Genomic DNA, 56,375 nt, shown 5'->3' on the forward strand with positions numbered 1-56,375 from the left:
AGGACGACAGCCGAAAGGGATGTAGCCCACAAAACGGCCATTGTCCCGTCAGAATTGCTTTTGAAGCGGTTTATAAACCGTTTTAACGATCTGTGATGTCCCATATTCCATACCCAGACAAAATCAAAGACCGCGCAATATGCGGAGCCTATTTGGATAAGAGTGTAAGGATAAAGGATAAATATCGCCTCAAGAGAGGTGGTGAATATAGTCTTAACGCTTATCAGAGGTAGAGGGATCGCGTGGTGTAAAATCCAGTAAAGCGAATTTTAAAGCCCGAATATAAAGGTTATGCTCTTGCGCCCGGACTTTTTGAGATAAGCTTTCCGGCGTATCATCATCATCGACTTTGACCCGTATCTGCGTAATCACGCTGCCGCTATCGAGATCAGCAGTGACATAATGCACGGACGCGCCGTGCCACGGCTCGCGGGCGGCGATAGCCCGCGCATGGGTGTTAAGCCCTTTATATTTCGGCAAAAGTGAGGGGTGAATATTAATCATCCGACCGGCCCAATTTGAGACAAATTGCCCGGTCAGAACACGCATAAACCCCGCGCAACAAATAAAGTCTACATTGTGGGATATGAGCTGGCGCTGCATTTCCGCCTCGAAATCCTCGCGGCTGTCATAATCCTTATGATCTATGGCAACGGCCGGAATGCCCAAACTGGCTGCTTTGGTCAGTCCTGCAGCTTTTGGGCGATTACTGATCACCAGAACAATTTCTGCCGGATAATCGGGATCGGATTGCGACGCTTTGATCAGCGCCTCCATATTGGAGCCCCCGCCGGAGATCAGGATGGCTGTGCGCGTGCGGGTCATCTTATGTCTGCTTTAACGCTCCAATGATTTTGGCATCCGGCTCTCCGCTCTTACGGAGCAGCGTTAATGCGGCTTCGGCTTTATCCGCGCTGACCGCCAGAACCATGCCAACGTCGCAGTTAAAAGCGCGCTGCATTTCCGCTTCATCAATATTACCCGTCTCTTGCAACCATACAAAAACGGCAGAACGGTCAATCGCCGCAAAATCATACTCAGCGGTCAAATGATCCGGCAGCATGCGCGGCGTATTTTCAGTCAGGCCGCCGCCGGTTATATGCGCCAGTCCTTTAATATGCCCTGCACGAATAGATGGCAAAACGGATTTAACATAAATACGCGTCGGGCTCAGAAGCGCTGCGCCAAGGCTTTGTCCGGGTGCGAAGGGGGCATCATCTTCCCATGACAATCCGGCGATCTCGACAACTTTTCGTATCAGCGAATAACCATTGGAATGCGGTCCTGATGAGGGCAGGCCGATCAGAACATCGCCGGCGACCATGTCATCCATGAGCGGCAGCAGCGCGTTGCGCTCCGCCGCCCCGACAACAAATCCGGCCAGATCAAAATCATCGCCCTCATACATGCCCGGCATTTCAGCTGTCTCGCCGCCGATAAGCGCGCAGCCTGCCTGTTTGCATCCTTCGGCAATGCCCGAAACAACCTTAGCGGCTTTCTCAGGGGCCAATTTACCTGTCGCGAAATAGTCGAGGAAAAACAGCGGTTCCGCGCCATTAGCCAAGACGTCATTGACGCACATGGCCACCAGATCAATGCCGACCGTGTCGAGTATGCCGCTATCAATCGCGATGCGCAGTTTTGTGCCGACGCCATCCGTTCCGCTAATCAAGACCGGATCCGTATATCCCGCGGCTTTAAGGTCAAATGCACCGCCAAATCCGCCAAGTCCGCCCATCACGCCTGCGCGCATCGTCGCCTTGGCCATGGGCTTGATCATATCGATAAGGCTGTCGCCCGCATCGATATCCACGCCCGCATCGGCATAGGTCAAACCTGATTTAGGGCTAGTCTCTCGCGTCATGATTATGCCTATTATATCGCCATGATTATTGTGTGGCCTTATGCTGCGCTGCGCTGCGCCGCGCAAGGGCAGGGATGTGACAATCTGTTGGCAGATACAGAGAAATCAGGTTAGGTGATAGCTAAGACAGGAGACTCTATGTTGCGCGCTTTCATTTTCTTTATCGTATTTACGCTATTGGGCGCGGTCCGCGCCTTTGCGGGAGACCCTTTTACAGTGACTGCCGTGCCGTTTGATGCCGACGGCAAAAATGCAATACAAGCCCAGACCAAAGCGCTCGCTGAAGGGCAGGTCATGGCCGCGCGCATTATGATTGACCGCCTTAATGCCCGCCCGGGCGCGTCTATTCCTGCTATTACGCCGCAAACCGCAGCCAAGATGATGCGCGCGATGAGTCTGGCCAATGAACGCCGCTCAAATTCGCGCTATATGGGCGATATTACGGTCGCCTTTAATCCACAGGCGGTTCAGACATTTGCCCGTGAAAACGGCCTCACTTTGGTCACGCAGCAAGATGCGCCGCGGCTTGTTATTCCTCTTTCGCCAAACGGGTTTGCGGATGGCGCGCAGTGGTTCACAGATTTTCGCGAAGGCGGTTATGATAATGGGCTAGCGCCGCTTGTCGCGCTGCCGGACGATCAGCGCTATAGCGGCTATATCCGCGCTGATGCAGCGCGCTCAGGCGATCTGGATGCCTTGCGCCAGACCGGACGCGCCGTCGGCGTCACAAATGTCCTGATCGCGTCGGCCAATAGCGCCGGCACGCGCATCACCCTCACAGATATTGCGCTGGATACGGGCCGCACTAGCGATCTAGGCACAGTGAGTTCTAACGCCGAAATGGCGGCCCGCATGGATAATGCGTGGAAAAAACGCGCGACGGCCAAGCCGGCCAAAACGCACGAGATGACTGTGACCGTGCTGTATAGCAGTCATCAGGACTGGCAGCGTATACAGCGTCTTATAAACGGCTCCAGTCTGATTAGCGGCGCGCGGCTTGATGCTCTGTCCAAAGACGGCGCATTGATGCGCTTAACCGTGAGCGGGCCGATGGACGATCTTGTCAAAGAGCTGGAATATCGCGGCGTCGAAATTAAAGAGCTGCCGCCCATTGGCACGGTCATGCGCTTCGCCGGACGGTAACGGAAAGATAGGATGGCGGCTGCGCCGACACAAATTCCCTTCGAGCTTCGCATCGCGCCTGACTTTTCCCGCGCCGCCTTTGAGGCTGCGCCAAGTAATCAGGAAGCCTTATCTGCGATTGAAAGCGTTGCGCCGTGGCCCAACCGAGCTCTTGCGCTGGCCGGACCGCGCGGCACAGGCAAGACGCATTTAGGCCATATCTGGATATCCGCGCAGACCGGCAAGTCTACAGCTGCGCGCAATAGGCTCGCGCTCTCCGATCTTGATGATCTGAATGGTCACGCCGTCTGGATGGATAATGCCGACAAGGTTGACGAGCAGGTTTTATTTGGTCTCATCAACATGGCGCTTCTGGAAAGGCTTACATCGCTATTGCTGACCAGCCGCGCTTTGCCGTCGGATTGGAATGTCAAAATACCCGACCTGCGATCCCGGCTTAATGCGCTCACCGTGGCGCGCATTGATCCGCCCGAAGACGCTTTGCTGCGCCGTATTTATGTCAATCTTCTGGCCGAGCGCGGACGGCAGCCTGACGGCGCCGTGATTGACTATCTCGTCAATTACGGGGAACGCTCCGCGGCTGCGGCGCAGAAAACGGCTGCAGCGCTGGACGTTATGGCGGCCTCGAAAAAGAGCAAAATCACAAAAGCGCTGGCCCGCATTTACTTTGAGAGCCAAGGGGAGCTGTTTTAAAATGCGATCCGCTGCCCGTCCCACGCGAAAAGATCACCTGTATCTTCAACGGTCAATCCATCAATCACGTCAAGTAGGTGTGCCGCGCTATACTCTGCTGTGAACAATTTACCGTCGGGCACATTTCCCTGAAACGGCTTAGACAAGTCTGTATCCACAGTGCCAGGGTGAAGACCCACAATAATGCTCTCTTTAAATCTGCGGCCATGTTCAATGGATAGATTTTTTAGCACCATATTGAGCGCCGCTTTCGCCGCGCGATATGCATACCATCCGCCCATGCGGTTATCTGAAATACTTCCGACGCGGGCAGACAGCGCCGTAAAAACTGTTTTGCCGTCGCGTTTTAGGAGCGGGAGAAAATATTTCGCCGTTAGAGCGGGGCCAGCGACATTCGCGGCAAAGCTTTTGGCGAAAGCATCATGAGAGAGATCGCGCGTCGATTTTTCCGGTGAGATGCCGTTGCCATGAAGCAGGCCGGTCGCCACAATAATCAAATCGAATTTGCCTGTCTCGCGCAAGACTTCGGCTCCTGCTTTAATGGTCTCTACATCAGAAAAATCAAAGGTTAGCGGCTTGATCTTATCGCCGCGCGGGACAGCGCCTGTCCGCGAGAGGGCGTAGACATCTGTGACGCGGTCATGAGCGGCGAGGGACTCTATAAAGGCGCGGCCTATTCCGCCTGTCGCGCCGATAACAATCACGCGCATATTATCGGAGAAGCTGGCGAGCGGGGTCATGCGGGCATCTTTCGTTTAGATTCGCGGCGGCACCGTGCGGAGCAAAATTTGACATTACCCCAGTCGCGCTCCCATTTTTTGCGCCATGCAAACGGGCGACCGCAAACAAGGCAGTCTTTTTCGGGGAGGTGAGCTTTTTGATGTCTAGGCATATTTTTATTACGCAGCAGCCCGTCAAAAGTTTGGAAGATACAACAAGTGGGGCAGGGATTTTAAAACAAAAATTATCAAAGCCGCAAAACTATCGCGCTTGACTCTCACGCCAACCCAAATCATAGGGAGAGCGGGCCACGCCTCCCCACTGAGGCGCACTTTATCGGATGTACAAAAACGCATCCTATGGAGACATGACTATGGCGATCGCCACCAAACCGACGGCTAAGCCCGTTGATCCCCGCTTTAGTGCGGGTCCCACCAAAAAACGTCCCGGATGGACATTAGACGTGCTGAGCGATGCCGCCTTAGGCCGCTCGCACCGCAGTGCATTAGGCAAAGCTAAACTCAAAGAAGTCATAGATCTGACGCGCGAAGTTCTACGCGTGCCGGAGGATTATCGAATCGCAATTGTTCCGGCCTCTGATACCGGCGCGGTCGAGATGGCAATGTGGTCGCTTCTGGGCCCGCGCGGCGTTGACGTCGCGGCATGGGAGAATTTCGGCAATGCTTGGATTACTGATGCCGAGCTTTTACCGCTTGACGACCTGCGCATACTTAAAGCCGATTACGGTCAATTACCCCCGATCCATAACTATACCGGCGACCGCGACCTTGTCTTTACATGGAACGGGACGACAGCAGGCGTGCGCGTGCCTAATGCTGACTTTATCCCCGCTGACCGCGAAGGGCTGACCATTTGCGATGCAACTTCAGCGGTTTACGCGCAGCCGCTGGACTGGCCGAAACTCGACGTTGTCACTTATAGCTGGCAGAAAAATATGGGCGGCGAAGCGGCCCATGGTATGTTGATCCTGTCCCCGCGCGCTGTCGAACGTCTGGTGAGCTACACCCCGCCTTGGCCGCTCCCGAAGATTTTCCGCTTGACCAGCAAAGGCAAAATTAATGAAGCTCTGTTCGAAGGGGCGACTATAAACACACCGTCTTTGCTGTGCGCCGAAGATCATCTGGACGCCCTGAAATGGGTAAAAGCCAATGGCGGATTGCAGGGCATGCATGACCGCGCCGATGCCAATGCCAAAGTGCTTTGGGACTGGATCGCGCGCACGGACTGGATCGCTAATCTGGCTGAGAAGGACGAGGAGCGCTCCAATACCGGGGTTTGCATGAAGATTGTGGATCCGCGGATCACGGCTTTAAATAAAGATGAGCAGGCCGCCTTTGCTAAATCTATTGTCAAATTACTCGGGGATGAGAATGTTGCGCTGGATTTCGGGTCTTATAAAACTGCGCCTGCAGGCTTTCGGATATGGGCCTCAGGCCTGATTGAAAAGTCTGATCTTGAAGCGCTGACCCCATGGCTCGATTGGGCTTTTGAAACCAAAATAGAGGAGCTGTAATTATGCCAAAAGTTCTTATTAGCGATAAAATGTCAAATGCCGCCATGGAAATTTTCAAAGCGCGCGGCATTGATGTCGACGTGATAACCGGCCTGTCCAAAGACGAAATTATCAAAATCATTCCTGATTATGATGGTCTTGCTGTGCGTTCCTCAACGCGTCCCGACGCCGAAATTATTTCAGCGGCGACAAAGCTTAAAGTCATTGGCCGCGCCGGGATCGGCGTCGATAATATTGATATTAAATCGGCCACTGATCGCGGTATCGTGGTCATGAATACGCCGTTCGGCAACGCGATCACAACGGCAGAACACGCTATTGCTATGCTGTTTTCTGCTGCGCGCCAAATTCCGTCCGCCTCAAGCCGGACACAAAACGGCGAATGGCCGAAAAGCGATTTCAAAGGCGTTGAGCTGTTTAACAAAACGCTCGGTATTATTGGCTGCGGCAATATTGGCGCACTGGTCGCCGAGCGCGCGATTGGCTTGAAGATGAAAGTCATCGCCTATGATCCCTATTTGACGCAGGAGCGCGCGGTAAAGCTGGGCGTGACCAAGGTCGAGCTGGACGAACTGTTTACCCGCGCCGACGCGATTACATTGCATACACCATTAGTGGACGCGACGCGGGGTATTGTGAGTCGTGAGCGTCTGGGCATGACGAAGAAGGGCGTGATTATTGTCAACTGTGCACGCGGGGGTCTGGTCGATGAAGAGGCGCTCAAAGACGCGCTCGAACATGGCCATGTCCGCGCGGCGGCGCTTGACGTCTTTGCGATCGAGCCCGCCAATGAGCATCCCTTATTTGGCACGCCGAATTTTATCGCCACACCGCATTTGGGCGCATCGACGCTGGAAGCGCAGGAAAATGTCGCCGTTCAGGTAGCCGAGCAAATGGCGGATTTCCTTCTGACCGGCGCGGTGAGTAATGCGCTCAATACGCCGTCTATTACGGCTGAAGAAGCGCCGCGGTTGAAGCCCTGGGTCGATCTTGCCGGCAAACTTGGCACGATGATGGGACAGCTTTTGCGCGTCCCCGCCAAGGCCATAGAGCTGACCTATAAAGGCGAGATTACGCAGCTTAATACTAATCCGATGAGCGCGGCAGCGCTGGCCGGAATGCTTAAATCCGTTATGCCCGAAGCCAATATGGTCTCCGCGCCTGCATTGGCTAAGGCGCGCGGGATTGAGATTAAGGAGAGCTATGTCGACGAAGCCGAACGCGCCGAGTCGCTCATCCGCATGACGGTTGAGACCGAGGAGCGTAAATTTGCCATTGTCGGCACAATTTATCGCGGAGAGCCGCGCATCGTGCGTCTGTTTGGCGTACCGATGGACGCCGCATTTGAGCCGCATATGCTGTATATCCGCAATTCCGACAAGCCCGGCTTTATCGGCGCGCTCGGAGATGTTCTGGGCCGTAATGGTGTAAACATTGCCAATCTCTCACTGGGCCGGATGAAGAAAGTCCCTGAGGCGGTTACGCTTGTTTCGGTCGACGGCGAAGTTACGGACAAAGTTATCGAAGAGCTCAAAGCCGTCGATCAGGTTTTGATCGTGAACAAAGTAATCCTTTAGCGCTTAACCTGCGCCATTTCCGCTCTGGGCAAGCGGGGTGGCGCAGGCTACGTTAAGCCAAATCAACCGGCATAACGGAGCGTCGTAAGTCTTGAGCAATGATGTAAAACCTTTCAAGCCGCTAGGCGAATATGACTGGCCGAGCAGCCCGGTTAACCGGGGTATTGAACAGATATTTGCGACTTTAAAAAAGCGCTTTTCATCTTCCAATGGTGATGACGGGATAGATGTGTCCCGTCTCTCTGCGGTGGACACATCATGGCTGGACAAGATTGCGGCGCCGCCGGCAAATGCGCCGCTCTCTGCGGAGCTGAGCTACACTCTTAAGGAATGGCTGGCCGACGACGCCCCCGTCGAAGCGGTTAAGATGGTTGTCCTTCCGCCCTGTGACAGAGAGAATTTTCTGGAAAGTTGGGCCAGTGAGCAGGGATTTAAAATTATTACGCCGCCGGAAGATGTTTTCGGCCAGTATACAGCGCTTGGTAAGGCGACGAAATCACAGCGTGTTAGGGTTATACCGCGTCTTGAAGACTGGTTCCTCCGCCATATTGACGGCATGTACCATGTCAGAGCGCTTCTGGATGAGTTGTCGCAAACCGGAGAAAAAACGATTGTCGGCTGTAATAGCTGGGCGTGGCAATATCTACGCAAATCGTGTGAGATTGACTCGGCTTTGCCGCAGCCGATCATGTTTCAGGCTTTTGACGAAGGTCGGCTAAGAGCCTGGCTGTCTGCCTTGTCACCTCGGGGCGAAGAGGGGATTAACTTTAAAAGCGCGGAGTCCGGTATTGATGCCTTCGCCGATCTGGATGAAGGCATGTCGAGCGGTGATTATATGAATCGCCTGGCCAAAAGCAGTCTGGGCATTCCGTGGGTGGCCTGGCGGATTTGGCGGTCCAGTCTTCACGTTGCAAAGCCGGAAGAAAACGCGGAACAAGACGCGCAGACATATGATAAAGTCGATACAATCTGGGTGTCAGAGCTCAAAGATTTTGCCTTGCCGGATCGCAAAAATCAAAATGCACTCATGGTTCTTCATGCTTTGCTGCTCCATAACGGTCTAAGCGCCGCCCAAATAGCCAAAACCGTTCCGCTGCCCGGTTACACCCATGTTCTGGCCTCTATCGTCAAAACCGGCCTGGCCGAGCTTACAGACGGCGTTTATCACTGCGCGCCTCAAGCCTATCCCGCCATTCGGACGGGTCTGCGTAATGCCGGTTATCCGATGGATGAATTATAATGGAAAACGCTGCCGACGAAAAAGCTGCTCAGCTTCTCAATGATTTTCAGGACATTAGTTTTGTCAAAATTACGCTGATTATCCTGATCGGGTTTGCGGCGATCTGGCTGATCCGGCGCATATTGCCCTATCTGGCCAGCCGCGGCCCAAGCCAGCTTCGCCTTTATATTCTCGGCACGGTTCCTGTTCTGAGGCTGATTATAATTGTCGGAGCATTTTTGTGGATTGTCCCGCTCATATTTAACATCACGTTGCAGAACTTCTTCGTGATTGCCGGCGCGGCCAGCGTGGCCATTGGTTTTGCGTTCAAAGATTATGTCAGCGGGCTGATTGCAGGAATTGTCGCTATTTTTGAACGGCCTTACGGACCGGGGGACTGGATTGAAATTGATGGAGATTATGGTGAGGTGGTTTCGGTGGGAATGCGTTCACTGCGTCTGAATACCGCTGATGATAATATCATTACTGTTCCGCATGACAAGATTTGGGATGAGAATGTCTCCAACGCCAATATGGGCGCGCATACGCTCATGTGTGTGGTTAGCTTTTATCTCCAGCCCGATCATGACGCTGTGAATATGCGGCGCGTTCTGGCGGATGTCGGGCTGACAAGCGCCTATCTGGATTATAAAAAGCCGTGTTTTGTTGTCGTCGCGCAAACCGAAGTCGGCACGCATTATAAGCTCAAAGCTTATCCATTTGATCTGCGTGACCAGTTCCAATTCATCAGTGATCTGACTGAGCGCGGTAAACTCGCTATCCGCGCCGCGGGGGGCATCGAGACGTCTTTCGCGCTGAGTGAGCAGGCTAAGACAGTTTAAGCGCGGTAAGCCCTTCGGCATGATGGCGGATGTGATCTTCGATAAATGTCGCGATGAAGTAGTAGCTGTGGTCATAGCCCGGCTGCATTCGGATGGTGGCATTTTGTCCGGCTTTCGCACAGGCACGTTCGAAAATATCGGTGCGTAAGTGCTCGGCTAGGAATTCATCATCCAGACCCTGATCAATGAGAATATTGGCTGAAGATGGCGACTGGGTCACGAGCGCTGTGGCGTCATAATTTGCCCATTTGGCTTTATCATCGCCGAGATAGTCTTCAAATGCTTTTTGTCCCCAAGGCACTTGGGACGGGGCGACGATGGGAGAAAAAGCCGAACAGGTTTTGTAAAGGTCCTGGTTTTTAAGATGTAGCATTAGCGCGCCGTGCCCTCCCATAGAGTGTCCAAAAATGCCCAATTTCACGATATCAACCGGAAGGTTTTCGGCGATCCATGTGGTCAATTCTGCGGTGATATAGCGCTGCATATTGTAGTTTTCGGCCCATGGGTCTTGCGTGGCGTCCAGATAAAACCCTGCGCCTTTGCCAAAATCATAGCGCCCTTCGATATCGGGGACATGGTCGCCGCGCGGGGATGTGTCCGGCGTGACAAGGATAATGCCGCGATCTTCTGCGGCGCGCTGCGCGCCGGCTTTGGTGATAAAATTCTGCTCTGTACAGGTGAGGCCCGATAGCCAGACTAACACGGGCGCGTCCTTGATTTCCCCGCTATCCACCCCGGACGGTGTGAAGACACCGACCCGCATATCACATCCGCACGCTTTGGATGGATGTTCGTAGACGGCCTGCGTGCCACCAAAGATTTTGTTTTTGGAAATGGTCTTCATAATTATCCGTATATAGTCATGTGGAGGGGCAAAGTGGTTGCGACGCGTTCTAGTTTTTTGTCTCTTGTCCATAAACGACATCCGGGCGTCAGGATGGCGGATAATAAAACGGCTGTGTCCACATATCCTATCCCTTTGCCGTAAATAGAATGAGCGTCAATAAAGGCAATGATTTCAGCTTGCGATGCAATAATAGCTTTAGGCAAGCCGTTTAGTAAACTGACAATCTCATCGCGGTTATTCATATTTCCCAAGGCCAGTTCACCAATAATATAAGGATGAATGTATACTTCGGACTGGTTCAATGCGGTTGCTAAAGCGTGATCCCCACCTCGCAGAAAATCTATCCAAATCGACGTATCAACAAGCCGCATTATTCAGGTTGTCTGCGTGGAACATTTTTGAGGTTAGGCTCTGACCCTCCAAGGCGCGCTAATCGCCGTGCGCTCTCGCGTTGTATTAAGGCTTCGAAAGCTTCGCGGACCAAAGCCGAACGTTCTTTGAGCTGTGTTAACTGTCCGGCTTTTTCCAAAAGCACGTCATCAATTGTAATCGTCGTTCGCATGTCTGACTCCAGTAATCACCAAAATATGCACCAATAGATGATTATTATGATGCTTTTAGAGAAATAGCAAGCTTCGTAGGAGATAAGCTACAGAGCCCACAACGAGGAGTCCACAAATAGCCAGTCCAGCAAACCAGAGCAGGCGCGAAGCTAGGGGCGGTGGCGGATCATCTTCATTGGGCGGAACAGGTTTGATAGAGAATTTGGGCATATCTATCCGTGATAACCGTCGCCGGGTTTTACCTTTCCCCAAAACAGACTGTATACATATGCCGTATAGATTAAAATGACGGGAATCATGACGACGGCACCAACCAGCATGAAGGTGAGGGCATTATCGCGGGCTGCCGCCTCCCACACCGTAACTTCAAAGGGGACAATATTGGGAAACAGGCTGACGGCAAGGCCGATATAGCCGGATAAAAAGACGCCGACGGCAAGCAAGAAAGGCCGCCAATCCGGCGCGCCGCTGACTTTACGAAGGTCGCGCATCAGGCCCCACATACAAGCCCCGCCAAAGACAGGAATTGGCAGCAGCCAAATCAGCTTGGAAAAATCTACCGATGTCATAGTCAGGCCCCAACGCGCGGTAATCCGCGGATCAATTGAGAGCGTTGCAAGGCTGACCGCAGCCATGGCGAGAAAAACCCCGATAAGTGAGCGGCGTGCCCATTTGCGCGATCCGTCATGCAGTGGCCCTAATGTTTTGAGATATAGCCAGCAGGAGCCGAGCAGAACATAGCCGATGACAACTGCGCCGGCGACCATAACAGAGAAGGGGGTTAGCCAGTCAAATGTCCCGCCTGCAAAATCACGCCCGCTGACCGTAATGCCTTGAATAAATCCGCCGAGAATAAATCCCTGCGCAATCGCGGCTGTTAGAGACCCAATTCCAAAGGCTCCGTTCCAAAAATGCTTGGTCGGCCGGCGCACTGCTTTGTGACGAAATTCAAAGGCTACGCCGCGAAAAATCAGCGCCGCGAGCATAATCAGAATGGGTAGATAAAAGGCCGGCATGATAATAGCGTAGGCCAGCGGAAAGGCTGCAAATAAACCACCGCCGCCCAGGACAAGCCATGTCTCGTTTCCGTCCCAGACCGGCTCTATTGTGGCGGTCATCAGGTTTCGCTCTGCGTCGTCATCGGCAAATATCGTCAATATGCCAATGCCCAGATCGAAGCCGTCAAGAATGACATAGAGCATAACAGAGACAGCAATCAGAACCGACCATATGAGAGGTAAATCCATGTGTTACTCCTGATCTTCGCTGGTGCCGGAGCCGCCACGATGGTCGACCTCGGCCTTGTCGTCGACAGATCCGAGCGGGCTGCCCGGTGCGCGGCGTTCTACTTCGGGCGGTGCGGTCGGTTTGTCGTCAAATCCGTTGGTCGCGATGCGGATCATATAGACTACACCCGCCGTAAAAATGATGGCGTAGACCGTCATAAAGACGATCAGCGACGTTGCGACTTGTCCGGTCGTGACAGGGGACAGGCTGTCTTCGGTGCGCAGGACGCCGTAGACGGTATAGGGCTGTCGCCCGACTTCAGTCACAATCCATCCGGAAATGACGGCGATAAAGCCTAATGTCCCGCCGCCCACCGCCGCCCAGTGAAACAGGCCGGGTATGTCGATGGTGCCGCGCCACCATTTAAACGCTCCCCATATACCGAGGCCGAGTAGAGCAAGACCGCAGCCGACCATGATGCGAAAGCTCCAAAACACAATAAAGACGGGCGGATGCTCACCCTGAAAATCGTTCAGGCCCTGAATAACCTCATCCTTGGGCAAGCCCATAATAGCATTTCCTACCCCGGGAATGGCAATTTCAAATTTATTCGTGCGTGTGTCTTCATCGGGGAGGGCAAACAGCACGGTGGCTTGATCCGGGCCTGTCTCCCACCAGCCTTCAATCGCTGCGATCTTGGCGGGCTGATAATGATGCGCGACACCGCCGGACCAATGGCCTGCTGCGATTTGCAGCGGCATCAAGACGAGCAGAGTCATGGCGGCGAGGCGCATTTGCATCCGGGTCGGGGCTTGTTGATGTTTACGTAATGTCTGCCACGCTCCTGCCGCTAGAATAACGGCTGCCGTCGTAATAAAGGCGGCCAGCATCATGTGGACATAACGCGACGGGAAACTGGGATTGAAAATCACTTCGAGGAAATTGGTCGCGTAAAATTTGCCTTCATCGTCAATGGCGTAGCCTTGCGGCGTCTGCATCCAGCTATTGGCGGCCAGGATCCAGAAGGCTGAAATAGACGTTCCGACGGCAACGCAGCATGTCGCAGTGAAATGCAGACCCTTGCCCACACGCTGCCACCCGAACAGCATAACGCCGAGGAAGGTTGCCTCAAGGAAGAAAGCCGTCAGGACTTCATACCCCAGAAGCGGTCCAATCACGCTGCCGGTCAAATCGGCAAATTTAGCCCAATTCGTGCCAAATTGATAACTCATCACCACGCCGGTGACCACGCCCATAGCAAAGGCGAGTGCGAAAATTTTAACCCAGTGCAGATAAAGACGTTTGAAGACTTCTTTGCCGGTCTTTAGCCACATGCCCTCGCAAAAGGCCAAAAACATAGCGAGGCCAATGGTAAATGCGGGAAACAGAATATGAAACGCAATGACGAATGCAAATTGCAAGCGCGATAATAACAATGCGTCAAATTCCATGTCCGTGTCTCTCTGATAGGAATAGGTATTTGAGTATTATTAACACGGCGTCGTAAGCATTGCACTCGAGGCAATGTCGCAGGGCAATTTAGTAGATTGGACATATTGTCTATTTTGTCTGAATTGTGTATAAGGCTTTAAATTTACAATGGAGTATTTCATGAGCACAATGACAGCAACAGAAGCAAAACAAAATTTTGGGGAACTCTTGATGCGCTCGCAACAGGAACCTGTTGAGATTACGCGTAACGGCAAACGGATAGGTGTTTTCTATGCGGATAATTGGCGTAATTTCGATAATTGGAGGCATGAGGATCAAGCGACCCATGATGCGAAGTTAGACGAGTCCTTGGCTCAAATCTCTCGCGGTGAAACTTACTCCTCCGAAGATGTTGTGGCGCGGGGGCGTGAGCTCATCAAAGAGCTGGCAAGGCAAAGAGCCAATAAATAAATGCGCGAATTTATTTTTTCGGTGCAGGCTGATTTGGATTTCCAAAATATGTTGCGCTATGGCTACGTGCATTGGGGCGAGACACAAACTAACCGCTTTTTAGAGACATTTTTGGATGTTGCACATATATTGCTGGACAATCCGAAAGTCGGTCGAAGCCTTGGCAAATATAGAATTTGGCCGATCCATAATTATCTGCTGGAATATAGTTTCGACAAAAAGGCTATCTATATATTGCGGATAATTCCCAAGGGTCGGCCGCGTTAATTTGGCGTTGCAATAAAATCATCGGGGACTTCGAATTTCATTTTACGGTTATCTACAGTGCTGAGCATTAGAACGTTTTTATCCCATAAAACCTGTTCATACCAAGCCCAATGACTCACAGTGCGTGGCAAGACATCTAAGTTACTATAGAGGTCAACTAGCTTTAAAGTTTTAGTCAATCCGCTTCTATTAATATAAGTGATAACCGTACTATTTTTATCTTTTTGGCTTAACGAAAGCAAGTTATAGCCTCCATATCCGATAACCACATAATCACAATTATCGGCGACATGAACCCATCGGTGCCATCCCTTGACGCGCCAATGTTTTGACGCCTCACCATTTTCTCCAATTAATAAATAATGCGGCGCTAATATCGTCTCCAAAGTCTCTAAATTTACATAAGCCATACATGTTCCATCAGGTGATGTTTGCACATAGCTTTGCTGCGCCGGAAGTGGGCTGTCGGCATAAGTGAATGACGACCCGCAAAAGGCTAAAAAGGTAGTAAAAATTCTGAAAATTACGGTCACTTTCCTCGCACCCCTAAAACTCCACCACGCTACGGATACTCTCGCCTTTATGCATCAAATCGAACGCGTCGTTGATTTTTTCCAGCGGCATTTTGTGGGTGATAAGCGGGTCGATTTGAATTCTTCCATCCATATACATATCGACGATAGACGGCGTGTCGGTGCGGCCTCTCGCGCCGCCAAAAGCCGTGCCGCGCCAGCTGCGTCCCGTGACGAGCTGGAAGGGGCGGGTGGAGATTTCCTTACCTGCGCCGGCGACGCCGATAATGATGCTCTCGCCCCAGCCTTTATGACAGCTCTCCAGCGCGACGCGCATGACATCGACATTTCCGATACACTCAAAAGTGTAATCCGCGCCGCCGCCTGTCATCTCGACTATGGCGCCCGTTAGGTCTTTATGGTCTTTGGGATTGATAAAGTCCGTCATGCCGAATTGGCGCGCCATTTTCTCGCGCGCGGGGTTGAGGTCTACGCCGACAATTTGTTTCGCGCCGGCCATACGCAACCCTTGAATGACGTTCAGCCCAATGCCGCCAAGCCCGAAGACGACGCAGCGCGTATTTTGCTCGACTTTGGCTGTGTAGATCACGGCGCCAACACCTGTTGTTACGCCGCAGCCAATGTAGCAGGCCATATCAAACGGCGCGTCTTTACGAATTTTAGCCAGACTGATCTCCGGCAATACGGTAAAGTTTGAAAACGTGCTGCAACCCATATAATGCAGTATTTTCTGACCCTTATAAGAAAAACGTGATGTGCCGTCAGGCATTAGCCCTTTGCCCTGCGTGCTGCGAACCGCTTGGCACAGATTGGTTTTGGGATGAAGGCAATAGTCGCATTGGCGGCATTCAGCCGTGTAAAGCGGAATGACATGGTCGCCGACCTCAAGAGAGGTCACGCCTGCGCCGATTTCGCGCACAATGCCCGCGCCTTCATGGCCTAAAATGGCCGGAAATGTACCCTCGGGGTCCTCGCCGGACAGGGTGAAAGCGTCGGTATGGCAGACACCTGTCGCTTTAAGCTCGACAAGGACTTCGCCGGCTTTCGGGCCTTGTACATCGACTTCGACAATCTCTAAATCTTTCCCGGCTTCAAAAGCGACGGCGGCGCGTGATTTCATTTTTGTCTCCTGTTCGGGCTAGGGTAAACCCTAACCAGAAGTAAGCGCGGGGTTAAGACAAATTTTGCCTTAATCGACTAGTAGACTCTCATGACCGCAGCCGGAACAGTTAAGCAAAATGAACCGCCGCGTGATTATTACGGCGCGCTGGACGGGTTTCGCGGCGTGCTCGCGTTAATGGTCGCTATTTATCATACTATATGGCTATCGAGTATAAATTCGCATGATTTGCTGAATAATGGCCCGGTATTGGTCGATTTGTTTTTCGTTTTTTCCGGGTTTCTAATGTTTCGTCTGTATAGGGGACGGCTTACAGATCGCGCATCAGGCGCAAAATTTATCAAACGCCGCTTTGCCCGGATTTATCCGCTTCATTTTTTCATGCTAATGGTGTTTGTGTTGTTCCAATTCATGCGAGTCATCTCGCATAAAGTCGGAATTAGTGTCGTTGAACCTGGAGAAATATTGCCGTTCCAAGCCGGCGCCGCAGAGACTCTGCCGAGTTTTTTGGCCAATCTGACCCTGACGCAATCCATGGGGATATTAGACAGCCTGTCTTATAATCCACCGGCTTGGACGGTTAGCGTCGAGTTTTGGGCTTATTTTGTATTTCTAGGCATGATGCTGCTCGCGCCGCCGTCAAAACCGCGTCATTTTGCGATCATCGCTCTGCTTGTCGGCGTAATTTACGCGACATTGTCACGGTTAAAACCCGATATGGATTTTCATTACGATTTGGGCTTTTGGCGCTGTCTCGGCGGTTTTTACTCCGGCATTCTCGCTGCGTGGATCTATAGCCGCCTGCCGGGTAAGTGGCGCGGGAAAACCGGGCGTGTTAAGCATTCCGGCACAGTGCTGGAAATCGCTATGCTGATTGGGCTTTATCTCTTCGTCGTTTATTGCGGCGGTAAATTGCAGTTCTTCCTCGCGCCTGTCGCGATCAGCTTTGTTGTCATTTTCGCCATGGGCCAAGGCGGTATTTCGCGCTTTATGTCGACGCGGCCTTTGCTCTATTTAGGCAAGATCAGCTATTCAATCTATATGGTTCATGTCGTGATTGCGATCGGCTTCGGTATTTTTGCGGAACGCATCTTGCCCGGCCTGGCAGGCGAGACCTGGAATATGACGGGATTAGGCGGGACTATATTATTGCTGCCTTATCTCGCGGTCGTGATTGGTATCTCGCATTTTACCTATCACTGGATTGAAAAGCGCGGGCAAACTGCCATCTTAAATTACCGTCTGCCCGCGTGGTGGCGAAGCCTTCTTTCAGGCGTTAGAGCCAATCCGGCGTCCTGAATTCCATATCCAGATCCCGCGCGACGGGCTCATAGGCAATATATCCATCGGCGACGTTCAGACCTGCGGCTAAATGCGGATCATCGCGCAATGTGTCTTTGATACCGCCTTTAGCTAACCGCCAAATAAAGGGCAGGGTCGCTTTTCCAAGCGCCATAGCGGAGGTGCGCGCGACAGCGCCCGGCATATTGGCGACGCAGTAGTGAACGATGCCGTCGACGATAAATGTCGGCTCGTCATGGGTCGTGGGACGTGAGGTTTCAAAACAGCCGCCTTGATCAATTGCAATATCGACCAGAACTGCGCCGGGTTGCATGGTTTTCACCATATCTGCAGTCACAAGTTTCGGCGCAACAGCCCCCGGAATCAGAACAGCGCCAATAATCAAATCAGCCTCCATTACAGCCTTGGCCACAGCGCTTCGCGTTGAATAGGCGGTTTTAAGACGTCCGCCATAAATCTGGTCAAGTTCGTCCAAACGTTTATCGGAAATATCGAAAAGCGTCACGTCTGCGCGCATGCCGATGGCCATTTGAGCGGCATGTGTTCCTGATACCCCGCCGCCGAGAATAACAACTTTGGCCGGAAGCACGCCCGGAACGCCGCCCAGCAAAAGTCCGCGCCCGCCATTATGACGTTCCAGCGCCGCTGCGCCAACCTGCACGGACATCCGTCCGGCAACTTCGCTCATTGGAGAGAGTAATGGCAGGCGCCCAAAACGGTCTGTCACAGTTTCATAGGCAATGGCGATGCATCCCGACTTGCAAAGCGCTTCAGCCTGCGGTTTATCTGCGGCCAGATGCAAATATGTAAATAAGGTTTGATCCGGACGCAGCATGGCGCATTCATGCAATTGTGGTTCTTTAACTTTGACGATCAACTCGCCTTTATCAAATGTTTCGCTCGCTGACCCTGCTATTTTAGCTCCGGCTTCAATATAATCCGCATCGTCAAATCCGACGCCTTCACCGGCCAGTGTTTCCACCCAAACCTCGTGGTCGAAGGCGACGCATTCCGCCACAGCGTCGGGTGTCATGGACACTCTGTATTCGTGTTTCTTAATCTCTTTTGGGACGGAAATGCGCATATAGCCTCACAGCATTCAGATTAAATTTATTGCCCTATAAAACGGACGGCATTGAGAATATAGCGCAAAATCGAGAGTTAAAGAGCAAAAATTATCTCAATTGGCAGACTAACAGGCACAAATCGCCTATAATTGTCCCAAGACACCGACCAGATGTTTACGGCTTTGCAGAAGCTCCGCACGTGTGGTGCTTTGGCTGTCCTCGGGCAATAAATCCAAGGCACGGTCAATAGCATCAATTGCGCCGCGGACATTATTGCGGCTTCGTGACCGGTTATCAGGAAGGGGGCGGTAATCCAGGGCACGCATTTTCATACGGGCCGGAATTGGCTTGGGCGGGCTGGCGGCAGCCAGTGTTTCGGTCTTGGGACATTTGCGCACGGTCATAGCGCTCCGGGGTAGGCGCGTATCATGATTGCCACAGGCCCTGTCCAATTGATCCTGGGTTAAACCGCGGACTTCGGACATATCTGCGCCTGACAAATCGGCGTCACTAAATTCAGCACCGGACACGAGAGCATGGCCAAATTGGGCGGAATGAAAGCGTGTCCCGACGAATTTGGCATTTTCGAAGTCGGCGTGATCAAGTTCTGACAGTGTGAAGACCGCGCCGCTGAAATCAGCGCCGGAAGCTTGAGTATTTATAAACCGAGCGCCGGAAAAGTCAGATTCGGTGAAATTGCCGTCGCTCATATCCGCACCCCGAAAATCGGCATTTGACATATCCGACGCGACGAGGCTGGCTTGATTGAGCATAGCACCGGAGAGGGTTGCGCGGGACATATTAACATCACGTCCGCTCGCCCGGATCAGATAAGCGCGCCGAAAATGCGCCCCGGACAGATTGGAGCCGTCAAATTCGCCTCCGGATAGATCGCTGTGGTTAAAGACGCTGTCGGTGAAATCTCCACCTTTGAGCGTCAACTGGCTCATATCACGGCGCGATAAATCACAACCGGAGCAGCTCCCGGACAGCACAAGCCGACTATGCACGGGAACCTGTGCACTGAGAGGCGCGCTGCCAAGGCTCAGGGCTGCCAGAAGGGTGAGGGTAGGGACAAAACGTATATTCATAAGATGGTGTTTTACCACGTAGACCGCTCGGATTTCACATTAAAACGTCGTAATAGGCTGCAAAGACTTGGCGGCTGTGGTATTTTTGCATCTGACAAAGCTTTGCGCATTGCCCGCCCGCGTTAACAGGCTTATGTTTTAACAAATGATAGATCAAATTCAGACAGAAACCGCCCCTTCTGTGGCAGACAAAGGCAAGCTAAAAGTGCCCGCCGCGCGGTATCTGCGTCAATGGGAACTTGTCGACAAAGTTCGCGAATATAATCCGGCTGTGGATGAGACATTGCTCAATAAAGCTTATGTCTTCTCTGTTAAAGCGCATGGGGAGCAGCTGCGTCATAGCGGCGACCCTTATTATGCCCACCCTATCGAAGTGGCAGGGATTCTAACGCAGTTAAAACTGGATACGGCCAGCATTTGTACAGCCTTACTTCATGATGTGTTGGAGGACACAGACACCACTTACGACGAGTTGGCGAAAATGTTTACGCCGGAAATTGCCGAACTTGTTCAAGGTGTCACAAAATTAGGGCAGGTTGAACTCTCAGGTCAGGTCTCTAAACAAGCCGAGAATTTTCAAAAATTTGTCCTCGCCATGAGCAAGGATTTGCGGGTTTTACTGGTTAAATTATGTGACCGCCTGCATAATATGCGGACATTACAATATCATCCCAAAGCGTCATCGCGTGAGCGCATCGCCCGGGAGACGATGGAAATTTACGCGCCGCTGGCCCGGCGTATCGGTGTGGACAGTATATGTGCTGAGCTTGAAGATTTATCATTCTTACACCTCAATCCATCGGCTTATGAGAGCATTACTAAGCGGCTCGATGCGTGGCGGGAGTCCCAATCCAATGTGATCTCGCAAACCTCAGTAGCCCTACGCGATGTCATTGATGAGCAAGGCTTAAAGGCGCGTATTTATGGACGCGAAAAGCGGCCCTATGCAATCTGGCGTAAACTTGAACGCCAAGGCATTAGCTTTGAAGACGTGGCCGATATCTACGCGTTTCGCATAATTTTGGATACACCCGGTCAGTGTTACGAAACGCTGGGCGCGATACATACGCATTTTCGCTCAGTCCCGGGTCGCTTCCGCGATTTTATTTCAACGCCGAAATCCAATGGCTACCAGAGCCTTCAGACTACAATACTCGGTCCCGATAACCGCCGCGTTGAAGTTCAAATCCGAACTCATAATATGGACGAGATTGCTGAGCGCGGCGTCGCGGCGCATTGGTCTTACAAAGACAAACAATATTCATTCGACGAAGAAAGTGCGCTGCGTAGCGGCTCTAATATGATGGGTCGCATCCGTAATTTGGTCGAGATGATTGGCCACGGCGATGCCGACGAATTTCTCGAGCATGCTAAACTTGATCTGTTTACGGATCAGGTTTTTACATTCACGCCTAAGGGCGATTTGATCAGCTTGCCGCGCGGGGCAACCCCGATCGATTTTGCCTATGCGGTGCATACAGATGTGGGCGACACCTGTATCGGCGCCATTATCAATCAAAAAGAAAAGCCATTGCGTACGCCGCTTGAAAATGGCGATGTTGTGAAAATTGTGCGCGGCGGCGCGGCCGAGCCACAGCCCGGATGGGAAAATATCGTCGTTACGGGGCGTGCGCGCTCCGCTCTACGCAGGCTGACCCGAGAGACTGAATCTGACGAGTTCCGCCGTATTGGCCGGCTTCTTGCCGATCATGCCTTCGCCCGCGAAGATCGCGATTTCTCTGATAGCGCTATTCTGGATGCGCTTCCCCGGTTAGAATACAACTCGCCGACAGAAGCCTTTGAGGCATTAGGGCGGGGGGAGTTGACCGTAAAAGACTTTATGCAGGCTGTTTTCCCGGGCCGGGACGAGCAGCGTCTGGTCGACCAATATGCCACGCGGGATCTCATTAGCGATAATACAGCGCGCCTTTATGTTAAAGGCGACGGATTACGTGAAGGCGTTTCTTTGCACTTAGCGCCGTGCTGTTCTCCCATTAACGGGGACCGGATTATGGGCGTGCAGTCCGACGGACGCGGCGTAATGATCCATACAATTGATTGTGAAACACTAGCCGATTTTGAGGATCAACCCGAACGCTGGATTGATTTGGGCTGGCGGCGCGCTGCAGACCATACTGCCTCCATTGGACGGATTAGCGCAACGGTGGAGCATGTCCCCGGCGCGCTGGCGGATGTGACGAAAATCGTCGGTGAAGTTGGTGGAAATCTGACGAATATTAAAACTCTCAAACGCAGCCCGACATTTTTTGACATGGTGCTTGATGTTGAAGTGCTGGACACAAAACACTTTGCCCATATAGTCGCGGCGCTTCGCACCAGCAGCTATGTTGTCAGCGCGCGCCGGCTGCGGGCCAATCAGCTTTAGGATTATAGATATGAATACAGATGACGTACTCGGTATATTTCGGGAGGCGGGCGCCTTGCTCGAAGGCCATTTTATCCTGTCTTCCGGCTTGCGCAGTCCAGTATTTTTGCAAAAGGCCTTCATTTTCAAAAACCCCGTCCATACGGAGATGCTCTGCAAAGCTTTGGCTAAAAAGGTCAAAGCAGAGCTCAATAGCGATGTGGATATCATTGTCGCGCCGGCTATGGGCGGCATAATACCGGGGTACGAGACCGCGCGCCATATGGGCGTTGAGAGTCTGTTTGTGGAACGTGAAAATGGCGAGTTTGCTCTGCGCCGCGGCTTTAAATTAGAGCGCGGCCAGAAGGTTTTAATGGTTGAAGACATTGTGACAACGGGGTTGTCGTCTCGCGAATGCATTGCCGCGATTAATGCCACAGGCGCTACCGTTGTCGGCGGGGCCTGCATTTTTGACCGCAGCGGCGGAGAGGCCGATATCGGCGTGCCGTTGATCAGTCTCGCCTCACATAAGTTCCCCGCCTATGACGCGAATGACATACCGGACGACCTTAGAGCTATCGAGGCTATAAAACCCGGTAGCCGGGGCCTTAAGTGAGCCTTACGCCGGAGATAAGACTGGGCATAAATATTGACCATATCGCCACCATTCGAAATGCGCGCGGCGGCGTTCATCCTGACCCTGTCGATGGCGCGCGTCTGGCTATCAAGTCGGGTGCAGACGGCATTACTGCTCATCTGCGTGAAGACCGCCGCCATATTCGCGACGCCGATATCGAGCGTCTAGAAATGCTGTGTCAGGAGACGGACGTTCCGCTCAATTTTGAAATGGCGGCAACGGATGAGATGCGCGACATTGCGCTCCGCCTAAAACCGCACGCTGTGTGTATCGTGCCTGAGCGGCGCGAAGAACGGACGACCGAAGGCGGGCTGAATGTCGCTGGCGGGCATAACCACATCGCGCCTATCGTGCGTGACTTAACCGATGCAGGATGCCGGGTTTCGCTGTTCATTGAAGCGGTGGAGGCGCAAATCCGGGCCAGCGCCGATATCGGCGCGGCTGTCGTGGAACTTCATACGGGCGCTTATGCTCACGCCATTGATAATGGGGATGTGCAGTTGGCTGACGAGATTGTCGACGCGATGATAAAGGGCGCCGCGCTGGCGGCAACGCTGGGGCTTGAAGTCCATGCCGGACACGGCCTGACCTATTCAAATGTCGGCCGTATTGCCGCTATCCCGCAAATCGTCGAGCTGAATATTGGGCATTTTCTGATCGGCGAAGCGGTATTTGTCGGCCTGCCCAAAGCTATGGCCCAGATGCGCGCGGCGATCGAAGCGGCGCGTCCATGATTTTAGGCATCGGCACAGATATATGCGATATGCGCCGTATCGACGCTTTGATGGCGGAGAAGGGCGAGGCGTTTGAAGCTAAAGTTTTTACGAAAAAAGAACGTGAGTTTTGCGCTAAACGTCACGCCAAGACTGACTGCTTGGCGAAACGGTTTGCAGCCAAGGAAGCGCTCGCCAAAGCGCTATCGACCGGTGATACGGGATGGTTGACATGGAAAGATGTCGAAGTTCTCAGTTCCAAGAGCGGAAAGCCGTCAATCAAATTGTATAATAATGCCTTAAACCGCCTTAACGGGATGACGCCGGAGGGCATGACCGCCAAAATCGACCTGTCACTATCCGACGAGACGCCCTATGCGCTGGCATTTATCGTTATCAGCCTGATACCGCGCGCAGGCGCGGCAGACTTATGAGCCAGAACCTTGCATTAAAGCGCTTGCAGGAGCGGTTGAATTATACCTTTTCCAATCCTGATCTTCTGCAGCGCGCTATGACGCATAGCTCTTACGGTGACGGGCGGCGAAATATTGTCGATAATGAACGGCTGGAGTTTTTGGGAGATCGCGTCTTAGGCCTCTTGACTGCGGAGCGTCTGTTCATGGCGTCAAGCGAGAAAGAAGGGCAACTCGCCCGCAAGCTCAATAGCCTTGTGCGCAAGGAAGCCTGCGCCCGCGCTGCGCGCCGCGCGATGCTCGGCGATGTCATATTGATGAGCCAGGCCGAAGATAAACAGGGCGGGCGTGAGAAGATCTCTATATTGGGTGATGTCTGCGAGGCTTTGCTTGGCGCGCTTTATCTGGATGGCGGCATGGAGGCGGCCTCTAAATTCTACGAGGCGTATTGGAGCGAAGAGCTGGCCGGACTGGAAGCTCTTGGCGGCAAAGACCCTAAAACAGAGCTTCAGGAGCTCGCCTCCGCCATGGGCAAGAGCGCCCCGGAATATACAGTGATTGAGCGCAGCGGGCCTGACCACCGCCCGCTTTATGTGATACAGGTCGCCGTAGCTAATCTGGGCATGGCGCAGGGCACTGGAAAATCAAAAAAAGATGCGGAGCGCTTTGCCGCCCGGCATTTGCTGGAAAGTTTGAATACATGAGCAAGACTGACACATCCCGCGCGGGATTTTGCGCCGTTATCGGCGCGCCTAATGCTGGTAAATCGACACTGACAAATGCTCTGGTCGGCGAAAAAGTGTCGATTGTGACCCATAAGGTGCAAACTACCCGATTCCAAATTCGCGGCATTGCCATGCTCGGGACGTCTCAGGTCGTGCTTGTTGATACGCCCGGCATATTCGCCGCCAAAAGCCGTCTGGACCGCTCAATGGTTCATGCCGCATGGACAGGCACAAAAGACAGCAGCGCAATCATTCACGTCGTTGACGCCCCGGCCTTTGCCCGTGTGCTCTCCGGCGCGCAGAGCAGCTCTCAGGACCGGCTTGCCGCCAAAGATACGGACCGCGTCATGGCGGGCTTAAAAAAACGCGCGGAAAATACGCCTGTCTTTCTGGCGCTCAATAAAATTGATCAGGTCGCGGGCGAAGACGCTCTGCCTTTAATTGCGCATTTCGGCGATACCGGTATTTACGACGCGATTGTGCCGGTCAGCGCGACGGGCGGCGTCGGTATGGATCAGCTAAAAGACTTGCTCGCCGCAGCCATGCCCGAACATCCTTATCTGTTTCCGCCTGACCAGGCCGCGGATGTGCAAAGCAAAATTATTGCCGCAGAGATCACGCGCGAAAAATTATACCTGCAGGTCCATGACGAAATTCCTTATGAGTCTATGGTCGAGACCGAAAGCTGGAAAAATCTGCGCAACGGCGATGTGCGTATCGAGCAGGTCATTTATGTGCGCAAGGACAGCCAGAAGCCGATCATTCTGGGCGCTGGCGGGCGCACGATCAAAGCCATAGGCGCGGCGGCCCGTAGAGATATGCAGGACTGGCTGGGCGTGAAAGTACATCTGTTCTTATTCGTTAAAGTACGGGCCAATTGGCGCGAAGACAAAGAGCGTTATACCGAATTTGGTCTGGAGTTCGACGTATAGATGGCCAGGGTCTCTTAAATGGAATGGACGTCTGACGGTATAGTTCTATCTGTTAGGAAACACGGCGAAACCTCTGCAATCATTGATGTTTTAACGCCGGATAAAGGCCGTCATCCGGGTCTTGTGCGCGGCGGTGTCGGGCGGCGTATGCGGCCCGTCTTACAGCCTGGAAATTCCCTACGCGTGACATGGCGCGCGCGCCTGTCCGAGCATTTAGGCTATATGACGGCAGAGCTGCTTGAGCCCCGCTTCGCCGAGATAATGGATGACCGCAAAGCTATTGCTGCGCTGAACGCGATTTGCGCGGTGGCGACCGCCGTTATGCCGGAGCGTGAAACGCATAAAGATGTCTATGACGCCACAGCCGTTTTGCTCTCGCATTTGCATAATCCCGATGTCTGGCCGGCGCTTTATGTGCGGTGGGAAGCGGGTCTACTCTCGGCCATGGGATATGGACTTGATTTATCGTGCTGCGCCGCCAGCGGGGTGACCGATAATTTAACCCACGTCTCTCCGAGGTCAGGCCGCGCCGTATGCGCCGAGCAGGCCGCGCCTTATTTAGACAAATTATTCGTCCTCCCGCAGTTCTTACGCCGTGAGGGGCAGGGGTGGAAGCCGTCTACGCCCGGCGATATTGTGGCCGGCTTGTACCTAACGGGCGAGTTTTTGCGAACGCGTATACTCTGGCCTGCTAATAAAGACCTGCCTGAGGCCCGCGAGCGTATGGTGGGGATGATAAGCGGGTAATGAGTGGCGTTATAAATGCGCCAAAGCTTCATAAAGTGGCTTACGTCTGTCAGCTTTTGCCGCGCGACAGATCTGTCTATTATGTAGGTCTGATAGAGCAACGCGAAATCCGACATCGCGACATAAATACAGTCTGGTCGAAGTGCGTTTTCCACGATTAGCCTGTGAATATATCCTTTCAGCTCCCCACTCTCGTCATCCGGTACGCCGGTTCGACTCGGGCCGGGATCCGAGGATCCATCTTACAATTTAGGGCCGTGGATGCGGGCTTATAAGCCTTTGTTTCATCAAGAATTTTTAAACACGGCATTGGGTTGACCATGGATCCTCGTGTCGAGCACGAGGATGACGATGCGGGACGAGAGTTGCTTCAAAAAAGCGGATATAAAATAAACAATCCCCGCCCCCTCATTCTCTCTTATCTTTAAACTGTCTCTTGTGGCGGGCCGGGTGTCGACGTTCGGAACTTATGAGAGATCGGTATTGGATCCGGGCGAGGTGGGGTTACGGCCTACATCAAACGGGTTTGGGAGCATTCTGCGCTGCGGAGTGTGGCCTTAGCGAGAGCCGCGTATCGGCCGTGAGATATCGCCGCGAAGTCAACTCTTTGCGAAACACTAACCACTAGGTCTCCTGCAAGGAGGCTGGCTTCGCGGATGAGTCCGCACATTTTGCGGCGCGCCGACGCCGACCAACCCGGCGCGCATGTGGTCACCCGATGGGCCATCGCATACCGGCGCTTGAAGTGATAAGAGCGGGCTTCTCGCTATGGGATTGAATCGCGCCGCGCTACACTCACAACGAATCACTTTAGGCATTAAGATGACTGACGAAATCAAAGACGACGAGAGCAATATTGTCATTGAAAGTATCGATGACGCGCTATCGTCGCGCTATCTGGCTTACGCGCTCTCGACGATAACGCAGCGCGCTTTGCCGGATGTCCGCGACGGGCTAAAACCTGTTCACCGACGCATACTTTATGCAATGCGTCAGCTTAAACTGAACCCTGAAAACGCGTTTAAAAAATGCGCGCGTATTGTTGGTGACGTGATGGGCCAATATCACCCCCATGGTGACGCCTCAATCTATGATGCATTGGTCAAGCTGTCCCAGACATTTGCCACGCGCTATCCACTTGTCGACGGGCAGGGCAATTTTGGCAATATTGACGGCGATAGTCCTGCGGCGATGCGCTATACTGAAGCGAAAATGACCTTTGCGGGTAATGCACTTCTGGACGGCATTGATGAGGACGCCGTTGATTTTCGCGCGACCTATAATGAAGAAGATGAAGAACCGGTGGTTCTTCCCGCGGGCTTTCCGAACCTGCTCGCCAATGGCAGCACCGGTATCGCTGTCGGCATGGCCACCTCCATCCCGCCGCATAATGCCGCTGAGATATGTGACGCCGCGCTGCATCTGATCAAGACGCCCAAGGCCCGTATTGAAACCCTGATGCAATATGTGAAAGGGCCGGATTTTCCGACAGGCGGCATCATTGTCGAGCCGCAGGACTCCATGCTGGAAACCTATGCAACGGGCAGGGGCAGTTTTAAAATGAGGGCGCGCTGGCACAGCGAAGATACGGGCCGCGGACAGTATCAGATCGTGGTCACAGAAATTCCCTATCACGTCCAGAAATCCCGTTTGATTGAAAAACTGGCAGAAATTATTGAGACGAAAAAAGTCCCTGTTCTGGCCGATGTGCGCGATGAGAGCGCCGAAGATATCCGCATAATTTTAGAGCCGAAGTCCAAAAATATTGAGCCTGAGCTGTTAATGGAAAGCCTGTTTAAGGTCAGCGATCTGGAATCGCGCTTCTCCATGAATATGAATGTTCTCGACGCCTTGCGGACGCCCCGCGTGATGAATTTGCGTGAAGCCTTGCAAGCCTTTCTGGATCACCGCCGCAATGTCTTGTTGCGCCGGACACAGACGCGTTTGGACAAAATCACCGACCGGATGGAAATTCTCGACGGCCTGATGATCGCCTATATTAATCTGGACGAAGTCATTCGTATTGTTCGATATGAAGACAAGCCCAAAGATGAGTTGATTGCGGCCTTCGCCCTGTCTGAGCGCCAAGCCGACGCTATCCTGAATATGCGTTTGCGCGCCCTGAACAAGCTTCAGGAACTCGAGATAAAGCGCGAACATGATGAGCTGGACGCTGAGCAGGCTGACTTGGCCGATCTGATGGGAAGCGAGCCGCGCCAATGGTCTGAAATCGCTGATCAAGTGCGCAAAACACGCGATCTCTACGGCCCGAAAACAGCGTTGGGCGCGCGCCGGAGTACATTTGCTGAGGCTCCCAATATTGATATTGATCTCACTACTGCCTTTGTGACCAAAGAACCGATCACTGTGGTTCTGTCCAAACAGGGCTGGATCCGCGCGCTAAAAGGCCGGGTCGATGATGAGTCGACGTTAAAATTCAAAGACGGCGACGAGCTACACTTTATGGTGGCGGGCGAGACGACGGATAAATTTCTGCTCTTTGCTTCGAATGGCAAGTTCTACACGCTGGCCGGAGACAAGCTGCCGGGCGGGCGCGGCAATGGCGAGCCCGTGCGATTGATGATTGATTTGGAAAATGACCATATGCCGGTCGGTCTGTTCGTGCATGATCCGCAGCGTACACTGATCGTGGCCTCCTCGGCCGGATATGGCTTTCAAGTGACAGAGACCGACGTAATTGCCTCCACACGCGGCGGCAAACAAGTGCTCAATGTCAAAGGTGATGCCGAGGCTGTGCGCGCGATTGCCGCCCGGGGTGACCGCATTGCAGTCATCGGTGAGAACCGAAAAATCCTTGTCTTTGATCTGGATGATTTGCCAACGATGTCGCGCGGCAAGGGTGTGAAGTTACAAAATTACCGCGACGGCGGTCTGGCTGATATTACGGTCTTTGACGCTGCAGACGGCCTATCCTATATTGATAGCGCGGGGCGTAATAATGCTGTGCCGGAATGGGAGATACTTAACGGTAAACGCGCCGGCGCCGGACGCATGGCCCCGCGCGGATTTAGCCGTAAAAACGAATTTGACCCGGGCCGGGGCTTATAGGCCGTTTGCGAAGACCGGATAATTGGATAATGCAGTGTTGGTTTGCTATGTTGTGACCGGGGATAATCGGGCCGTAATACGTAATTCTCTTGCTCCGTAGCGGCATATCGGCTTTAATTTACTTCTATTGATATTTGAGGAACTGACATGACCGGATTATTCATCGTTTTGGGCATTTTGGCCGTCGTGGCTTTCATTATTATCGGCATTTACAACCGGTTAGTCGCCTTACGCCAGACCTGTAACCAGGCTTGGGCCGATGTCGATGTGCAGCTCAAGCAGCGCTACGACCTCATTCCAAATCTGGTCAATACCGTCAAAGGCTATGCGAGTCATGAAAAAGAGACCTTTGAAGCTGTTGTCGCAGCGCGTAACGCGGCTGTTGCGGCAAATGGCGTCGGCGATCAGGCTAAGGCCGAAGGCATGCTCGGCGCAGCTCTCGGAAAATTATTCGCTTTGGCTGAAGCCTATCCGGATTTAAAAGCCAACACCAACTTCCTGCAACTGCAGGATCAACTGGCGGATGTTGAAAACAAAATCGCCGCCTCGCGCCGGTTTTATAATAATGCCGCTCAGGAATATAATACGGCCCGCGAGCAATTCCCCGCCGTTATTATTGCGACGCCGCTAGGTTTTGTTGCGCGCGAATTCTTCGAAGCGCCCGAAGGCGATGCACTGTTGACCGCGCCGGAAGTGAGCTTTTAGGCCGCATTAGAACGGGAAGGGCAGCGTCATGGCGCTTCAGGCCTACGGCCTCAAAACCCATATCTGGAACAATAATCTGCGCTGCATAATCTTGCTGTGCCTGTTTCCCGTATTGCTGTTGGCGATGGCCTTTGCGGGTCTGCTTTTGTTTCAATCCTTTGCCGGATCCGGAAATATCGCTGACGGTTTAGCCTATGCCGCCACCGCCATGCCGGCCACCGCGCCTGCGGTTTTGCTCGGCTCGGCGGCATGGTTCGGCGTCGCCTTTATGGGACATCAGGCGATGATCAATGCGGCCACGAAAGCCCGTCCGGTCACGCGTAAAGAAGAACAGCGGGCCTATAATCTGCTTGAGAATTTATGCATTTCGCGCGGTATCACTATGCCGGGATTGCAGGTGATCGAAACGGACGTCATGAACGCCTTTGCCAGCGGGATAAGTACGAAAAACTACCGGATAACGCTAACGCGCGGTATTATGAACGGCCTGAACGACCAAGAGCTTGAAGCCGTCATTGCCCATGAATTATCGCATGTAAAAAATAACGATGTGCGGCTTTTGATTATTGCGGTGATATTTGTCGGCATTTTCTCGTTCTTTGGTGAATTCATGGTGCGCTCTATGTTTCGCACTAATCTAACGCGGTCAGCGACGCACCGGCGTAGCGGCGGCGGGCAGGCCGGCGCGCTGATCTTTATCGCTTTCGCAATTGTCGCTGTGGCCTATGCACTGGCCATCCTAATCCGCTTTTCGCTGTCGCGCAAACGCGAATATATGGCCGATGCGGGCTCGGTCGAACTCACGAAAAATCCTGACGCTATGATCTCGGCCCTGCAGAAAATATCGGGCCGCGCCAATCTGGAAAACGTCCCTGCAGAGATCAAAGAAATGGCGCTGGAAAATCCCCGTGTCGGGTTTGGCGGCATGTTCGCCACCCATCCTCCGATTGAAAAACGTATTGAGGCTTTGATAAAATTCGCGGGCGGGCGTGATTATGTGCCGCCGCCGCCAAAACGTGACGTGCCTAAATCCCCGGCCGGGACAGGGCAATCAAAGCGTCCGGGCAGAAATCCTTGGTCACGCCGCCCTTAGGTTAGCCGCGCTGCACAAGCCCCGTTGCCAGTTCAGGCACAAATGCAACCAGAAGAATAACGGCGACCTGTATGCCGATAAAAGGCAGAACGCCGCGGTAAATATCACTGGTTTTGACCTGCGGAGGCGCGACCCCGCGTAGATAAAACAGCGCAAATCCGAAGGGCGGGGTAAGAAAGCTGGTTTGTAAATTGAGCGCAAATAATATGCCCAGCCAGACCGGATCAATGGCGACCCCGGGGGACAGCTCCATTGCCATTAGGGCGGGCGCAACCAGCGGCACGACGACGAATGTGATCTCGATAAAGTCGAGAAAGAAGCCGAGAACGAACATCACAACCATGACAATTAACAGCGCGCCGATTGCGCCGCCCGGCGCGGCGGCCAGCCCGCGCGCCACAAGGTCATCGCCGCCAAATCCTCGAAATACGAGGCTGAAGACTGTGGCGCCGATCAGGATGAGAAAGACCATTGAGGTAATATACATGGTGGAACGCGATGTTTCGGACATATGGCCGGAGCGCGTCAAAGTCAGAAGCGCCGTGAGCGCGCCGATGGCGAGTATGGCCGCGCCAAAAACGGCGATTGTGGCCGCTATAATTTCGCCCGTCGTCCAGTCATTTTGGCCCATGCGGGTATCGACAGGTAAGAGGTCGATGCCCACCATTAAAACCGTGCCGATTGCGGCCAGCGCAACAGCCAGACGCAAGGCGCGCTGATCGGGATTTAGCTTCCATGCGGCAAGCAGGACTGCGCCCAAAGCCCCCAGCGCCGCGCCGCGTGTCGGCGTTGCGTAGCCTGACAGGATCGACCCGAGAACGGCAATGATCAGGATGATGGGCGGTAGCATGGCTGCGAGGGTGCGCCTTAAAAACGGCCAGATTTTTGCATTTTCCGGCCAGCCTGATGCGGGAGCGAGTTCCGGTTTTAGCGCAGCCGCGATGACAATATATAGGGCATAGGCCGCGACCAATATAAGACCCGGCAGCAGCGCGCCGGTAAATAAATCACCGACGGATACGACCCCGCCGCCTGGAAGGCCGAAGCTGCGCTGTGCTTCCTGATAGGCATTGCTCATCTGGTCGCCCAGAATGACAAGCACAATGGAAGGCGGGATAATCTGTCCCAATGTTCCCGATGCGGCAATCGCGCCCGAGGACAGAGCCGGCGAATAATTACGTTTTAACATAGTCGGGAGCGATAACAGCCCCATAGTAACAACGGTGGCGCCGACTATGCCCGTTGACGCCGCAAGCAGCGCGCCGACCATGACAACGGATATGCCCAGCCCGCCGCGCAGGGGGCCAAATAGATCACTCATCGCTTCCAGCAGATTTTCCGCCAGTTGCGATTTTTCCAGCATTACCCCCATGAAGACAAAGAGCGGCACAGCGATGAGAATTTCGCGGGTAATCATCGGATAAATCCGCCCGGGTAAGGCGAGCAAAAAGCCGGCGTCAAATGTGCCTGTGAAGACGCCAAAGGCGGCAAATATTAAACCGGTTCCGGCCAGCGCAAAGGCCACGCGAAAGCCGCACATTAAAACTCCGCACAACGCGGCGAACATGGATACGGCCAGCCATTCTGCACCGCTCATCGGGGCGGCTCTTGGGCTGGCTTTGATGGGGTGTGGCCGAATAATGGCGGTACATAGTCAGGGCGAAGCGGCCTGTTATAGCCATGAACGGCCAATGCCGCGCGAAGTCCGATAGACAGTCCCTGCGCGGACAGGGTGATAGCAAAGAGCGGCAATAGCGATTTAATTAAAAACACACCGTTAACACCGTCGGCTTCATTGCTGCCTTCCATGGCGATCCAGCTTTGCGTGACAAAGCTTTGGCTCATCCACAGCAGGGTCAGGCAGGTGGGAAGGATGAGAAGATATAGCCCGATCAGATCGATTAGAGCCTTACGGTTCGGGCTCATGGATGTGTGGAAAATATCAACGCGCACATGCTGCCCGGCCAGCAGGGTCGCGGCGCTGCCCAGCATAATAACGGCGGCATGAAGATAGATTGGCAGCTCGTTTAATTTGGTGACCGAAATCCCGAAAATGGAGAGCAGAACGACGCTGATGACGATGATGACGACCAGAAAGGGAAGGGCCCATTTGACAATTTCGCCAAGGCCGTAATTCAAGCAGTCAATAATAGAAATAAGATGGGTGGCTAGATTTCGGGCAAAGGCCATTTTCGGCGCGATAAGAATAATCAGCGGCAGCAGTAAGAGCGGGAGGATGACCCAGCCTACGCCTTGAATAAAGGCTCCAATGAGCTCCGCCGTGCCCCGCTCCATATCTACTCCGAAAGCGCTTTGCCGCGCGCGGCGATATAGCGGCCGTCACCCATTTCGGTCCAGCTTCGATAGGACTCCCTGGCGGCAATATAGCTGTCATAAATTTTGGCCGTCATGGCATCGCTCTGGCCTAAATCGCGGACGACTTCATCTGAAATTCTGAAAACCGTCGACAGAATTTCGTCAGAAAAATATTGCGGCTCTATCCCGTGACGGGTCTTGAGCTTGACCAATGCGCGGCCGTTTTCATGGGTATATTCACCGATGCTGGCATCATTGGCGGCCTTGCAGGCATAGCGGATCATAGCTTGGTCAGACAGAGGCAGCCCGTTCCAAACGCCAAGATTTACGCCTACGGATAATGACGCCCCCGGCTCGTGAAAGCCCGGCGCTTAATAATAGGGCGCTTCGCGGTAAAACCCGAACGCCAGATCATTCCAGGGCCCAACCCATTCAGTGGCATCAATTGCGCCGGATTGAAGCGATTGGTAAATTTCTCCGCCCGAGAGTTTGACAGCCGCGCCGCCGAGGCGGCGAATGACTTCTCCGGCAAGGCCCGGCATCCGGATTTTTAAGCCTTTAAAATCCTCGAGCGAATTGATTTTGCGTTTGTACCATCCGCCGGTTTGATGGCCGGTATTTCCGGACTGAAACGCTTTGATGTTAAATTTAGCGGATAGCTCATCCCAAAGCTCTTGCCCGCCGCCAAAATCAATCCACGCCATAATTTCAGCTGCGGTCATTCCCGCCGGAACAGCGGTGAAGAATGAAAATCCGTTAGACAGACCCTGCCAGTAATACTCCGCGGCATGATACATATCCGCCGCGCCCGAGCTGACCGCATCAAAGCACTCCAGCGCGCCGACAAGCTCGCCTGCGGCGTAGACTTTCACATCCAGACGCCCGCCGCTCATGTCGCGAAGCGCTGCCGCAAACCGGTTGGGCATAATGCCAAGTCCAGGAAAATCTTTAGGCCAGCTTGTCGCCATACGAAATTGCCGCATATTTTTAGACAAATTGGGCGCAGCTAAAGTGTCTGACCTTGCCTGCGCATGATCAACCGCTTTTCCGTCTTTACTCAGAATAGCGAGCGTCCCCGCGCCTGTTGCGGCTGCGGCAGCGACGGTTAAGATGTCACGGCGTTTCACAATCCGGCCTGAAGCTTTGTCGGGGCGGGATCGACAATGGCGGCGAAATCAGTCCAGACACCGCGATGCAATATCTGCACAGGCTGAAACCGGGATTTGTAGCTCATTTTAGGCGAGTTTCTGACCCAGTAGCCTAGATAAAGATAGTCCAGATCATTTTGACGGCATAAATCGATATGATCCAGTATCATAAAATTGCCGAGGCTGCGGGGCGTCAATTCCGGATCATAAAAGCTATAAACCATGGACAGGCCGTCGCTGAGCTCGTCAATCAGAGCGCAAGCAATGAGGATATGCTCGGCGTTACGATATTCTACAACAAGTGTTCGCGACGCGCATTCCTCGACCATAATTTCGTAATTATGGAAGGCCATCCCGCTCATCCCGCCATTGGCGTGTCGGTGGCCGAGATAAGCTTGCAACAGCGCGAATTGCTCGCGCGTGGCATAAGGCTCGACGATCTCGCGCTTTAAATCCATATTGCGGCGCAAAGTACGGCGAAAGCTTTTACCCGGCGTAAAATCCGTCGTGACAACTCTCATGGATTGACAAGCGCGGCAGGTCTCGCAGGCTGGACGGTAAATCACATTTTGTGAACGCCGAAAACCGGAATGGGTCAGGTAATCATTAAGCTGGGGGCCGGATAAGGGATCAAGCTGCGTGAAGATTTTACGCTCCATTTGTCCGTCAAGATACGGGCAGGGCGCGGGGATCGTTACATAGAATTGCAACCGGTTGGGATCAAACGGGCGGGTCATGCAGGCAAATCAAATACAAATGGTGTCATAATCATAAAGCTTACCCATAACAATATGACGAGGGGAAGTCCGAATTTCACGAAATCGGAAAAACGGTAATGCCCCGGCCCCATGACAAGAAGGTTGGTTTGGTAAGCTATAGGCGTCGCAAAACAACAATTTGCAGCAAAGATTACGGTCAGAACAAGGGTCAGCGGATCTATGCCGGATTGCGCGCTGATATTGACCGCAATGGGGGCAAAAAGCAGTGCTGTGGCGCTATTGGATAGAATATTCGTCGTGGCGGCAATGATGAAAAATAAGGCGCCCAGAAGCGCGACCGGGCCGAAGGGCATGAATATGTCGACGACGTAATTAGCAATAAATAAGGCCCCGCCTGTGCGTTCCAGTGCAATGCCCATCGCGAAGGCCGCCCCAATCAGCAGGAATATCTTCATATCCAATGCGCGAACGGCTTGCCGGATATTTAGGCATTTCGTGGCCATCATCGCCAGTGCTCCGCCCAAAGCAGCCATAACAATCGGAACGCCCGGCGCAGCGGCGAGCGCAATGACGCCTAAAAATGTGACTCTGGCCACGCGGGATTTGCGGATATCGGGCAGTTCTTTTGTCGCCCAGTCCAGAAGAAGCACGTCGCGGTTTTCGCGAAGATTGGCCGTGTCAGACTCATAACCGAACAGCAGAAGTGTATCTCCTGCTTCCAGCCGGATATCGAGCATATTTTCACGCAGCATGCGCGAGCGACGACGAATACCTAAAACCAGACAACCGGTATTTTGCCGGAAACCGGCAAGTTTTATGGACCGGTCAATCAAGCGCGAGCCCGGCGCGACAACAGCCTCGCTGATAACGATAGAGCCCCGGTTGGGCAAATCAGGATCGATATTTTCGAACTCACCAATATTGAGCATGCCGCGAAGATATTCCGGGCGGGATGCCATTAGGTCACGCAGGGCCTGGCGTGTGGCCGCGACTGTTAAAACATCCCCCGGAGTCAGCGCATCTTCAAAAGGCGGAAGCAGTTTTGTCTCAGCGCGCGTAATGACCCGAACTATCACATTCCTCAAACCGGGATAAAGCCCGGCTTTGGGCGTGACCCCTATGAGGGGATGGTCGTCAGAGATTTTGATTTGGGCTATATATTGATGGCCTTCCGACATGGGCCGCCCATCTTCGCCTGTGCGTTTAGGGAGCAGGATAGGCGCAAAAATGACGATATAAATCCCGCCGACGGCCGCTAAAATCAGGCCCGGTCCTGTGGGGTCAAAAAAGCCAACCGTTTGCGGTGTCAGGCGTTCGAGCGTACTGGCGACCAAAAGGTTTGTTGAAGACCCGATTAGAGTGGTCATGCCGGCCAATATGCAAATAAAGCTAAGCGGCATCATGAGACGTGACGCCGAGCCGCGCAGCTGTAAGGCCATAGCCGAAATAACAGGAATAAACATCACCACAATCGGCGTGTTATTCATAAACATCGAGACGAGGAAAGCGAATCCGAAGACGAAAAAAAATGTTCGACGCGGCGCGGTTTTAAGCAAAGAATTAATGCGCTTTGTCGGCCGCTCCAAAGCGCCCGTCTGAAACATGCCTTGGCCAATAACGAGCAACGCCATAATTGTAATCAGGGCGGGGTCGGAAAAACCCGAGAAAATGTCGCTTGCAGATAAGGTAGCTTCGGATCCCGTACCAAAAAATCCAAAAAAGACCAGAAGCGAGGTCAGAATCAGGACTGATGTGGCCTCAATAGAGAAGCGTTCGGTAAAATAGAGCCATACCGCAATCAAAACGAGGGCAAAGGTTGCCCACATTTGCCAGCTTGCTGTAAGGGTTACGTCATCCATATGTCTTTCTCTCTGCCTCTAGACCTAACAGCGGCGCGCAGGGCTGGCGAGACCAAATATGTCACAGCTGTGATAAAAAACGTAAGTGAAAAGAGAAGTTATGAGCAAATGTGCATTTTTAGGACTGGGCGTCATGGGCTATCCTATGGCGGGGCATCTCGTTGCGGCGGGGCATGATGTTACAGTCTGGAACCGCAGCGCGGCCAAAGCCAAAGGGTGGGCTGAAGAGTATAATGGCGAGGCGGCGGATACAATCGCGTTGACGGTCGATAATGCGGATTTCGTCTTTGTCTGCGTCGGAGATGATCCGGATGTCTATGATGTCGTCAGGCCCGCTATTGCCGCATTGGCTGAAGGCGCAATTATAATTGATCATACGACGGCTTCGGCCACATGCGCGCGCGCGCTTTTCGCGGAAGCTAAAGCGAAAGAAATCGGCTTCATAGATGCGCCAATTTCAGGCGGCGAGGCGGGCGCGGTGAACGGTCAACTGACGGTCATGTGCGGCGGAGACCGGGCTGTGTTCGACCTCGCCAAACCGGTTATCGACGCTTATGCCAAAGCGGTAAAGTTAATGGGACCAAGCGGGGCAGGGCAACTGACTAAAATGGTCAATCAAATCTGTATTGCCGGAATTTTGCAGGGCTTAGCCGAAGGTATAAATTTTGCTCAAAAATCGGGACTTGACGTGGACAATGTTGTCGGCGCTATCGGAAAAGGCGCGGCGCAAAGCTGGCAAATGGATAACCGCGCTTCGACCATGGGGCGCGGCGAATATGAATTTGGTTTCGCGCTGGATTGGATGCGCAAGGATTTACGCATCGCGCTGGAGACCGCTGAGGAAATCGGTGCAGATTTAACGCTGGCGAGACAGGTCGATGGCTATTATGCGCAGCTGCAGAATATGGGCGGCGGGCGCTGGGATACTTCCGCGCTTCTGGCACGGCTACAAAACGACTAAGGTTAAGTTATTACTCTGCCAGCCATTGCGCGGCGCGGGGCGCAAAATAGGTTAGCACACCGTCACATCCCGCGCGTTTAAAGCTCATCAGGCTCTCCAGAATAACGCGCCTCTCGTCGATCCAGCCATTTTGCGCTGCGGCCATAATAATCGCATATTCACCGCTGACCTGAAATGCAAAGGTGGGCATGGCAAATTCATCTTTGAGACGCGCGATAATATCCAGATAGGGCATTCCGGGTTTGACCATGATCATGTCTGCGCCCTCGGCAATATCCAGTGCAACTTCGCGTATGGCCTCATCCGTATTGCCCGGGTCCATTTGGTAGGTGCGCTTATCCCCCGTTAGGGCCGCCGATGTGCCTATAGCGTCGCGATAAGGACCATAAAAGCCGCTGGCATATTTGGCGGCATAAGACATGATTTGCACGTCTTGATGACCCGCATCTTCCAGCGCTGCGCGAATGGCGCCGACCCGGCCATCCATCATATCGGACGGCGCGACGACATCTGCACCTGCTTCAGCCAAGACTAGTGCAGCCTGCGCCAGACGCTCAACTGTGCTGTCATTATCAATGCGCTCGCCATCCATAATGCCATCATGACCATGATCCGTAAACGGGTCGAGCGCGACGTCGACAATAACGCCAAGATTGGATGTCGCGACTTTGATCGCGCGCACAGTGTTGGGCACAAGGCCATCGGCGTTGAGCGCCTCTGCGCCGTCCGCAGTTTTTAGACCCGGCGAAACATGCGGGAACAGCGCGATCGCCGGAATCCCCAGCGCTTCAGCCTGCTTTGCCGCCAAAACGGCTTGCGCAATTGATAGACGCTCTACGCCGGGCATAGAGGGGACGGCCTCGCGCGCTTTGCCGCTATCGCTAATCACTATCGTCCAGATCAGATCATCAACAGTTAAAACTGTTTCGCGAACCAAACGCCGTGACCAGTCAGATTTACGGCTACGCCGAAGCCGCATTAAAGGATATTCACTCATAACCAGACCTTAACAAATTTAGCGGATTATAGACTGAGGCCGGTCAGTTTTCCAAGGCTGTTCCTGCGGCGTTTCGGCCATGGTCAAATCACTGAATTACCCCTATATGGAAAGTGAGAGACAGGGACGCGTTATGAATTCTGAGCCAAAGCAAGCGCCGCACAAGCCTGAGGACGAGAAATTCTCCGGCGCGTTTCGCGATGCCGTTAACCGCGTACGCGCTGAAGGGCGCTACCGTATCTTTCGCGATATCCGCCGTCACCGTGGAAAATTTCCGCTGGCCACTTGGTATAAAGACGACCTGTCCGAGCAAAAAATCACAGTCTGGTGCTCTAATGATTATATGGGCATGGGCCAGAACCCCTGCATTGTCGATGCCGTGAAACAGGCCGTTGACGCGGTCGGCACAGGCAGTGGCGGAACGCGCAATATTTCCGGCACTACGCATTATCATGTCCAGCTTGAAGCTGAGCTGGCCGAGCTTCATGCCAAAGACGCCGCGCTTGTGATGACATCCGGTTATGTCGCCAATGAAGCCACGCTTGGCGTGATGAGTAAAATTCTTCCCGGGCTGATTATCTATTCTGATGAGATGAATCACGCCTCTATGATTTCCGGCATTTCGCGCGCGCGGTGTGAGAAGCGGATTTTCAAACATAATGATCTGGCGGATCTGGAGCGCTTGCTGCGTCAGGCCGACCCCGCCGCGCCGAAACTCATCGCCTTTGAGAGCGTCTACTCGATGGACGCCGATATCGCTCCGATAGAGCAAATATGCGATCTGGCTGATAAATATAATGCGCTAACCTATATCGATGAAGTTCACGCCGTGGGCATGTATGGCGCGCAGGGCGGCGGTGTCTGCGAAGCGCGCGGGCTAACGGACCGCGTTGATATTATTCAAGGTACGCTCGCCAAAGCTTACGGCATGATTGGCGGCTATATTGCAGCGCGCGAGAATATTATCGACGCCGTACGCAGCCTCGCCAGCGGCTTTATCTTCACGACATCCATTCCGCCCAGCACAGCGGCCGGTGCGCTGCGTAGCGTGCGCTACCTTAAAGTGGCGCCTGAGCTTCGCGAGCAACATCAAGAACGCGCGAATACGCTAAAGTCGCGGTTTCGCGACGCAGGCTATAACTTTATTGACGGTGACACACACATCGTCCCGCTCATGGTTGGCGACCCTGTCAAATGCCAGGCCATATCTGACCGCCTGATTGAAGGCTTCGGCATTTACGCCCAGCCGATCAATTTCCCAACCGTGCCGCGCGGCACTGAGCGCCTGCGCTTCACCCCGTCACCCGTCCACACAGACGCCATGATGGACGAGCTTATGGACGCCCTAGCGGTTGTTTGGGCTGAGTTTGAGATGGGGTAGTCTATTGCTGGACACACTCTCCACAACTCCTCATCATTGCCGCATTGCTCCATGCGCCGAATATGTTAAGTGACGCGCTCTAGATTCTAAGGAGCCGCCCATGTCCGCCGACGCCAATAATGCCACTGCGCATTTGTCCAATTATTTCACGCAGAGTTTGAAAGATCGCGATCCCGATCTTTATGCGTCGATGGCGGACGAGCTTGACCGTCAGCAGCATGAGATTGAGCTGATTGCCTCTGAAAATATCGTCTCCAAAGCGGTTCTTGAAGCGCAGGGCAGCGTGCTGACGAACAAATATGCCGAAGGCTATCCGGGAAAACGCTATTATGGCGGGTGCCAGCATGTGGATGTGACCGAGCAGCTTGCTATAGACCGCGCCTGCGAGTTGTTTGAGTGCGGGTTCGCCAATGTGCAGCCCAATTCAGGCAGTCAGGCTAACCAAGGCGTTTTCCTTGCGCTATTGTCGCCCGGCGATACCATTATGGGCATGGACCTCGCGTCCGGCGGGCATCTAACCCACGGCGCGCCACCCAATATGAGCGGCAAATGGTTTAACGCTGTCACATATGGCGTCGACGAGACCACCCATCTGATTGATTATGACCAAGTCGAGCGTCTCGCGCTCGAGCATAAACCCAAGCTCATTATTTGCGGGGGCAGCGCTTATAGCCGCCAAGTCGATTTTGCGCGCTTCCGCGCTATTGCGGACAAAGTCGATGCCTATCTCCATGTTGATATGGCTCATTTTGCTGGACTGGTCGCAGGCGGTACCCATCCATCGCCATTTCCGCACGCTCATGTGGCCACGACAACCACACATAAGACATTACGCGGCCCGCGCGGGGGCATGATCCTGACCAATGACGAAAAGTTGGCTAAGAAGTTTAACTCCGCCATCTTTCCGGGCCTTCAAGGCGGCCCGCTTATGCATGTTATCGCGGGCAAAGCCGTCGCATTTGGCGATGCACTCAAGCCCGAGTTTAAAGCCTATAGCCAAGCCGTCATTGATAATTGCAAAGCCATGGCGCAGGCTTTGGTTGAGGCTGGATACGCTGTTGTCTCCGGCGGTACGGATACGCATTTGGCGCTGATTGACCTGTCCCCCAAAGGCGTAAAGGGCAATGCGGCGGAGAAAGCTTTGGGCCGCGCCTATATTACCTGCAATAAAAACGGCATTCCGAATGACCCTGAAAAATTCACGGTCACATCCGGCATTCGCGTCGGCTCCCCGGCGGGAACTACGCGCGGTTTCGGCGCGGCAGAGTTTACGCAGATTGGCAAGCTGATGGCCGAGGTTCTGGACGCTCTCGCGGATAACCCCAAAGGCAATCCGGATGTCGAAGCCAGCGTGCGCGAGCGCGTCAAAGCGCTTACGGCAAGATTTCCAATCTACGGCGGTTAATTTTTATCCGGCATGACATAAGTGACAATCGCGTGGCTAACAGGTTTGGTTTCATCCGATGTATACATGGTGACAGAAAAGACGCCCAGCTTGCGGCCCATTTTCAAAGTCTTACAATGCGCTGTTAGAGTTTCGCCTTGAGCCGGGCGGAGAAAATCAATGTTCAAATTTGACGTCAATGCCATAGGCGTGACGCCTTTAAGCGTGAAGACCGCGACATATCCGGCGTGGTCGGCGAGCGCCATTTGGGTCGGGCCGGAGATAAAACCCCCGGGGCGGATGTTAAGGGGGCCCAGCGACATTTCTATCCAAACCTCGCCGGGTAGGGCGCGGGTTAATTTGGGAATTGTGAAGTCTGTTTCGATATGCGCGAAGGCGGTCTCGAAAAAGCATTGATTTCATCTATATTCACGGCTGACATATGGGCTCGATTTTCTTTGCATTAGAGACTGGAAATCTGACCTGTCTGATATAGGGTTCGCTCAAGATATAAAGAGGTTATCCATGCGTTGCCCGTTTTGCGGATCAGAAGATACACAGGTCAAAGACAGCCGCAGCGCCGAAGACGGTAATGCGATCCGCCGCCGCCGGCAGTGCAATAGCTGCGCGGCGCGGTTCACAACATTTGAACGCGTGCAACTGCGCGAGCTGACCGTGGTAAAAAAAGCCGGGCGCCGCGTGCCTTTTGACCGCGATAAAATGATGCGCAGCGTTAATATTGCGATGCAAAAACGTCCCGTTAGCGCCGACCAGATTGAGCAAATGCTGTCGGGCATTGTGCGCCGCCTTGAGAGTATGGGCGAGCTGGAAGTGTCATCCGATGTCATTGGCGCGGCCATCATGGAAGGCCTCGCCAATCTGGATAGCGTCGCCTATGTCCGATATGCCAGCGTCTATAAAGATTTTAAAGAAACCAAAGACTTCGAAGCGTTTATTGGCGACGAAAAACTGGACGGGGCAGAATAGGCCGCGCTATGTCACGCCCCCGTATCACCCTAAAACTTGCCACCTCGTTGGACGGTAAGATCGCGCTGGCTAATGGCGAGTCCGAATGGATTACGGGCGAAAAAGCGCGCGCCGAAGGTCGTAAAATGCGTGGCGGCCATGACGCCATATGCGTTGGCGCGAATACGGCGGTGCTGGATAATCCGCAGCTCACCACTCGAGAGGGCGATTTGCCTGACCCCATGCGCGTGGTTTTTGACAGTCAAATACGTCTTTTGCCTGATACAAATTTGGCGCAAACAGCGCAGGCTGTTCCTGTTGTCTTATTCTGCGCTGCTGGCAATGAACATGGCGAGTCCGCACAGACGCTGACAAAATTAGGCGTCAAAGTTCTGCCGCTCCCTATGACGACGGGTGGCCTCGAAATTGAGGCTGCATTGTCCGGCTTGTGGCACATTGGCGTGCGGTCTCTCTTGCTTGAAGGCGGCGGGCTGCTGACCGCCAGTTTCGTCAAAGCCGATGTCATTGACCGTATTGAATGGTTCCGCGCGCCAATGATATTGGGCGGCGATGGCCGCGACGGGGTGGGGCCGCTGGGTCTTAACTCTATGTCCGCCGTTAACCGCCTGACCCGTATATCCGCGCGCGAGATTGGCGACGATATGTGGGAGACATACGAATAATGTTCACAGGCATTATTACAGATATTGGTGAAGTGAACGCGATTATCCGCGACAGCCAAGGGGAGTGGGGCGACACGCGCATGGATATATCCTGCGCTTATGACCCCGATACGATCGACATCGGCGCGTCTATCGCGCTGTCCGGCGCGTGCATGACGGTAATTGAAAAAACCAAAACTGATGCGGGATGTATCTTTGCTGTCGAAGTCTCCGATGAAAGCCTGTCCAAAACGCATTTAGGGCAATGGGACAAAGGCCGTAAAATCAATCTGGAACGCGCGATGAAAGTCGGCGATGAATATGGCGGGCATATGGTGTCAGGCCATGTTGACGGTATCGGCGAAGTCTTATCTATCAGTGCCGTTGCAGGATCGCATAATATCCGCTTTTCAATGCCGGCTGACCTTCGATTTGCGATCGCGCCCAAAGGCTCGATCACCATTGATGGCGTATCATTGACGGTTAACGCAGTCGGCGGGGACTGGTTTGAGGTCAATATCATCCCCCATACATGGGAGGTGACGACATTGGGCCAACTACAGTCAAACGATAAAGTAAATCTGGAAATCGACACTATCGCGCGCTATGTGGCGCGGTATCTCGCCCATATGAAAGAGACGATGTGACTGATTTAAACGAAGCGACATTCCAGGATGTTTATAATCTAGCGACGCCTGAAGAAATCATCGATGATGCCCGCAATGGCCGTATGTATATCCTTGTCGATGCTGAAGACCGCGAGAATGAAGGTGATCTGATTATACCGGCCCAATTTGCGACGCCTGACGCGATTAATTTCATGGCTCGGTTTGGCCGCGGACTGATTTGCTTGGCGATGGAACAAGAAAAAGCCGACGAGCTTGGCCTGAAAAATATGAGCGCCGAGAACCGCTCGCGCTTTGAAACCGCATTTACGCAGTCTATCGAAGCCCGCGAAGGCGTCACAACCGGTATTAGCGCCGGTGATCGCAGCCATACCATCCAGACGGCGATTGATCAGGACAGCCGCGCCGACGATATCGTGACGCCCGGCCATATGTTTCCGATTATCGCTAAAGATGGCGGCGTTTTGGTCCGCACGGGCCATACCGAGGCCAGCGTTGATATTTCGCGCATGGCAGGGCTGAACCCGTCCGCCGTGATTTGTGAGATCATGAATGATGACGGCACAATGGCCCGCCTCGATGATCTGGTGAAATTTGCGCAGTTCCACGGTCTGAAAATCGGCACGATTGAAGATTTGGTCGCCTACCGGATGAAGAAAGATCACTTCGTCAAACATATCGCCAGCAGCGATTTTACATCGCAAAATGGTGACGAGTTTAAAATTCATATCTATCGTAACTTCCTTGATGGATTAGAGCATGTGGCTTTGACCAAAGGCGAGGCCGTCAAAGGCCAAGAGAGTCTTGTGCGCGTGCACAAAGTCGATTTTGCCGGTGATATTCTCTATGAGGAAAGTCCGCGCTCCGGCTTGATCTGGGACGCGATGAAGCAGCTCGCCGCGCATGACGGACACGCCGTCCTAATCCTTATTCGTGAAGGCTCTATAGATACATTGCTCGAACGCCTCGGCGCCCATAAAAGCGTTGTTGACCGCAAAGAACAAAATATCCGCGAATATGGCGTTGGCGCGCAAATGCTGGCTCATCAGGGTGTGCATAAAATGCGCCTGATTACCAATGTAATGCCCAAACTTATCGGGCTAGAAGCTTATGATTTGGAGTTAACCGGAATTACGCCGTTGATTAAAGGAGGCAAGTCATGACAAAAATACTGGTTGTCGAAGCCCGCTTTTACGAGGACTATTCCGACATGTTGCTTGAAGGTGCGTTGGACGTGCTACAAGCGGCCAAGGCGCATATCACCAAAGTGACCGTGCCGGGCGCGCTGGAAATTCCGCATGTAATTTCTATGGCCGAGGCTGCCCAGAAAAATAAAAAAGAGGGCGGCTTTGACGGCTACGTTGCGCTGGGCTGCGTTATTCGCGGGGAAACCAGTCATTATGATTATGTCTGCGAGCAGAGCGCGAGGGCGATTATGGACCTCGCGGTTAATCAGCAACTGGCCATTGGCAACGGTATTATCACAGTCGAGAATGACAAGCAGGCAAAGGCCCGCGCGGACAAAACCAAAAAAGACAAAGGCGGCTTTGCGGCGAATGCCTGTCTGAAGATGATTAAAATCCGCAGCGAACTTAATGCTGGCGGGACCGCGTAATGGACGTGACGTCCGAACTTCGCGGCGCCTCTCGATTGGCGGCCGTGCAGGCGCTCTATCAGATGGAACTGTCCGGGCAGGGTGCAGGCGATGTCGTCATGCAATTTCGCAATAAGGCTTTCGGCTATGATGGCGAAAAAGGCTATAAAGCGGCTGACGAGGAATTTTTCGAAGAGTTAGTGCGCGGTGTAGTGCGGGAGCAAAATGATATTGACGCAAAAATTGCGGTGCGTCTGAACCAGAAATGGAGACTGTCACGGCTGGACACGACACTGCGGGCGATTATGCGGGCAGCGGTGTTTGAACTGGCTTATCGCGTCGATGTTCCGGCCAAAGTTGTGATTGACGAATATGTTACCCTGTCCATGAGCTTTTATGACGGACCCGAGCCGAAATTCGTCAATGCCTCTTTGGACAATCTGGCGCGCGATGTGCGCGCTAGCGAATTTTCAGCATAATCTGTGATGGGTGAATTTGATTTCATCCAAACCTATCTGGCGCCTCTCGCGGGCCGTGAAGGGCTCGGCCTGCTTGACGACGCGGCGCTGCTTAGCCCCCCGCTTGGCCGGGACCTAGTAATCACGCAAGATACAATGGTTGAAGGCGTGCATTTTCCGAGTGGTCAGTGGGGCGCGGGGACGGCCGAAAAACTGCTTCGCGTCAATCTTTCTGATCTGGCCGCCAAGGGCGCTACGCCGTGGGGCTATTTCCTGTCGCTGTCACTGCCGCGCGCCATGGATGAGCGCTGGCTCTCGGGATTTGCCAAAGGGTTGGAAGCCGGGCAGCAGGCCTTTGACTGGCATGTCATGGGCGGCGACACGACCCGTATAGACGGGCCCCTCGTCATTAGCTTAACCGCTATTGGGACTGTCCCAAGCGGCAAAATGGTCAAGCGCAGCGGCGCGTCTATTGGCGATATCATTTACGTAACGGGAACAATTGGTGATGCCATGCTGGGTCTGGACCTGGCGATGGGCCGCGCGGTTATTCCGGTCAGCGGGCAGGGTCTTATGGTCTGGGAAGAGGCCTATCAACGGCCCGAGCCGCGACTGTTTATCCGTAAATGGCTGCGCGATAACGCAAGCGCTTCAATTGATGTTTCTGATGGATTACTCGCCGATGCGCAGCATATCGCAAGCGCCTCGAATGTCGGTTTAACCCTCAATCTTAGTGATATCCACTTTAGCGCGCCAACGCGCGAATGGGCTATGGCGCAAGATGATCCGCAAGCGGCAATGGTACGCCTCATCACAGCCGGTGATGATTATGAAATCCTGTTTACCAGCGCCGCTAATGTCACATCAATCAATAGTGTGTCTGTGACGGCGATAGGAATAGTGACCGCTGAGGGAAGCAAACTTTTAAGCCCCAATGGCGTCGACATTACCCCTGCCCAAACAGGATACCGCCACTTTTAGCACGAAAATAACCTTGACCAGACATTAAGCCGCTTTAATGTGCCGCCATAACCGCGGGGGGAAGCGTGCCTGAGAGGGGGCGGCCAACTCCATTATCGCGAGGGGAAGCGCTCACAGTGTCAGTGACACTGTCGAAGCGGCCAACTTCATAACACCGCAGCCTAGACCCAAAACGGGCAGGCTCAAATTATGGGGAGAGATCAATCATGACTCTTTATCTAATCATCGCAGCAGGCGTTCTTGCTGTATTATACGGGATTGTGACCCGTGCCAGCCTGATGAAGGCTTCCACCGGCAATGAACGTATGAACGAAATTGCCGGCGCCATTCAAGAAGGCGCGAAGGCTTATTTGAATAAACAATATAAAACGATTGCCATTGTCGGCGTTGTTGTCACCATACTGCTCTTCATATTATTTCGCAACGCGATTGCGCCTGTTGGCTTTGTCATCGGCGCGGTTCTGTCCGGCATTGCCGGATATGTCGGCATGCTTGTCTCTGTGCAGGCCAATGTCCGTACTACCGAAGCATCACGCAGTTCACTCGGCGCAGGCCTAAACGTAGCCTTCAAAGCGGGCGCAATCACAGGCATGCTTGTGGCCGGCCTCGCTTTGCTCGGTCTTTCTGTCTATTATATGATCTTGGTTGGCCCTATGGGCGCGGATTCACGTGACGTTATTGACGGCCTGATCTCTCTATCTTTAGGCGCGTCATTAATCTCCGTTTTTGCCCGTCTGGGCGGCGGTATCTTTACTAAAGGCGCCGATGTCGGCGGTGATTTGGTCGGTAAAATCGAAGCCGGAATTCCCGAAGATGACCCCCGCAATCCTGCAACAATTGCTGATAATGTCGGCGATAATGTTGGCGATTGCGCAGGCATGGCGGCGGATCTGTTTGAAACTTATGTTGTCACAATTGCCGCGACAATGGTTCTGGGATCTATTCTGTTTAGCACCGTTGGCGTTCTTATCCTCTACCCCATGGCGATTGCGGCATCTTGCATTGTCACATCCATCATCGGTACATATTTTGTGAAACTCAGCAAAGGCTCAACCAATGTTATGGGCGCGCTTTATAAGGGTCTGATTGTTACAGGCGTTTTGTCTGTCGGGGCTATCGCTCTTGTGACGCAGTTCGTTCTTGGCGGGTTTGGCGAAATTGCAGGGACGCCGTTCTCCGGTATGGACCTGTTGATCTGCGGCATTATCGGGCTGGTGATTACCGGCGCGATCGTTGTGATTACGGAATATTATACAGGCACGAAATACCGTCCTGTCCGCTCTGTCGCGGAAGCATCCGAGTCGGGTCACGGCACCAACGTTATCCAAGGCCTTGCGGTCTCTATGGAAGCGACAGCCATTCCGGTTCTGATCATTGTGTTCGGTATCATCAGCACATATTCAATGGCCGGTCTCTACGGTATTGCGATTGCAGTTACAGCCATGCTAGGCGTCGCCGGGATGATTGTCGCGCTCGACGCCTTTGGTCCTGTGACCGATAATGCTGGCGGTATTGCGGAGATGGCAGAATTGCCATCTGAAGTGCGCAGTACAACAGATACACTCGACGCAGTGGGCAATACGACCAAAGCGGTCACGAAAGGCTACGCGATTGCGTCTGCCGGCCTGGGCGCCTTGGTTCTGTTTGCGGCTTATTACGAGGACGTGAAATATTTCGCGGCGAATGCAGAGCCGGGAACATTCTTTGACGGCCTTGTCGCAGATTTCTCACTGACTAATCCTTATGTCATTGTCGGTCTGTTTATCGGCGGCATGTTGCCATATTTGTTCGGCGCGTGGGCGATGCAATCCGTCGGCCGCGCCGCTGCCGCAATCGTTGAAGAAGTCCGCCGTCAGTTTAAAGCGGATCCGGGCATTATGAAAGGCACATCACGCCCCGATTATGCCAGGGCGGTTGACCTTCTGACGGGCGCAGCGATTAAAGAGATGATTAAACCCTCTTTGCTCCCCATCCTCGCGCCAATCGTTCTGTTCGTCGCTGTGAAGTACACGGCGGGTAATGCAGAAGCGATCTCCGCGCTTGGCGCCATGCTTCTCGGCGTAATTGTTACGGGTCTGTTCGTTGCGCTGTCTATGACAGCCGGCGGTGGCGCGTGGGATAATGCCAAGAAATATATCGAAGACGGTCACCATGGCGGTAAGGGCAGCGATGCTCACCAAGCCTCAATCACTGGCGATACCGTTGGTGATCCGTATAAAGATACAGCCGGCCCTGCTGTGAACCCGATGATTAAAATCACCAATATCATCGCGCTTCTCTTGCTGGCCGTATTGGCTCACTCATAGCTCTATGCGGCTTTGCCGATTAGAATAAGCTTATAAAGCCTCGCTCTCAGATTTTGGAGGGCGGGGCTTTTTTTCGTTTGTCTATCTCAATAATTTGTCTCTTTATCGCGTTGTAAGTAGGGCGTCCGTGCGGGCAATTCAGAACCGGAAAAATACCGGAAGGTTAAGGGTTTCGTTCTCAATCACCTTATGCACTCGAAAGCGCGTAAGAGGTTCATTTGCCCGAAGACAAGGTAGCCACCGCACGGCGACATGTCTGCCAGCGGCCATGAGCCGGGGTTAGCCGTTCTAGCTCTCACTGGCGGGACTCCACACTGTACGTTTTACAGCGCTTTATCCCATGCCGCCTTATCTCCAGCCAGCCAACGATCACTTGCCTGCCCTGTGAGATAAGGACAGTTTGAAACTACATCAGGTTTGAGAGGCGGGGGTTGTTTTTTATATACCCGCTTTTTTGAAGTGCCCAACGCCCCGCAACGGATGACGGATGGGGTGGGTTCTGGGTAAAGTATATCCACGCTTAAAACGTGGATATAGCTATGATTATACTCAAATAATATCCCCGCTCTGCACAATAGTTCAACTTTTAAAAGCAAAGAGGTCTGCGTCGGGGTCAGTCTTGCCGTCAATTTGAGCCGAAATAATTTGCGATGCGATTTGCGAGAACGTAATGCCATTGCCGCCAAAGCCCATGACCCCATAAATATTAGGCTGACCGGGCACCGCTCCGATAAGCGGCAAACCTGTTGCAGTTGTCCCAAATGGAGCGGCCCAACGGTGTGACGGGGGATAGAAAGACAAGCCGGTCAGCGCTTCTATTTTTTTCAAGATAAGGTCAGTTTTTATGACCAGTTTTTGCGGGTTGAAATGAGCCGCCTCAAATTCTTCGTCTTCGCCTCCGGCAATCAACTCGCCATTTTCAGACATACGAAAATATAAATACGGGTCCGCCGCCTCCCAGACGAGTATGGTCTGTAGCCAGTCCGGCACCGCGCTGCGCGGTTTAGCCGAAAGCGCCCACGTCGACACGATATTATGGGCCTCATTACGCAGAGGCTTGAAGATTTCATAGCCGGTACAAAAAATGGCTGATTTCGCTGTTACTTTGCCTGCGTCTTCCAACCGTAGGGTCACATCTGCATTGGTCGCGAGAAAATCCTCCACTCGGCAATTGCTCACGAGCTCCGCGCCATTGTTACAAACATCATTTAGAATTGCGGCGGTCAGTTTTGCGGGATTGCAACTGGCCGAAGCTATCGACACTATGCCGGCCGTGCGGTGCATGTTGAAACGGTTTTGGACTTCTGATCCCGTAAGATAACTGGCCTGCAGCCGCGCCGCCAACCGGGCTTCATATTCATCTTTCATCGCGCGGTGACCCATTTCGTCGCCCGCCAGAAATAGAGTCGCCTTGCGCTGAAAATCACAATCATAAGCCGATGCCGCGATAAGCTGGGAGAGGTCTTCGACAGCTTTTGCTGAACGACGCCACGCTCTTTGGGCCTTTTCAGTGCCGATTTTTTTGGATAAATCACGTAGAGGTACATCGATTTCGTGTTGGATCATCGCTGTACTGGCTAATGTGCTGCCCTGAACGGGGTCCCTCTTATCAATAATGAGAACACCCAGACCCTTTTCGGTCAGGGCCTTAGCCATCAGAGCGCCGCTTATACCTGTGCCTACAACCACAGCGTCATAGACAGCTTTTGATGGCCGTGAACCATGCGGCAAAATTTGTGCAGGGGGCCGCGCCCAGCGGGGCACACCCGTATGAAGGTCGCGATTCTCGACGATATTAAGCATATAACCCGGCTAAATTTTCCAGTTTTGGGGAAGCCCAAGTTTATAAACGCCTTGTGGGTCGCAGCGTTCCCGGATGCTAACTTCTTCAGACAAAATATCGCCGGCTTAATGTGCCACCAAAAAACCCGGCGGGTGAGCGCCGGGCTTATGTACAGTTTTGGCTATCCGGTATTAATTACCGCTGCCTGGCCCTGTACTTCCCCCCCCGGGTACGTTTTGCTGGCCTGTCAGGCGGTCGGTCGGAAGACGGCCAACAGTGCCAAAAATTTGCTCTAACACGGATAGTTCGCGCCCGCGTGTCGGTGTTTCACGCCCGACAAAATTCACGATACGGCCGTCTTCAAGGCCGTATTCCGCCACGGCCTGAACCTGACCGTCATCATTAAAAACGACTGCTGTGATCTGGCGTTCCCGCGTAGCCGGGCGCAGATAGGCCAAGCGCTCGCGCGTGCTGGAAATATAATACCATGTATCCAGTTCGAACGTGCCTTTGGTCGACGGATTGCCGAGGCGCGACAAGACGGTGGCCTTCGTGTCGACGCTGGGCTCGACCTGTTGCGGCTTGGAGCCTTCGACAGGCACATAGCCGTGATTACGAAGCGTCGGGTTGCAGGCCGAGAGGCTGAGAGCCAGCACGGATGCGCCGATGAGGAGTTTGACTGTTCTTGCGACCATAGGACGTTGCAATGCACCTTGTTATTCGCCATCGGGTTAGCCAAATAGAACGGCCCGCGCAAGACAAAGGCACGTGGTTTACTGAAGTTTCATGGAGGGCCTTATGTTTAAACGGTTTTTTAAAACCCGCCCCGAGCAGCGCGATGCCCAAAATCTGTATAATTGGGCCATGACGGGCGCGCGCCAACCGGATTATTACGTGCCCGGCGGCATTGAAGACAGCTATGATGGCCGCATTGAGTTTTTGTTTTTGCATCTGGGCCTGATTCTACATCATTTAAGACGGTTCGGGCCGGACGGTGAGGTGCTAAGCCAGAGCCTTTATGACGTGATGATTGCCGATTTCGATGTGGCTTTGCGCGAACAGGGTATTGCCGATACGGGAGTGCAGCGGCGTATTAAAGCGATGGTGCGCCTGTTTTACGGACGGGCCAAACTTTATCACGAAGCAGCCAGCGAGGGCGATGACGCGCTCGTCACAGCTGCGCATGGCGCATTATTGCCGCATGACAGTCCAAACCCTGACGTCCAGATACGGGTGCCGGACTATACGCTTCGCCTACACCGCGCGATGCAGGCGGCGACTTTGGCGGATTTTCAAAACGCCCGTCTATGCGGAGATTTACAATAAGGCGGTAGGATTTCAATCTCTGATGCGCTAGTAAAGCCGCTAACTAATGATTGAGGATGTATGGCTGACAGTTTGATGTTGTCTATTGACGCAATGGGCGGCGACAACGCTCCGGAAATTGTGGTTCGGGGGATTGAGTATTTTCTGTCTCATGCCGGGAAGAACCGCAAAGCGCGGTTTTTGCTGCATGGCGATGAGACACAGTTGCGGACTTTGCTGAAAAAAGCGCCGCTGACGCGGGAGCGTTGCAAAGTCGTCCATACGGATACCATGATCGATATGGACGCCAAGCCGTCCCACGCCTTACGCCGGGGTAAGGGCACATCCATGTGGAACGCGATTGCCAGTATAAAAACCGGGCAGGCCCGCATTGCGGTGTCAGCGGGCAATACCGGCGCATTGATGGCGATCAGTAAATTGCAGCTTCGGATGAAAGAGGGCGTGCAGCGCCCGGCCATTGCCGCTATCTGGCCGCGTCCGGAAGGCAATTGCATCGTGCTGGATGTCGGCGCAAATATTGATTGTGACGAGACGCAGCTATCCGAATTTGCGGTTCTCGGCGAGGCTTATTATCGCGCGCTATACCGCAAAGAAAAGCCCACAGTCGGCGTGTTGAATGTCGGAACAGAAGAAATGAAGGGCAATTCCACAGTCCGCGCGACCCATGAGCGGCTCAGGACGCTGGATTTTGGCCTGGATTATAAAGGCTATGTGGAAGGTAATGACATCAGCATTGGGGATGTCGACGTCATTGTGACGGACGGATTTACCGGTAATATCGCCCTTAAAACGGCTGAAGGCACAGCAAAGCTTGTCGGCGGATTTGTCAAAGATGCACTGGCCGGAAGCTGGGTTGCCCGGACGCTGAGTTCGTTTAACGCTGTTGCCATCCACAAAATGAAAAAACGTATGGATCCGCGCAATGTGAATGGCGGCGTGTTTTTGGGTCTGAACGGTATTGTCGTCAAAAGCCATGGCGGGACTGACCATGTCGGCTACGCTAATGCCTTGAATGTGGCAACAAATCTGGCGGAAAGCAACTTTGAAGCCGAAATCGAAAAGACCCTTGCGGCCTTGCATGATGCTGAACTTGATCTTGAAATGACGGCGGAAATCTAATGGTTTTACGCGCAATACTTGCAGGTACCGGGCAGTATTTGCCCGAAAAAATTCTGTCCAATGCCGATATGTCACAATTTGTCGAAACATCCGATGAGTGGATTGTTGCGCGCACGGGCATAACCCAGCGTCACCAAGCCGCCGAAGGTGAGTTTACCTCCGATCTGGCTACGGCGGCCGCGCGAAACGCATTAAAAGATGCGGACGTAAATATTGAAGATATAGATCTAATCATCGTCGCGACAACAACGCCGGATTATACATTCCCCGCAACCGCGACAATCGTACAGAAAAACCTGGGCATGACGCATGGCGCGGCCTTCGATCTGCAAGCCGTGTGTTCCGGTTTTATCTATGGCGTAAATGTCGTTGACGCAATGATCCGCGCGGGTGCTGCGCGCAATGTCCTGTTGGTCGGAGCGGAGACCTTTACCCGTATTTTAGACTTTACTGACCGCACGACCTGCGTTTTGTTCGGCGACGGCGCCGGCGCAGTTGTGATGAGCGCGAAAGAGGTTGATGAAGACGGGCCGGGCGTGCTGGCCAGTTTCATCCGTTCTGACGGTCGTCATAAAGACCTTTTGCACGTTGATGGCGGGCCGTCCTCGACGGGGACTGTCGGCCATGTGCGCATGATCGGCAATCAGGTGTTCAAACGCGCGGTCAATGATATTGCAGACGCGATGACGCAATGCGCGGCCAAAGTGGACATGCCGATTGAAGATATTGACTGGTTTGTACCGCATCAGGCCAATCAGCGTATTTTAAACGGGGTCGCCAAAAAACTGGCGATTAATCCTGACAGCGTCATCTCTACAGTCGCCCGCCACGCCAATACATCAGCGGCCAGTGTGCCGCTTGCCTTGCATACAGCGATTGCTGATGGCCGAATAAAACGCGGCGATACCGTTATGCTGGAAGCCTTTGGCGGCGGATTTACATGGGGCGCGGCGCTACTGCGCTATTAAGAGCGATTTTACGTTGAATTGAATAAAAATAGGGTGTTAAGGCAAATTTTGTTGAATTTTACTTGCGTTTATACACAGGAATTTGCTTTAAGCTTTTAAACCCCGAATGTGAGGCAGTGTGAACACCAGCACAGTTACGCGAGCAGATTTAACCGATGCGGTATACCGCGAATTGGGCCTGTCTCGCACAGAAAGCGCGCATTTGGTTGAGTCGATTATCGAGCACATCATCAGCGCCCTGCTGCGTGAAGAAAATGTCAAGATCGCCGGTTTTGGAACATTTATGCTGCGTGACAAAAGCGAGCGGATAGGGCGTAATCCCAAGACAGGCAACGAAGTGCCGATTACGTCGCGCCGTGTTCTCGTGTTTAAACCGTCGCTCGTCCTCAAAGACCGCGTTAACACCGCTTTGACCGGCGAGTAGAGCCGCCGGCATGATTCGGCGAATAATTCGAATCAGTTCATATTTACAGATGCTTAAAGCTGTTCGCTCATATTCTTTGAGGCAATAGGGAGGGCCATATGACAGATAAATATAGCCGTGCCTTCCGGACTATCAGCGAAGCCAGTGACGAGCTTGATTTAAAACCGCATGTTCTGCGCTTCTGGGAAGCCAAATTTCCCGATCTGAAACCTGTTACCCGGGCGGGAAACCGCCGCTTTTATCGGCCCGAAGATATAGATTTTTTACGCGGCTTGCGCATTCTTCTTCACGAAGAGCGGCACAAAATCAAAGACGTTCAAAAGATTATCAAGCTGAAAGGCCCGGACGAGATCGTCAAACTTGGAGCCTCAGCTATAAACCGCCTTCCGCCAAAGCCGATTGCAGAGCGAAATCTCGTTCCTGACCGGATCAAGTCCACTGTGGGCTCAGAGGCCGATAATACGCTCGCCGCCCAGGACACAAATCCTGAAGGCAAGATTGTCCCGGTGCAACGTAGCTTCGCCGCGCCTGTAAATGATCCAAGGCCTGCTGTGCGTGACGTGAAAATCGTTCAGGCGGCTCCGCCTGACACAGTCAGCGCCCCTGACAGCGCGGTAGCTGCGCAGATCCCGGCCGCGGCTCACATTGATGATGAGACACGCGAAGATTTGGAAAATGCGCTGGACCGTTTGTCAGCCCTGCGCTCGCGCTGGAAAAAATTCTCAGAGTAAGATCCGTTTTTCTCACTCTGGCGGCAATTGGCCATTGCAGGGCCTTACCTTGCTCCTTATAAGCCGCTCCAATGTCGGAGTATAGCGCAGTCCGGTAGCGCACTAAGCTGGGGGCTTAGGGGTCGCAGGTTCGAATCCTGCTACTCCGACCATTTTTTCATACGCAGCGGGCCTCTGTCGCAGGGCGTTGCTAAGAGTATTATGCTAAGACTGGTATCGACTTATCGGAACAGCTTATGGCCTTTCAATCACGTACATACGGACGCTCTGTTGCCATCTGGCTCGGCTTTATGTGCCTGCTGGTTATTGCGATGATTATTTTGGGCGGCGCGACGCGTCTGACCAATAGCGGATTGTCGATTACGGAATGGAAACCGATTACAGGGGCTTTGCCGCCCCTGTCCCATGAGGCTTGGATATCGGAATTTGAAAAATACAAACTTATTCCAGAATTTGAGGCAGAACATCCGGACATGACGCTCAAAGATTTTGAGTTTATCTATTTTTGGGAGTGGAGCCATCGCCAGCTCGGCCGGTTTATCGGTCTCGCATTCCTTCTGCCGTTTTTCTATTTTTTGTGGAAGTTAAAAATTCCACCGGGCCGCACAAAAGGGTTTTGGCTCGCGGGCGTCTTGATTGGCGCTCAAGGCGCAATTGGCTGGTGGATGGTGGCCAGCGGGCTTACGGATGACCGCGTGTCGGTTAGCCAATACCGCCTCGCCACGCATCTGGGCATGGCCTTTATTATACTCGGAC

The 56,375-nt window shown here is 53.3% G+C and carries 58 protein-coding genes, 1 tRNA gene and 1 pseudogene (2 of these 60 cut by a window edge); 37 read left to right on the forward strand and 23 right to left on the reverse strand.

Annotation, left to right across the window (positions count from 1 at the left end):
- The 3 genes from H142_RS0101685 to purM all read right to left on the reverse strand — a co-directional run.
- Positions 1 to 104, reverse strand: partial view of a Tad domain-containing protein gene (locus H142_RS0101685; protein ID WP_017930358.1) — the 5' end (the start) only. Its footprint begins 1,315 nt before the window's first position; the window shows 104 of its 1,419 coding nt (coding positions 1-104); it begins with the start codon at positions 102 to 104; its stop codon lies off the left edge, out of view.
- A 109-nt stretch (positions 105 to 213) separates the two neighbouring features.
- A complete protein-coding gene (purN, locus tag H142_RS0101690; protein WP_017930359.1) occupies positions 214 to 825 on the reverse strand; it encodes a phosphoribosylglycinamide formyltransferase in 612 nt (203 codons plus the stop codon).
- Position 826: 1 nt separating this feature from the next.
- Positions 827 to 1,864, reverse strand: a complete 1,038-nt coding sequence (gene purM, locus H142_RS0101695) for a phosphoribosylformylglycinamidine cyclo-ligase (protein WP_017930360.1) — start codon at positions 1,862 to 1,864, stop codon at positions 827 to 829.
- Between the two features lie 138 nt (positions 1,865 to 2,002).
- Here purM and H142_RS0101705 point away from each other — a divergent pair, with 138 nt between their 5' ends.
- Entirely contained in the window at positions 2,003 to 3,007 is a 1,005-nt protein-coding gene (locus H142_RS0101705) for a hypothetical protein (protein WP_017930362.1), read from the forward strand.
- 12 nt (positions 3,008 to 3,019) lie between these two features.
- On the forward strand, positions 3,020 to 3,700 hold the full coding sequence (locus tag H142_RS13925; RefSeq protein ID WP_017930363.1) for a P-loop NTPase family protein: 681 nt from the start codon (positions 3,020 to 3,022) through the stop codon (positions 3,698 to 3,700).
- Here H142_RS13925 and H142_RS0101715 read toward each other — a convergent pair.
- Both H142_RS0101715 and H142_RS16605 read right to left on the reverse strand, forming a co-directional pair.
- A complete protein-coding gene (locus H142_RS0101715) occupies positions 3,697 to 4,440 on the reverse strand; it encodes an SDR family NAD(P)-dependent oxidoreductase (protein ID WP_017930364.1) in 744 nt (247 codons plus the stop codon). The two genes, H142_RS13925 and H142_RS0101715, sit on opposite strands and share 4 nt — an antisense overlap.
- Positions 4,437 to 4,592 carry a DUF2256 domain-containing protein gene (locus H142_RS16605; RefSeq protein WP_083898904.1) on the reverse strand — a complete coding sequence of 52 codons (156 nt, stop codon included), beginning with the start codon at positions 4,590 to 4,592 and terminating at the stop codon, positions 4,437 to 4,439. The genes H142_RS0101715 and H142_RS16605 overlap by 4 nt, the downstream gene beginning before the upstream one ends.
- A 201-nt stretch (positions 4,593 to 4,793) precedes the next feature.
- On the opposite strand from H142_RS16605, the gene H142_RS0101720 reads away from it, so the two are divergent.
- From H142_RS0101720 to H142_RS0101735, 4 genes are all read left to right on the forward strand, one after another.
- Complete coding sequence (locus H142_RS0101720) at positions 4,794 to 5,954, forward strand: phosphoserine transaminase (protein WP_026147712.1); 1,161 nt, start codon at positions 4,794 to 4,796, stop codon at positions 5,952 to 5,954.
- A 2-nt stretch (positions 5,955 to 5,956) separates the two neighbouring features.
- Complete coding sequence (serA, locus tag H142_RS0101725) at positions 5,957 to 7,531, forward strand: phosphoglycerate dehydrogenase (protein ID WP_017930366.1); 1,575 nt, start codon at positions 5,957 to 5,959, stop codon at positions 7,529 to 7,531.
- A 91-nt stretch (positions 7,532 to 7,622) separates the two neighbouring features.
- Positions 7,623 to 8,771 carry a hypothetical protein gene (locus H142_RS0101730; protein WP_017930367.1) on the forward strand — a complete coding sequence of 383 codons (1,149 nt, stop codon included), beginning with the start codon at positions 7,623 to 7,625 and terminating at the stop codon, positions 8,769 to 8,771.
- On the forward strand, positions 8,771 to 9,592 hold the full coding sequence (locus tag H142_RS0101735) for a mechanosensitive ion channel family protein (protein ID WP_017930368.1): 822 nt from the start codon (positions 8,771 to 8,773) through the stop codon (positions 9,590 to 9,592). Before H142_RS0101730 ends, H142_RS0101735 begins: the two co-directional genes overlap by 1 nt.
- Here the strand turns inward: H142_RS0101735 and fghA are convergent.
- The 5 genes from fghA to H142_RS0101760 all read right to left on the reverse strand — a co-directional run bounded on the left by fghA (position 9,579) and on the right by H142_RS0101760 (position 13,680).
- Entirely contained in the window at positions 9,579 to 10,436 is an 858-nt protein-coding gene (gene fghA, locus H142_RS0101740; RefSeq protein ID WP_017930369.1) for an S-formylglutathione hydrolase, read from the reverse strand. The genes H142_RS0101735 and fghA overlap by 14 nt on opposite strands.
- A gap of 2 nt (positions 10,437 to 10,438) precedes the next feature.
- The gene (locus H142_RS0101745; protein ID WP_017930370.1) at positions 10,439 to 10,810 is read right to left on the reverse strand and encodes a type II toxin-antitoxin system VapC family toxin; all 372 of its coding nucleotides are present in this window, start codon (positions 10,808 to 10,810) and stop codon (positions 10,439 to 10,441) included.
- On the reverse strand, positions 10,810 to 11,001 hold the full coding sequence (locus H142_RS0101750) for a type II toxin-antitoxin system VapB family antitoxin (RefSeq protein ID WP_017930371.1): 192 nt from the start codon (positions 10,999 to 11,001) through the stop codon (positions 10,810 to 10,812). The genes H142_RS0101745 and H142_RS0101750 overlap by 1 nt, the downstream gene beginning before the upstream one ends.
- A gap of 213 nt (positions 11,002 to 11,214) precedes the next feature.
- The gene (gene cydB / locus H142_RS0101755) at positions 11,215 to 12,249 is read right to left on the reverse strand and encodes a cytochrome d ubiquinol oxidase subunit II (RefSeq protein WP_017930372.1); all 1,035 of its coding nucleotides are present in this window, start codon (positions 12,247 to 12,249) and stop codon (positions 11,215 to 11,217) included.
- Positions 12,250 to 12,252: 3 nt separating this feature from the next.
- Positions 12,253 to 13,680 carry a cytochrome ubiquinol oxidase subunit I gene (locus H142_RS0101760; RefSeq protein WP_017930373.1) on the reverse strand — a complete coding sequence of 476 codons (1,428 nt, stop codon included), beginning with the start codon at positions 13,678 to 13,680 and terminating at the stop codon, positions 12,253 to 12,255.
- Positions 13,681 to 13,840: 160 nt separating this feature from the next.
- Here H142_RS0101760 and H142_RS13930 point away from each other — a divergent pair, with 160 nt between their 5' ends.
- Together H142_RS13930 and H142_RS0101770 are read left to right on the forward strand one after the other, a co-directional pair.
- Positions 13,841 to 14,131, forward strand: coding sequence for a type II toxin-antitoxin system prevent-host-death family antitoxin (locus H142_RS13930; RefSeq protein WP_083898960.1), 291 nt, complete (start codon positions 13,841 to 13,843; stop codon positions 14,129 to 14,131).
- On the forward strand, positions 14,132 to 14,398 hold the full coding sequence (locus H142_RS0101770; RefSeq protein WP_017930375.1) for a type II toxin-antitoxin system RelE/ParE family toxin: 267 nt from the start codon (positions 14,132 to 14,134) through the stop codon (positions 14,396 to 14,398).
- On the opposite strand, the gene H142_RS13935 is transcribed toward H142_RS0101770, so the two are convergent.
- Complete coding sequence (locus H142_RS13935) at positions 14,395 to 14,931, reverse strand: hypothetical protein (protein ID WP_026147713.1); 537 nt, start codon at positions 14,929 to 14,931, stop codon at positions 14,395 to 14,397. The genes H142_RS0101770 and H142_RS13935 overlap by 4 nt on opposite strands.
- 13 nt (positions 14,932 to 14,944) lie before the next feature.
- Positions 14,945 to 16,051, reverse strand: coding sequence for an S-(hydroxymethyl)glutathione dehydrogenase/class III alcohol dehydrogenase (locus tag H142_RS0101780; RefSeq protein WP_017930377.1), 1,107 nt, complete (start codon positions 16,049 to 16,051; stop codon positions 14,945 to 14,947).
- Between the two features lie 90 nt (positions 16,052 to 16,141).
- Here H142_RS0101780 and H142_RS0101785 point away from each other — a divergent pair, with 90 nt between their 5' ends.
- The gene (locus H142_RS0101785; RefSeq protein ID WP_017930378.1) at positions 16,142 to 17,350 is read left to right on the forward strand and encodes an acyltransferase family protein; all 1,209 of its coding nucleotides are present in this window, start codon (positions 16,142 to 16,144) and stop codon (positions 17,348 to 17,350) included.
- On the opposite strand, the gene ald is transcribed toward H142_RS0101785, so the two are convergent.
- Together ald and H142_RS16035 are read right to left on the reverse strand one after the other, a co-directional pair.
- On the reverse strand, positions 17,328 to 18,437 hold the full coding sequence (gene ald / locus H142_RS0101790; protein ID WP_017930379.1) for an alanine dehydrogenase: 1,110 nt from the start codon (positions 18,435 to 18,437) through the stop codon (positions 17,328 to 17,330). The genes H142_RS0101785 and ald overlap by 23 nt on opposite strands.
- 126 nt (positions 18,438 to 18,563) lie before the next feature.
- Positions 18,564 to 19,511, reverse strand: a complete 948-nt coding sequence (locus H142_RS16035) for a pentapeptide repeat-containing protein (protein WP_083898905.1) — start codon at positions 19,509 to 19,511, stop codon at positions 18,564 to 18,566.
- Between the two features lie 145 nt (positions 19,512 to 19,656).
- Between H142_RS16035 and H142_RS0101800 the strand changes: the two genes are divergently transcribed.
- The 10 genes from H142_RS0101800 to H142_RS0101845 all read left to right on the forward strand — a co-directional run bounded on the left by H142_RS0101800 (position 19,657) and on the right by H142_RS0101845 (position 30,910).
- Positions 19,657 to 21,897, forward strand: coding sequence for a RelA/SpoT family protein (locus H142_RS0101800; RefSeq protein ID WP_017930382.1), 2,241 nt, complete (start codon positions 19,657 to 19,659; stop codon positions 21,895 to 21,897).
- A 10-nt stretch (positions 21,898 to 21,907) separates the two neighbouring features.
- A complete protein-coding gene (gene pyrE, locus H142_RS0101805; RefSeq protein WP_017930383.1) occupies positions 21,908 to 22,492 on the forward strand; it encodes an orotate phosphoribosyltransferase in 585 nt (194 codons plus the stop codon).
- Positions 22,489 to 23,247, forward strand: coding sequence for a pyridoxine 5'-phosphate synthase (locus tag H142_RS0101810; RefSeq protein ID WP_017930384.1), 759 nt, complete (start codon positions 22,489 to 22,491; stop codon positions 23,245 to 23,247). The genes pyrE and H142_RS0101810 overlap by 4 nt, the downstream gene beginning before the upstream one ends.
- Positions 23,244 to 23,660, forward strand: coding sequence for a holo-ACP synthase (acpS, locus tag H142_RS0101815; RefSeq protein ID WP_017930385.1), 417 nt, complete (start codon positions 23,244 to 23,246; stop codon positions 23,658 to 23,660). Before H142_RS0101810 ends, acpS begins: the two co-directional genes overlap by 4 nt.
- Positions 23,657 to 24,343, forward strand: a complete 687-nt coding sequence (gene rnc / locus H142_RS0101820; protein WP_017930386.1) for a ribonuclease III — start codon at positions 23,657 to 23,659, stop codon at positions 24,341 to 24,343. The genes acpS and rnc overlap by 4 nt, the downstream gene beginning before the upstream one ends.
- Complete coding sequence (gene era / locus H142_RS0101825; RefSeq protein WP_017930387.1) at positions 24,340 to 25,296, forward strand: GTPase Era; 957 nt, start codon at positions 24,340 to 24,342, stop codon at positions 25,294 to 25,296. Before rnc ends, era begins: the two co-directional genes overlap by 4 nt.
- A gap of 18 nt (positions 25,297 to 25,314) precedes the next feature.
- Positions 25,315 to 26,043: a DNA repair protein RecO gene (gene recO / locus H142_RS0101830; protein WP_017930388.1), complete on the forward strand. Its 729-nt coding sequence runs from the start codon at positions 25,315 to 25,317 to the stop codon at positions 26,041 to 26,043.
- An 822-nt stretch (positions 26,044 to 26,865) separates the two neighbouring features.
- Positions 26,866 to 29,112: a DNA topoisomerase IV subunit A gene (gene parC, locus H142_RS0101835; protein WP_017930389.1), complete on the forward strand. Its 2,247-nt coding sequence runs from the start codon at positions 26,866 to 26,868 to the stop codon at positions 29,110 to 29,112.
- Between the two features lie 147 nt (positions 29,113 to 29,259).
- Positions 29,260 to 29,817, forward strand: a complete 558-nt coding sequence (locus H142_RS0101840; RefSeq protein ID WP_017930390.1) for a LemA family protein — start codon at positions 29,260 to 29,262, stop codon at positions 29,815 to 29,817.
- Between the two features lie 28 nt (positions 29,818 to 29,845).
- Positions 29,846 to 30,910: a M48 family metallopeptidase gene (locus H142_RS0101845; protein WP_017930391.1), complete on the forward strand. Its 1,065-nt coding sequence runs from the start codon at positions 29,846 to 29,848 to the stop codon at positions 30,908 to 30,910.
- 1 nt (position 30,911) lies between these two features.
- On the opposite strand, the gene H142_RS0101850 is transcribed toward H142_RS0101845, so the two are convergent.
- The 5 genes and pseudogenes from H142_RS0101850 to H142_RS0101870 form a co-directional block, all read right to left on the reverse strand.
- The gene (locus H142_RS0101850; protein ID WP_017930392.1) at positions 30,912 to 32,507 is read right to left on the reverse strand and encodes a TRAP transporter large permease; all 1,596 of its coding nucleotides are present in this window, start codon (positions 32,505 to 32,507) and stop codon (positions 30,912 to 30,914) included.
- Positions 32,504 to 33,205 (reverse strand): TRAP transporter small permease subunit, encoded by a 702-nt coding sequence (locus tag H142_RS13945; RefSeq protein ID WP_017930393.1) that lies wholly within the window; start codon positions 33,203 to 33,205, stop codon positions 32,504 to 32,506. Before H142_RS13945 ends, H142_RS0101850 begins: the two co-directional genes overlap by 4 nt.
- A gap of 2 nt (positions 33,206 to 33,207) precedes the next feature.
- Positions 33,208 to 34,209: pseudogene (locus H142_RS16750) on the reverse strand (TRAP transporter substrate-binding protein).
- Between the two features lie 140 nt (positions 34,210 to 34,349).
- The gene (locus H142_RS0101865) at positions 34,350 to 35,111 is read right to left on the reverse strand and encodes an arginyltransferase (RefSeq protein ID WP_017930396.1); all 762 of its coding nucleotides are present in this window, start codon (positions 35,109 to 35,111) and stop codon (positions 34,350 to 34,352) included.
- On the reverse strand, positions 35,108 to 36,952 hold the full coding sequence (locus H142_RS0101870) for an SLC13 family permease (RefSeq protein WP_017930397.1): 1,845 nt from the start codon (positions 36,950 to 36,952) through the stop codon (positions 35,108 to 35,110). The genes H142_RS0101865 and H142_RS0101870 overlap by 4 nt, the downstream gene beginning before the upstream one ends.
- Positions 36,953 to 37,052: 100 nt before the next feature.
- Between H142_RS0101870 and H142_RS0101875 the strand changes: the two genes are divergently transcribed.
- A complete protein-coding gene (locus tag H142_RS0101875) occupies positions 37,053 to 37,913 on the forward strand; it encodes an NAD(P)-dependent oxidoreductase (protein ID WP_017930398.1) in 861 nt (286 codons plus the stop codon).
- 10 nt (positions 37,914 to 37,923) lie between these two features.
- On the opposite strand, the gene hemB is transcribed toward H142_RS0101875, so the two are convergent.
- Positions 37,924 to 38,910: a porphobilinogen synthase gene (gene hemB / locus H142_RS0101880; protein WP_017930399.1), complete on the reverse strand. Its 987-nt coding sequence runs from the start codon at positions 38,908 to 38,910 to the stop codon at positions 37,924 to 37,926.
- 133 nt (positions 38,911 to 39,043) lie between these two features.
- On the opposite strand from hemB, the gene hemA reads away from it, so the two are divergent.
- Both hemA and glyA read left to right on the forward strand, forming a co-directional pair.
- Positions 39,044 to 40,291, forward strand: coding sequence for a 5-aminolevulinate synthase (hemA, locus tag H142_RS0101885; RefSeq protein WP_051048556.1), 1,248 nt, complete (start codon positions 39,044 to 39,046; stop codon positions 40,289 to 40,291).
- A 100-nt stretch (positions 40,292 to 40,391) separates the two neighbouring features.
- Positions 40,392 to 41,696 (forward strand): serine hydroxymethyltransferase, encoded by a 1,305-nt coding sequence (gene glyA, locus H142_RS0101890; RefSeq protein WP_017930401.1) that lies wholly within the window; start codon positions 40,392 to 40,394, stop codon positions 41,694 to 41,696.
- Here the strand turns inward: glyA and H142_RS13955 are convergent.
- Complete coding sequence (locus tag H142_RS13955; protein ID WP_324602980.1) at positions 41,693 to 42,061, reverse strand: PaaI family thioesterase; 369 nt, start codon at positions 42,059 to 42,061, stop codon at positions 41,693 to 41,695. The two genes, glyA and H142_RS13955, sit on opposite strands and share 4 nt — an antisense overlap.
- Positions 42,062 to 42,200: 139 nt before the next feature.
- Between H142_RS13955 and nrdR the strand changes: the two genes are divergently transcribed.
- From nrdR to H142_RS0101935, 8 genes are all read left to right on the forward strand, one after another.
- Entirely contained in the window at positions 42,201 to 42,662 is a 462-nt protein-coding gene (gene nrdR / locus H142_RS0101900) for a transcriptional regulator NrdR (protein ID WP_017930403.1), read from the forward strand.
- An 8-nt stretch (positions 42,663 to 42,670) separates the two neighbouring features.
- Positions 42,671 to 43,324 (forward strand): RibD family protein, encoded by a 654-nt coding sequence (locus H142_RS0101905; protein WP_017930404.1) that lies wholly within the window; start codon positions 42,671 to 42,673, stop codon positions 43,322 to 43,324.
- A complete protein-coding gene (locus H142_RS0101910) occupies positions 43,324 to 43,950 on the forward strand; it encodes a riboflavin synthase (protein ID WP_017930405.1) in 627 nt (208 codons plus the stop codon). The genes H142_RS0101905 and H142_RS0101910 overlap by 1 nt, the downstream gene beginning before the upstream one ends.
- A complete protein-coding gene (ribB, locus tag H142_RS0101915) occupies positions 43,947 to 45,092 on the forward strand; it encodes a 3,4-dihydroxy-2-butanone-4-phosphate synthase (RefSeq protein ID WP_017930406.1) in 1,146 nt (381 codons plus the stop codon). Before H142_RS0101910 ends, ribB begins: the two co-directional genes overlap by 4 nt.
- A complete protein-coding gene (gene ribH, locus H142_RS0101920) occupies positions 45,089 to 45,544 on the forward strand; it encodes a 6,7-dimethyl-8-ribityllumazine synthase (protein ID WP_017930407.1) in 456 nt (151 codons plus the stop codon). Before ribB ends, ribH begins: the two co-directional genes overlap by 4 nt.
- On the forward strand, positions 45,544 to 46,002 hold the full coding sequence (gene nusB / locus H142_RS0101925; RefSeq protein WP_017930408.1) for a transcription antitermination factor NusB: 459 nt from the start codon (positions 45,544 to 45,546) through the stop codon (positions 46,000 to 46,002). Before ribH ends, nusB begins: the two co-directional genes overlap by 1 nt.
- A 6-nt stretch (positions 46,003 to 46,008) precedes the next feature.
- On the forward strand, positions 46,009 to 46,962 hold the full coding sequence (gene thiL / locus H142_RS0101930) for a thiamine-phosphate kinase (protein WP_017930409.1): 954 nt from the start codon (positions 46,009 to 46,011) through the stop codon (positions 46,960 to 46,962).
- 206 nt (positions 46,963 to 47,168) lie between these two features.
- Positions 47,169 to 49,268: a sodium-translocating pyrophosphatase gene (locus H142_RS0101935; RefSeq protein ID WP_017930410.1), complete on the forward strand. Its 2,100-nt coding sequence runs from the start codon at positions 47,169 to 47,171 to the stop codon at positions 49,266 to 49,268.
- A gap of 579 nt (positions 49,269 to 49,847) precedes the next feature.
- Here the strand turns inward: H142_RS0101935 and H142_RS0101940 are convergent.
- Positions 49,848 to 51,071 (reverse strand): NAD(P)/FAD-dependent oxidoreductase, encoded by a 1,224-nt coding sequence (locus H142_RS0101940; RefSeq protein WP_017930411.1) that lies wholly within the window; start codon positions 51,069 to 51,071, stop codon positions 49,848 to 49,850.
- Positions 51,072 to 51,242: 171 nt separating this feature from the next.
- A complete protein-coding gene (locus H142_RS0101945; protein ID WP_017930412.1) occupies positions 51,243 to 51,746 on the reverse strand; it encodes an outer membrane protein assembly factor BamE in 504 nt (167 codons plus the stop codon).
- Between the two features lie 103 nt (positions 51,747 to 51,849).
- Between H142_RS0101945 and H142_RS13960 the strand changes: the two genes are divergently transcribed.
- The 7 genes from H142_RS13960 to H142_RS13970 all read left to right on the forward strand — a co-directional run.
- Positions 51,850 to 52,377, forward strand: coding sequence for a ubiquinol-cytochrome C chaperone family protein (locus H142_RS13960; protein ID WP_169331787.1), 528 nt, complete (start codon positions 51,850 to 51,852; stop codon positions 52,375 to 52,377).
- A 60-nt stretch (positions 52,378 to 52,437) separates the two neighbouring features.
- Positions 52,438 to 53,496, forward strand: coding sequence for a phosphate acyltransferase PlsX (gene plsX, locus H142_RS0101955; protein ID WP_017930414.1), 1,059 nt, complete (start codon positions 52,438 to 52,440; stop codon positions 53,494 to 53,496).
- Positions 53,496 to 54,464: a beta-ketoacyl-ACP synthase III gene (locus H142_RS0101960; RefSeq protein ID WP_017930415.1), complete on the forward strand. Its 969-nt coding sequence runs from the start codon at positions 53,496 to 53,498 to the stop codon at positions 54,462 to 54,464. The genes plsX and H142_RS0101960 overlap by 1 nt, the downstream gene beginning before the upstream one ends.
- 118 nt (positions 54,465 to 54,582) lie before the next feature.
- Complete coding sequence (locus H142_RS0101965; protein ID WP_017930416.1) at positions 54,583 to 54,888, forward strand: integration host factor subunit alpha; 306 nt, start codon at positions 54,583 to 54,585, stop codon at positions 54,886 to 54,888.
- 98 nt (positions 54,889 to 54,986) lie between these two features.
- Positions 54,987 to 55,619, forward strand: coding sequence for a MerR family transcriptional regulator (locus H142_RS16040; protein WP_017930417.1), 633 nt, complete (start codon positions 54,987 to 54,989; stop codon positions 55,617 to 55,619).
- A 75-nt stretch (positions 55,620 to 55,694) separates the two neighbouring features.
- A tRNA-Pro gene (locus tag H142_RS0101975) sits at positions 55,695 to 55,771 on the forward strand.
- A gap of 84 nt (positions 55,772 to 55,855) precedes the next feature.
- A protein-coding gene (locus H142_RS13970) for a COX15/CtaA family protein (RefSeq protein ID WP_017930418.1) crosses the window boundary here: on the forward strand, positions 55,856 to 56,375 show its 5' portion. The gene runs 509 nt beyond the window's last position; only the first 520 of its 1,029 coding nucleotides appear in the window; it begins with the start codon at positions 55,856 to 55,858; its stop codon lies beyond the right edge, outside the window.

Origin of the sequence: Robiginitomaculum antarcticum DSM 21748 (assembly GCF_000365025.1) — a bacterium.
In the GTDB taxonomy this organism is placed as follows: domain Bacteria; phylum Pseudomonadota; class Alphaproteobacteria; order Caulobacterales; family Maricaulaceae; genus Robiginitomaculum; species Robiginitomaculum antarcticum.

Excerpts from the sequence above, each read along its gene's own strand:
- purN (WP_017930359.1), bottom strand. The coding sequence starts at position 825 with ATGACCCGCACGCGCACAGCCATCCTGATCTCCGGCGGGGGCTCCAAT.
- purM (WP_017930360.1), bottom strand. The coding sequence starts at position 1,864 with ATGACGCGAGAGACTAGCCCTAAATCAGGTTTGACCTATGCCGATGCG.
- H142_RS0101705 (WP_017930362.1), top strand. The coding sequence starts at position 2,003 with ATGTTGCGCGCTTTCATTTTCTTTATCGTATTTACGCTATTGGGCGCG.
- H142_RS13925 (WP_017930363.1), top strand. The coding sequence starts at position 3,020 with ATGGCGGCTGCGCCGACACAAATTCCCTTCGAGCTTCGCATCGCGCCT.
- H142_RS0101715 (WP_017930364.1), bottom strand. The coding sequence starts at position 4,440 with ATGACCCCGCTCGCCAGCTTCTCCGATAATATGCGCGTGATTGTTATC.
- H142_RS16605 (WP_083898904.1), bottom strand. The coding sequence starts at position 4,592 with ATGCCTAGACATCAAAAAGCTCACCTCCCCGAAAAAGACTGCCTTGTT.
- H142_RS0101720 (WP_026147712.1), top strand. The coding sequence starts at position 4,794 with ATGGCGATCGCCACCAAACCGACGGCTAAGCCCGTTGATCCCCGCTTT.
- serA (WP_017930366.1), top strand. The coding sequence starts at position 5,957 with ATGCCAAAAGTTCTTATTAGCGATAAAATGTCAAATGCCGCCATGGAA.
- H142_RS0101735 (WP_017930368.1), top strand. The coding sequence starts at position 8,771 with ATGGAAAACGCTGCCGACGAAAAAGCTGCTCAGCTTCTCAATGATTTT.
- fghA (WP_017930369.1), bottom strand. The coding sequence starts at position 10,436 with ATGAAGACCATTTCCAAAAACAAAATCTTTGGTGGCACGCAGGCCGTC.
- H142_RS0101745 (WP_017930370.1), bottom strand. The coding sequence starts at position 10,810 with ATGCGGCTTGTTGATACGTCGATTTGGATAGATTTTCTGCGAGGTGGG.
- H142_RS0101750 (WP_017930371.1), bottom strand. The coding sequence starts at position 11,001 with ATGCGAACGACGATTACAATTGATGACGTGCTTTTGGAAAAAGCCGGA.
- cydB (WP_017930372.1), bottom strand. The coding sequence starts at position 12,249 with ATGGATTTACCTCTCATATGGTCGGTTCTGATTGCTGTCTCTGTTATG.
- H142_RS0101760 (WP_017930373.1), bottom strand. The coding sequence starts at position 13,680 with ATGGAATTTGACGCATTGTTATTATCGCGCTTGCAATTTGCATTCGTC.
- H142_RS13930 (WP_083898960.1), top strand. The coding sequence starts at position 13,841 with ATGAGCACAATGACAGCAACAGAAGCAAAACAAAATTTTGGGGAACTC.
- H142_RS0101770 (WP_017930375.1), top strand. The coding sequence starts at position 14,132 with ATGCGCGAATTTATTTTTTCGGTGCAGGCTGATTTGGATTTCCAAAAT.
- H142_RS0101780 (WP_017930377.1), bottom strand. The coding sequence starts at position 16,051 with ATGAAATCACGCGCCGCCGTCGCTTTTGAAGCCGGGAAAGATTTAGAG.
- H142_RS0101785 (WP_017930378.1), top strand. The coding sequence starts at position 16,142 with ATGACCGCAGCCGGAACAGTTAAGCAAAATGAACCGCCGCGTGATTAT.
- ald (WP_017930379.1), bottom strand. The coding sequence starts at position 18,437 with ATGCGCATTTCCGTCCCAAAAGAGATTAAGAAACACGAATACAGAGTG.
- H142_RS16035 (WP_083898905.1), bottom strand. The coding sequence starts at position 19,511 with ATGAATATACGTTTTGTCCCTACCCTCACCCTTCTGGCAGCCCTGAGC.
- H142_RS0101800 (WP_017930382.1), top strand. The coding sequence starts at position 19,657 with ATGATAGATCAAATTCAGACAGAAACCGCCCCTTCTGTGGCAGACAAA.
- pyrE (WP_017930383.1), top strand. The coding sequence starts at position 21,908 with ATGAATACAGATGACGTACTCGGTATATTTCGGGAGGCGGGCGCCTTG.
- acpS (WP_017930385.1), top strand. The coding sequence starts at position 23,244 with ATGATTTTAGGCATCGGCACAGATATATGCGATATGCGCCGTATCGAC.
- rnc (WP_017930386.1), top strand. The coding sequence starts at position 23,657 with ATGAGCCAGAACCTTGCATTAAAGCGCTTGCAGGAGCGGTTGAATTAT.
- era (WP_017930387.1), top strand. The coding sequence starts at position 24,340 with ATGAGCAAGACTGACACATCCCGCGCGGGATTTTGCGCCGTTATCGGC.
- recO (WP_017930388.1), top strand. The coding sequence starts at position 25,315 with ATGGAATGGACGTCTGACGGTATAGTTCTATCTGTTAGGAAACACGGC.
- parC (WP_017930389.1), top strand. The coding sequence starts at position 26,866 with ATGACTGACGAAATCAAAGACGACGAGAGCAATATTGTCATTGAAAGT.
- H142_RS0101840 (WP_017930390.1), top strand. The coding sequence starts at position 29,260 with ATGACCGGATTATTCATCGTTTTGGGCATTTTGGCCGTCGTGGCTTTC.
- H142_RS0101845 (WP_017930391.1), top strand. The coding sequence starts at position 29,846 with ATGGCGCTTCAGGCCTACGGCCTCAAAACCCATATCTGGAACAATAAT.
- H142_RS0101850 (WP_017930392.1), bottom strand. The coding sequence starts at position 32,507 with ATGAGCGGTGCAGAATGGCTGGCCGTATCCATGTTCGCCGCGTTGTGC.
- H142_RS13945 (WP_017930393.1), bottom strand. The coding sequence starts at position 33,205 with ATGGAGCGGGGCACGGCGGAGCTCATTGGAGCCTTTATTCAAGGCGTA.
- H142_RS0101865 (WP_017930396.1), bottom strand. The coding sequence starts at position 35,111 with ATGACCCGCCCGTTTGATCCCAACCGGTTGCAATTCTATGTAACGATC.
- H142_RS0101870 (WP_017930397.1), bottom strand. The coding sequence starts at position 36,952 with ATGGATGACGTAACCCTTACAGCAAGCTGGCAAATGTGGGCAACCTTT.
- H142_RS0101875 (WP_017930398.1), top strand. The coding sequence starts at position 37,053 with ATGAGCAAATGTGCATTTTTAGGACTGGGCGTCATGGGCTATCCTATG.
- hemB (WP_017930399.1), bottom strand. The coding sequence starts at position 38,910 with ATGAGTGAATATCCTTTAATGCGGCTTCGGCGTAGCCGTAAATCTGAC.
- hemA (WP_051048556.1), top strand. The coding sequence starts at position 39,044 with ATGAATTCTGAGCCAAAGCAAGCGCCGCACAAGCCTGAGGACGAGAAA.
- glyA (WP_017930401.1), top strand. The coding sequence starts at position 40,392 with ATGTCCGCCGACGCCAATAATGCCACTGCGCATTTGTCCAATTATTTC.
- nrdR (WP_017930403.1), top strand. The coding sequence starts at position 42,201 with ATGCGTTGCCCGTTTTGCGGATCAGAAGATACACAGGTCAAAGACAGC.
- H142_RS0101905 (WP_017930404.1), top strand. The coding sequence starts at position 42,671 with ATGTCACGCCCCCGTATCACCCTAAAACTTGCCACCTCGTTGGACGGT.
- H142_RS0101910 (WP_017930405.1), top strand. The coding sequence starts at position 43,324 with ATGTTCACAGGCATTATTACAGATATTGGTGAAGTGAACGCGATTATC.
- ribH (WP_017930407.1), top strand. The coding sequence starts at position 45,089 with ATGACAAAAATACTGGTTGTCGAAGCCCGCTTTTACGAGGACTATTCC.
- nusB (WP_017930408.1), top strand. The coding sequence starts at position 45,544 with ATGGACGTGACGTCCGAACTTCGCGGCGCCTCTCGATTGGCGGCCGTG.
- thiL (WP_017930409.1), top strand. The coding sequence starts at position 46,009 with ATGGGTGAATTTGATTTCATCCAAACCTATCTGGCGCCTCTCGCGGGC.
- H142_RS0101935 (WP_017930410.1), top strand. The coding sequence starts at position 47,169 with ATGACTCTTTATCTAATCATCGCAGCAGGCGTTCTTGCTGTATTATAC.
- H142_RS0101940 (WP_017930411.1), bottom strand. The coding sequence starts at position 51,071 with ATGCTTAATATCGTCGAGAATCGCGACCTTCATACGGGTGTGCCCCGC.
- H142_RS0101945 (WP_017930412.1), bottom strand. The coding sequence starts at position 51,746 with ATGGTCGCAAGAACAGTCAAACTCCTCATCGGCGCATCCGTGCTGGCT.
- H142_RS13960 (WP_169331787.1), top strand. The coding sequence starts at position 51,850 with ATGTTTAAACGGTTTTTTAAAACCCGCCCCGAGCAGCGCGATGCCCAA.
- plsX (WP_017930414.1), top strand. The coding sequence starts at position 52,438 with ATGGCTGACAGTTTGATGTTGTCTATTGACGCAATGGGCGGCGACAAC.
- H142_RS0101960 (WP_017930415.1), top strand. The coding sequence starts at position 53,496 with ATGGTTTTACGCGCAATACTTGCAGGTACCGGGCAGTATTTGCCCGAA.
- H142_RS16040 (WP_017930417.1), top strand. The coding sequence starts at position 54,987 with ATGACAGATAAATATAGCCGTGCCTTCCGGACTATCAGCGAAGCCAGT.